The sequence below is a fragment of the Rahnella sp. NRRL B-41462 genome, assembly GCF_003263525.1.
Classification (GTDB): Bacteria; Pseudomonadota; Gammaproteobacteria; order Enterobacterales; family Enterobacteriaceae; genus Rahnella; species Rahnella aceris.
On the sequence record NZ_JYDF01000091.1, the window covers coordinates 1 to 43677 of the forward strand.

At 53.0% G+C, this 43677-nt stretch carries 41 protein-coding genes and 2 pseudogenes; 15 read left to right on the forward strand and 28 right to left on the reverse strand.

Annotated elements, in window-relative coordinates; all coding sequences use genetic code 11:
- Positions 1–423 (forward strand): annotated as a pseudogene (locus tag UC14_RS20180) (FAD-binding oxidoreductase); the annotation flags it as partial.
- A gap of 59 nt (positions 424–482) precedes the next feature.
- Here UC14_RS20180 and katG read toward each other — a convergent pair.
- From katG to UC14_RS20195, 3 genes are all read right to left on the reverse strand, one after another.
- On the reverse strand, positions 483–2693 hold the full coding sequence (gene katG, locus UC14_RS20185; protein WP_232829714.1) for a catalase/peroxidase HPI: 2211 nt from the start codon (positions 2691–2693) through the stop codon (positions 483–485).
- Positions 2694–2955: 262 nt separating this feature from the next.
- A complete protein-coding gene (locus UC14_RS20190; RefSeq protein WP_013575201.1) occupies positions 2956–3981 on the reverse strand; it encodes an LLM class flavin-dependent oxidoreductase in 1026 nt (341 codons plus the stop codon).
- 223 nt (positions 3982–4204) lie between these two features.
- Positions 4205–4990 (reverse strand): helix-turn-helix domain-containing protein, encoded by a 786-nt coding sequence (locus UC14_RS20195; protein ID WP_013575200.1) that lies wholly within the window; start codon positions 4988–4990, stop codon positions 4205–4207.
- 125 nt (positions 4991–5115) lie between these two features.
- Here UC14_RS20195 and UC14_RS20200 point away from each other — a divergent pair, with 125 nt between their 5' ends.
- The 3 genes from UC14_RS20200 to UC14_RS20210 are packed head-to-tail and all read left to right on the forward strand — an operon-like array spanning position 5116 to position 8262.
- A complete protein-coding gene (locus UC14_RS20200; protein WP_112198306.1) occupies positions 5116–7143 on the forward strand; it encodes an FUSC family protein in 2028 nt (675 codons plus the stop codon).
- Positions 7133–7348: a DUF1656 domain-containing protein gene (locus UC14_RS20205; RefSeq protein WP_013575198.1), complete on the forward strand. Its 216-nt coding sequence runs from the start codon at positions 7133–7135 to the stop codon at positions 7346–7348. The genes UC14_RS20200 and UC14_RS20205 overlap by 11 nt, the downstream gene beginning before the upstream one ends.
- Positions 7345–8262, forward strand: a complete 918-nt coding sequence (locus tag UC14_RS20210; protein WP_112198307.1) for an HlyD family secretion protein — start codon at positions 7345–7347, stop codon at positions 8260–8262. The genes UC14_RS20205 and UC14_RS20210 overlap by 4 nt, the downstream gene beginning before the upstream one ends.
- A gap of 79 nt (positions 8263–8341) precedes the next feature.
- On the opposite strand, the gene UC14_RS20215 is transcribed toward UC14_RS20210, so the two are convergent.
- From UC14_RS20215 to UC14_RS20230, 4 genes are read right to left on the reverse strand one after another with little or no spacing between them, the layout of a single operon-like run.
- A complete protein-coding gene (locus UC14_RS20215; RefSeq protein WP_013575196.1) occupies positions 8342–9724 on the reverse strand; it encodes a DHA2 family efflux MFS transporter permease subunit in 1383 nt (460 codons plus the stop codon).
- 28 nt (positions 9725–9752) lie between these two features.
- Entirely contained in the window at positions 9753–10676 is a 924-nt protein-coding gene (locus tag UC14_RS20220) for an aminoglycoside phosphotransferase family protein (RefSeq protein ID WP_223509396.1), read from the reverse strand.
- A gap of 53 nt (positions 10677–10729) precedes the next feature.
- The gene (locus UC14_RS20225; RefSeq protein WP_112198308.1) at positions 10730–11872 is read right to left on the reverse strand and encodes a hypothetical protein; all 1143 of its coding nucleotides are present in this window, start codon (positions 11870–11872) and stop codon (positions 10730–10732) included.
- A gap of 48 nt (positions 11873–11920) precedes the next feature.
- Entirely contained in the window at positions 11921–13348 is a 1428-nt protein-coding gene (locus UC14_RS20230; protein ID WP_112198309.1) for a bifunctional 2-methylcitrate dehydratase/aconitate hydratase, read from the reverse strand.
- A 467-nt stretch (positions 13349–13815) separates the two neighbouring features.
- On the opposite strand from UC14_RS20230, the gene UC14_RS20235 reads away from it, so the two are divergent.
- Positions 13816–14703 (forward strand): LysR family transcriptional regulator, encoded by an 888-nt coding sequence (locus UC14_RS20235; protein WP_037034802.1) that lies wholly within the window; start codon positions 13816–13818, stop codon positions 14701–14703.
- A 162-nt stretch (positions 14704–14865) separates the two neighbouring features.
- On the opposite strand, the gene UC14_RS20240 is transcribed toward UC14_RS20235, so the two are convergent.
- The 10 genes from UC14_RS20240 to UC14_RS20285 all read right to left on the reverse strand — a co-directional run bounded on the left by UC14_RS20240 (position 14866) and on the right by UC14_RS20285 (position 24809).
- Positions 14866–16080 (reverse strand): acyltransferase, encoded by a 1215-nt coding sequence (locus UC14_RS20240; RefSeq protein ID WP_112198310.1) that lies wholly within the window; start codon positions 16078–16080, stop codon positions 14866–14868.
- 192 nt (positions 16081–16272) lie between these two features.
- Positions 16273–17109: an MBL fold metallo-hydrolase gene (locus UC14_RS20245; RefSeq protein ID WP_037034806.1), complete on the reverse strand. Its 837-nt coding sequence runs from the start codon at positions 17107–17109 to the stop codon at positions 16273–16275.
- Between the two features lie 10 nt (positions 17110–17119).
- Positions 17120–17446, reverse strand: coding sequence for a hypothetical protein (locus tag UC14_RS20250; protein ID WP_013575189.1), 327 nt, complete (start codon positions 17444–17446; stop codon positions 17120–17122).
- A 41-nt stretch (positions 17447–17487) separates the two neighbouring features.
- Positions 17488–18051 carry a peptidylprolyl isomerase gene (locus tag UC14_RS20255; RefSeq protein ID WP_112198311.1) on the reverse strand — a complete coding sequence of 188 codons (564 nt, stop codon included), beginning with the start codon at positions 18049–18051 and terminating at the stop codon, positions 17488–17490.
- Between the two features lie 107 nt (positions 18052–18158).
- On the reverse strand, positions 18159–18941 hold the full coding sequence (locus tag UC14_RS20260; protein ID WP_112198312.1) for an alpha/beta fold hydrolase: 783 nt from the start codon (positions 18939–18941) through the stop codon (positions 18159–18161).
- A 448-nt stretch (positions 18942–19389) separates the two neighbouring features.
- A complete protein-coding gene (locus tag UC14_RS20265; protein WP_013575185.1) occupies positions 19390–20361 on the reverse strand; it encodes a chemotaxis protein in 972 nt (323 codons plus the stop codon).
- A 192-nt stretch (positions 20362–20553) separates the two neighbouring features.
- Entirely contained in the window at positions 20554–21531 is a 978-nt protein-coding gene (locus UC14_RS20270) for an oxidoreductase (protein WP_013575184.1), read from the reverse strand.
- 105 nt (positions 21532–21636) lie between these two features.
- Entirely contained in the window at positions 21637–22305 is a 669-nt protein-coding gene (locus UC14_RS20275) for a TetR/AcrR family transcriptional regulator (protein WP_112198313.1), read from the reverse strand.
- Positions 22306–22475: 170 nt separating this feature from the next.
- Complete coding sequence (locus tag UC14_RS20280) at positions 22476–23813, reverse strand: LLM class flavin-dependent oxidoreductase (RefSeq protein ID WP_015689770.1); 1338 nt, start codon at positions 23811–23813, stop codon at positions 22476–22478.
- A 9-nt stretch (positions 23814–23822) separates the two neighbouring features.
- Positions 23823–24809, reverse strand: coding sequence for an MsnO8 family LLM class oxidoreductase (locus UC14_RS20285; RefSeq protein ID WP_015689769.1), 987 nt, complete (start codon positions 24807–24809; stop codon positions 23823–23825).
- 230 nt (positions 24810–25039) lie between these two features.
- Between UC14_RS20285 and UC14_RS20290 the strand changes: the two genes are divergently transcribed.
- The 7 genes from UC14_RS20290 (at position 25040) to UC14_RS20320 (ending at position 31132) form a co-directional block, all read left to right on the forward strand.
- Positions 25040–26224 carry an amidohydrolase gene (locus tag UC14_RS20290; protein WP_013575180.1) on the forward strand — a complete coding sequence of 395 codons (1185 nt, stop codon included), beginning with the start codon at positions 25040–25042 and terminating at the stop codon, positions 26222–26224.
- Between the two features lie 201 nt (positions 26225–26425).
- Positions 26426–27358 carry an ABC transporter substrate-binding protein gene (locus UC14_RS20295; RefSeq protein ID WP_037034824.1) on the forward strand — a complete coding sequence of 311 codons (933 nt, stop codon included), beginning with the start codon at positions 26426–26428 and terminating at the stop codon, positions 27356–27358.
- 15 nt (positions 27359–27373) lie between these two features.
- Positions 27374–27889: a GNAT family N-acetyltransferase gene (locus UC14_RS20300; RefSeq protein ID WP_112198314.1), complete on the forward strand. Its 516-nt coding sequence runs from the start codon at positions 27374–27376 to the stop codon at positions 27887–27889.
- A gap of 15 nt (positions 27890–27904) precedes the next feature.
- Entirely contained in the window at positions 27905–28819 is a 915-nt protein-coding gene (locus tag UC14_RS20305) for an amino acid ABC transporter permease (protein ID WP_013575177.1), read from the forward strand.
- A gap of 15 nt (positions 28820–28834) precedes the next feature.
- A complete protein-coding gene (locus tag UC14_RS20310) occupies positions 28835–29680 on the forward strand; it encodes an amino acid ABC transporter ATP-binding protein (RefSeq protein WP_232829715.1) in 846 nt (281 codons plus the stop codon).
- Positions 29681–30039: 359 nt separating this feature from the next.
- Complete coding sequence (locus tag UC14_RS20315; protein WP_013575175.1) at positions 30040–30444, forward strand: CidA/LrgA family protein; 405 nt, start codon at positions 30040–30042, stop codon at positions 30442–30444.
- Positions 30437–31132 (forward strand): CidB/LrgB family autolysis modulator, encoded by a 696-nt coding sequence (locus UC14_RS20320; protein ID WP_013575174.1) that lies wholly within the window; start codon positions 30437–30439, stop codon positions 31130–31132. The genes UC14_RS20315 and UC14_RS20320 overlap by 8 nt, the downstream gene beginning before the upstream one ends.
- Before the next feature lie 304 nt (positions 31133–31436).
- Here the strand turns inward: UC14_RS20320 and flgL are convergent, their stop codons facing one another.
- The 11 genes and pseudogenes from flgL to flgB form a co-directional block, all read right to left on the reverse strand.
- Entirely contained in the window at positions 31437–32399 is a 963-nt protein-coding gene (gene flgL, locus UC14_RS20325; protein ID WP_013575173.1) for a flagellar hook-associated protein FlgL, read from the reverse strand.
- Between the two features lie 27 nt (positions 32400–32426).
- Positions 32427–34079, reverse strand: a complete 1653-nt coding sequence (gene flgK, locus UC14_RS20330) for a flagellar hook-associated protein FlgK (protein ID WP_037034827.1) — start codon at positions 34077–34079, stop codon at positions 32427–32429.
- Between the two features lie 140 nt (positions 34080–34219).
- A complete protein-coding gene (gene flgJ / locus UC14_RS20335) occupies positions 34220–35170 on the reverse strand; it encodes a flagellar assembly peptidoglycan hydrolase FlgJ (protein WP_013575171.1) in 951 nt (316 codons plus the stop codon).
- Entirely contained in the window at positions 35170–36276 is a 1107-nt protein-coding gene (locus UC14_RS20340; protein WP_013575170.1) for a flagellar basal body P-ring protein FlgI, read from the reverse strand. Before UC14_RS20340 ends, flgJ begins: the two co-directional genes overlap by 1 nt.
- A 10-nt stretch (positions 36277–36286) precedes the next feature.
- Positions 36287–36991: a flagellar basal body L-ring protein FlgH gene (locus tag UC14_RS20345; RefSeq protein WP_071823641.1), complete on the reverse strand. Its 705-nt coding sequence runs from the start codon at positions 36989–36991 to the stop codon at positions 36287–36289.
- A 127-nt stretch (positions 36992–37118) separates the two neighbouring features.
- Positions 37119–37901 carry a flagellar basal-body rod protein FlgG gene (gene flgG / locus UC14_RS20350; RefSeq protein WP_013575168.1) on the reverse strand — a complete coding sequence of 261 codons (783 nt, stop codon included), beginning with the start codon at positions 37899–37901 and terminating at the stop codon, positions 37119–37121.
- Between the two features lie 21 nt (positions 37902–37922).
- Complete coding sequence (locus tag UC14_RS20355; protein WP_013575167.1) at positions 37923–38678, reverse strand: flagellar basal body rod protein FlgF; 756 nt, start codon at positions 38676–38678, stop codon at positions 37923–37925.
- A 34-nt stretch (positions 38679–38712) separates the two neighbouring features.
- Positions 38713–39957, reverse strand: a complete 1245-nt coding sequence (flgE, locus tag UC14_RS20360) for a flagellar hook protein FlgE (protein WP_013575166.1) — start codon at positions 39955–39957, stop codon at positions 38713–38715.
- A 77-nt stretch (positions 39958–40034) separates the two neighbouring features.
- Entirely contained in the window at positions 40035–40739 is a 705-nt protein-coding gene (flgD, locus tag UC14_RS20365; RefSeq protein ID WP_013575165.1) for a flagellar hook assembly protein FlgD, read from the reverse strand.
- 11 nt (positions 40740–40750) lie between these two features.
- Positions 40751–41154 (reverse strand): annotated as a pseudogene (flgC, locus tag UC14_RS20370) (flagellar basal body rod protein FlgC).
- 6 nt (positions 41155–41160) lie between these two features.
- Positions 41161–41571, reverse strand: a complete 411-nt coding sequence (gene flgB, locus UC14_RS20375) for a flagellar basal body rod protein FlgB (protein ID WP_013575163.1) — start codon at positions 41569–41571, stop codon at positions 41161–41163.
- Between the two features lie 164 nt (positions 41572–41735).
- Between flgB and flgA the strand changes: the two genes are divergently transcribed.
- The 3 genes from flgA to UC14_RS20390 all read left to right on the forward strand — a co-directional run bounded on the left by flgA (position 41736) and on the right by UC14_RS20390 (position 43431).
- The gene (flgA, locus tag UC14_RS20380; RefSeq protein ID WP_198670097.1) at positions 41736–42467 is read left to right on the forward strand and encodes a flagellar basal body P-ring formation chaperone FlgA; all 732 of its coding nucleotides are present in this window, start codon (positions 41736–41738) and stop codon (positions 42465–42467) included.
- Between the two features lie 159 nt (positions 42468–42626).
- Complete coding sequence (gene flgM / locus UC14_RS20385) at positions 42627–42929, forward strand: flagellar biosynthesis anti-sigma factor FlgM (protein WP_013575161.1); 303 nt, start codon at positions 42627–42629, stop codon at positions 42927–42929.
- Between the two features lie 49 nt (positions 42930–42978).
- Entirely contained in the window at positions 42979–43431 is a 453-nt protein-coding gene (locus UC14_RS20390) for a flagella synthesis protein FlgN (RefSeq protein ID WP_013575160.1), read from the forward strand.
- Positions 43432–43677 lie beyond the last annotated feature (246 nt).

Consider the following 43677-nt stretch of genomic DNA (forward strand, 5'->3'; position numbering starts at 1 on the left):
ACGCTGCACGCGCTGAAAATTGACAGCACCCTGACCTATTTACAGACGGCGTTTAATTATACGAATTATCGCCAGCAGATCATCGATATGGCGGCTTTGTTCGGCGACGAGGTGATTTCGCATATTGAGTTCCTGCGTGACAATGACGGCAATATCACCGCCAGCGGTTTACAACTTGTGCGTTATTCCACCGAAGAAAGACTGAACGAAATAATGAAAATCTTCCGTGATAATGACGTGAAAATAAATAACCCGCATGTTTATCGCATTGAAGAGGGTAAACAGGGAGAAATTAAACCTGACGTCGTTTCGGTTAAAAAGTGTCTTGATCCCGACGGGTTACTTAACCCCGGCAAGCTCAGGGGCTGGGAGGTACGCGACACCCTGGAATTAGATAACAATCCCCTGTTATTGCGTGACTGAAAAAAAGCCCGCTTAATAAAATTTAAGCGGGCTTTTGGCTTTCAAACGGTCAGTTCAGATCAAAGCTCGAATCTGTCCAGATTCATCACTTTGGTCCAGGCGGCGACAAAGTCTTTCACGAACTTCTCTTGGGCGTCACTGCTGGCGTAAACCTCCGCGTTGGCACGTAATACGGCATTCGAGCCGAACACCAGATCGGCACGCGTGGCGGCGAATCTGACTTCTCCGCTGACGCGATCACGACCTTCAAAACGCTCACCGGAGCCATCAACAGGTTTCCATTCGGTACGCATATCCAGCAGGTTGACGAAGAAATCCGTGTTCAGCTCACCGGTTTTTTCCGAGAACACGCCCAGATTACTGCCGTCGTAGTTAGCCCCCAGCGCACGTAATCCGCCGACCAGCACCGTTAATTCCGGCACGGTCAGGGTCAGTTGCTGAGCCTTGTCGATCAGAAGATTTTCAGTCGATGTATTGGCCGTTTCGCCACGGTAGTTACGGAAACCATCCGCTTTAGGCTTAAGCAGTTCGAACGACTCAATATCCGTCTGATCCTGACGCGCATCCACCCGACCCGGCGTGAAAGGCACGTCGATGTCGATATGAGCCGCTTTCGCCGCCTTTTCAATACCAACCGAACCGGCTAAAACGATCACATCCGCCAGAGACACCTTCTGGAATGACTGCTGGATAGCTTCCAGAGCAGGCAGTGCGCGGGCTGCAATGGCATTCACTTCCCAGTCTCTTTGCGGACGCAGCGCCAGACGCGCACCGTTCGCACCGCCGCGTTTGTCACCGCCACGGAAGGTCGACGCCGACGCCCACGCCACCGAGACCAGTTCACTGACGCTCAGGCCGGAAGCGGCAATTTTCTCTTTCAGTTGCGCGATATCGGCAGCCGTCGGGTGATAGACCGGCACCGGCAACGGATCCTGCCAGATTAAGTCTTCCTTTGGCACTTCCGGTCCGATGTAACGGGCTTTCGGCCCCATATCGCGGTGGGTCAGTTTGTACCATGCACGGGCAAAAGCTTCGTTGAAGGCCTGCGGATCACCGTGGAAACGACGGGAAATTTTCTCGAATTCCGGATCAAAACGCAGCGTCAGATCGGTCACCAGCATGGTCGGTTTGCGTTTTTTTGAGGTATCGAACGGATCAGGAATAATGTCCGGCGCATCAGCGGCTTCAAACTGAATCGCCCCTGCCGGGCTGCGGGTCTGCACCCATTCATATTTGAACAGGTTTTCGAAGAAGTAATTGCTCCACTGCGTCGGGGTTTGCGACCAGATAACTTCCAGGCCGGAGGTGATGGCATCTGCGCCGACACCGGTTCCGTGACTGCTTTTCCAGCCCAGACCTTGTGATTCAATTGGTGCAGTTTCCGGGTCAACACCCACATTATCGGCCGGACCTGCGCCGTGTGTTTTACCCAGCGTGTGACCACCGGCAATCAACGCGACGATCTCTTCATCGTTCATGCCCATATTGCCGAACGTGGCACGAATGGCCGGAGCAGCCGACGCCGGATCACCACTGTGATTCGGCCCTTCCGGGTTGACGTAAATCAGCCCCATTTCCGTTGCGCCCAGCGGAGATTTGGCCAGCTCTTCAGGATGGCGGTGTTCCAGCCAGGTGGTTTCATCACCCCAGTTAATGTCCAGATCCGGTTCCCAGACGTCTTCACGCCCGGCACCAAAACCAAAGGTGCGGAAACCGGAGTTTTCCAGCGCGACGTTCCCCGCCAGAATATACAGATCGGCCCAGGAAATTTTCTGACCGTATTTTTGTTTCACCGGCCACAACAGACGGCGCGCTTTATCCAGACTGACGTTGTCCGGCCAGGAGTTTAACGGGGCGAAGCGCTGCTGGCCGCGACCGGAACCACCGCGTCCGTCGACGGAGCGATACGTCCCGGCGCTGTGCCATGCCAGACGAATGAACAGACCGATGTAGCTGCCCCAGTCCGCCGGCCACCAGGGCTGCGACGCAGTGAGCACCCCTTTGAGGTCGGCTTTCAGTGCGGAGTAATCTAATTTGGCAAATTCTTTACGATAATCAAAGGATTCGCCCAACGGGTTTGAGCGATTTGAGTGCTGATTCAGCAGGTCAACCCTGAGCTGGTTAGGCCACCAGTCACGGTTAGTTGTCCCGCCGCCAGAGGCTTTATTTGAGTTTCCTTCATGGAAAGGACATTTACCGGCACCGGCTTCTCTGTCTGCTTCAACAATTGGCTTTGCGTCGTTTGCTTCTTCATCAATAGAACTGCTCATGCTCACACTCCTGTTATGTAGTCTCATTGCTACTCTATACGCGGATTGAAACCAGTCACATCTGAATCACCCTATGTATTTGATAGATTTTGCCTTAGGACTTATACGCGCTTTTTGCGGGTTTTATCACCAAAATGCCACCCGCTCTGATTATAGAATAGCCCCTGACTGACAGAGGTTTCTCTGTCAGCGTCTCAAAATGCAAAAAGCCCGCCTGAGTTTCCTCATGCGGGCTTTGGGTTTCTGAAACTTTCTTCAGCGATTATTCACGCCAGCCCATTTCAGGGGCGACATATTTGAGAATTGACTCAATCACATGCACGTTATAATCGACGCCGAGCTGATTCGGAACGGTCAGCAATAAGGTGTCGGCTTCGGCGATCGCTTCATCCTGCTTCAGCAATTTGATCAACCTGTCCGGTGTCGCCGCATAGCTGCGGCCGAAAATCGCCCGGGTTTTCTCATCGAGGAAGCCAACTTTGTCGCCATCATCGCCGCTGCCGCCAAAATACGCGCGGTCGCGGTCATCCATCAGGGCGAAAATACTGCGGCTGACGGACACACGCGGTGTACGCTCATGCCCCGCCTCAGCCCAGGCCTGACGGTAAGCGCGAATTTGCTGCGCCTGCTGAATATGGAACGCCTCGCCGGTTTCATCATCTTTCAGCGTGGAGCTTTGCAGGTTCATGCCCAGTTTCGCCGCCCAGACGGCGGTAGCATTCGAGCCCGCGCCCCACCAGATACGTTCACGCAGCCCGGCAGAATAGGGTTCAGGGCGTAACAAACCCGGCGGATTCGCAAACATCGGTTGCGGATTAGGTTTCGCAAAACCTTCGCCGCGCAGGACATCAAGCAGTTTCTCTGTATGACGGCGCGCCATATCGGCTTCCGTTTCGCCTTCTTCCGGCTGATAACCAAAATAGCGCCAGCCGTCGATGACCTGCTCAGGCGAACCACGGCTGATACCGAGCTGTAAACGCCCCCCTGAAATCAGATCCGCAGCGCTGGCGCTTTCCGCCATATACAACGGATTTTCATAGCGCATATCGATAACGCCGGTACCGATCTCAATCTTGCGGGTTTTCGCGCCGATGGCTGCCAGCAAAGGGAAAGGCGACGCAAGCTGGCGCGCAAAATGATGCACCCGAAAATAAGCACCATCGGCCCCCAGTTCTTCGGCTGCGACAGCCAGATCGATAGATTGCAATAAGGCATCAGCCGCCGAGCGCGTGCCCGACTGGGGGGATGGCGTCCAGTGCCCGAATGATAAAAATCCAATCTTTTTCATAGCGTCTTCATCCTCATAATCCGTAAACCGGTGCCCTGTCTCTGTCATGCGGAACAGGGCTTAGTGATGGGTTTACTTTACGCGACTCAGGATGAGAATAAATATCATTTGTTTAACATACTGATTCAGTTTATTTGATTAACAACGGGGAATTTTGCGGGTTCTGGCAGCAGATGCCTCGCCACGGCGCATTGAAGGTCATCGTCCGCGGGCCGTATCAGGCTTATTTTCTTTCACTAAAATAGAGCGCAGGCGTGCAGCCGACAGACTTCTTAAACATGGTGATGAAAGCATTGACTGACTCATAGCCTAATTCATTCGCCACATTTTGTACGGACTGGCCGCTGGCAAGCCCCCGTAGCGCAATAATCAAATGCAGTTGCTGACGCCAGCGTCCGAATGAAAGTCCTGTTTCGCGCACCATAAGTCGTGCAAGGGAACGTTCACTTAATGCCAGGCGTTTTGCCCACTCACGCAATGTACTGCGGTCTTGCGGATGGCTGACCAGCGCATCGGCCATCTCTCGTATTTTGGGATTTTCTGAGACCGGCAAATTAAAATTCTGCTGCGGCATATTCACCAGTTCATCAAGCGTGACCCGTGCCAGCCGTGCCGCATGGCTGTCCGGCGGGTAATGCGCATCTTCCCCGACCAGACGACTAATCAGTTCGCGAATAAGGGGAGAAACAGCAAATGTGCAGCATTGTTCTGGTAGTGCGGCGGCTCCCGGCTCAACAAATAAATAGCTGAGATGCGCATTCCAGGTGGCTCTCGCACTATGGGGAGTTCCTCCGGGGATCCATACGCCGCAGTGAGGCGGCACAATCCATATGTCATTCTCAGCCCGACAGGTTACCGCACCATAAAGGGCAAGGATGAACTGTCCCTTTCGATGGGTGTGAACGGGGACTTCCGCTTCGTACTCGGTGAAATCAATGTGGCGCGCCACAGCCGCACAACCGGTGGAGTCGGGATCAAAAAGTGAAATAACGTCGCGGGAAAGTGTCATATTGGCCGGATTCAGGTATTTTTTGGCAGTATAGAGTATTTCCACCCCTGAGTAATCTGGCAATAATTGCCGGTATGCGCAAATGACTCTTTTGCCACCACCGCTTGCCAGGGGCCATTACTCTCATGTTCAACTCTTTACGCAGGGCATTCCCCTCCTCCTTGCTTCTTAACGATGCGAATGCGTTGTTATATTCAGCCAAGACGTTTACCGCTGCCATGCTGGCCTATTACATCGCTTTGTCTGTCGGTCTGGACAGGCCTTCCTGGTCAATTATTACTGTCTATATCGTTTCGCAGACATCCGTCGGAGCCTCACTGAGTCGAAGCGTTTATCGCCTGACGGGCACGATAACAGGCGCGGCGATGACGGTGGTGATTGTGCCCAATTTTGTCAACACACCGATAATTTGCAGTCTGGTACTGACCGGCTGGATAACACTTTGCCTGTATTTTTCGCAGCTTGACCGTACCCCCCGCGCCTATGCTTTTGTTCTGGCGGGCTACACGGCAAGTCTTATTGGTTTTCCTGCGGTGTTCGAACCCGGCGCAATTTTTGACATCGCCATCACCCGGGTACAGGAGATCATGATCGGGATCCTGTGCGCCAGCTTTATCCACCGCTATGTCATACCCAAACGCATTACGGGTCTTTTCAACAGCAAGCTCGCGGTAACACAGCGTGATGCCCGCCGGATGGTGATTGACACGTTAAAAAGAGTAGCCGGCGAGAAAGAAAAGCAGCTTCAGCTTGCGCTGACGTTACAGTCCCTTGACGGGTTTGGTCATCATCTGCCCTATGACTTCGCGATATCAAAATCATCACGTAAAGCACGTCAGTTAATACATGACAGATTGTCGCGGCTTTTGGTTGTGAGTAACCAGTTACATGATTATCTGCACGAATTAAACCTCTTACCGGACAGCATTGCGACGCTGGTCAGTGAGGTCACAGACTGGCTCGCCTGTGAGGATTCAACCGCGCGTAAGGCCGGTGCTGAAAGGCTTCGGCGACGTTGTGTGGCGTTGCAACACCGGTCATCCGCTGACGAATTAAATTTTAAAGAAGCGCTGCGCGTTAATTTTGTCAAACGGCTGGAAGAGACAATCATGCTTTTGCAGCAATGCGAACAGCTTTCTCATGCCCTCCTTTTGGCCAAACCTGAGCATATGATTGATGGAGCCGAAGAGGCAAAAGGTTACGTTTATCACCGGGATCATTTTACGGCTGCGCGTGCTGCGCTGGGGGCGTTTGCCATCATCTTCAGTGGCTGTCTGCTGTGGATTTACTCCGCGTGGCCCGATGGCGCCACAGCGGTATCGATTCTCGGCGTCTGCTGCACATTATTTGGCAGTTTCGACACGCCGGTTCCTCATATCGTTAAATATATTGCAGGCTCCGTCTATGGCGTGATTATCAGCCTGATTTATAGCTTCATCCTTCTTCCCCAGGTGACCGAATTTAGTGTGCTGGTTGCGGTACTTGCGCCTGCTTATTTGCTGGCCGGATCTCTGCAGGCCAGACCGCCCACCACGTTCATGGCTATGGGCATCACGCTGACACTGCCCATCTTGTCTGAATTAGGCGCGCGCTACAGTGGTGACTTTGCCACTGCCATCAACACGGCGGTCGCGTTATTTGCCGCAACCGGCTATGCCGTGGTCAGTATGGGTTTATTACAGACCGTACAGGCGGATTCTGCTATCCGTCGTCTGCTGCACCGATGTCGCCGTGACATCAGATATCGCGCAAAGGGTCTCTCATCCATGAATGATGTGGCCTGGGTGAATCTGATGATAGATCGAACTGCCCTGATCCTGCCCCGGCTCCCGCGCAGTAACCAGACGGCGGACTCGGTGCTTAATAGCCTGCTGCATTATTTAAATATTGGACTTGCAGTGACTTATTTAAAACGCTCACTGAATAAGCTGGAGGGAGAAACCGCATTACAGGTAAATACACTTCTCAACCTGCTGGCCCGCGGTGCGCAGCCCGGTGAATTACAGAAACGTATTAGCCTGATACTCGCCATTAACCCGCCGGTTTCACATCAACAACCGCACGCTCTTATTGAGCATATTATTGATCTGCACTGTGCGTTAAAAAACTGTGCATTAAAAGAGAGGGATAAGGAACAGTCACATGATTACTGACATTAATATCGGTGGCGTCTTTTTGCCTGGCTTATTAGTCATGGCTTTGATGGCATTTTCCGGCACGATTTTAATCACACCCTTTTTATCTTTTAGCAGATTCTATCGGCGTTTACCCTGCCGGCCGCTCATTGATTTCACGACTTTTATTATTATCTTTGCCTTGTTAATGCAGGGGCTGGACGCGTCAGGATTATCAGTATGAAACCATTTTTTTCGCTGTTAGGCCGCTATATATTTACACTAAGCGCCGTCATGGTGGCAGCCATTATTGCCTTCATGCTGTGGAAACATTATGCACAGACGCCCTGGACGCGTGACGGTCGGGTACGGGCAGATGTGGTGCAAATCACGCCAGATGTTTCCGGGCCGGTAAACCGCGTTGCCGTGATGGATAACCAATGGGTTAATCGCGGAGATATTCTTTATTCAATCGATCCGCAATGGTTGAAACTGGCGGTGCTCAGCGCTCAGGCTGAGGTTGATGCGAAGCGAAATGAAATGCAAATGCGTCAGGATGCTGCCAGACGTCGCAGTCAGATTAGCGGAGTAATCTCTAAAGAAGATATACAAAATACCAGCAGTGCGGCGGGCGTTGCGGCGGCGGAATATCAGGGGGCGCTGGCCGCGCTGGAACTGGCAAAACTCAATCTTTCCCGCGCGATAATTCATTCTCCGGCAGACGGCTATGTCACGCATCTGAGACTGCGTCCCGGCGATTATGCCAACGCGGGGGAGACAAAAGTTGCCATTATTGATGCCAGCAGTTTCTGGGTAGTGGGTTATTTTGAGGAAACGAAAATGCAGCGTATTCATGTCGGTAGCACGGCAAAAATCGTGCTGATGGGATATGCACCAGCGCTGACAGGCCACGTAGAAAGCATTGGTCGCGGGATAGATGATAGCAATGACGCACCCGGTAGCCAGGGCCTGCCGGATGTAGAGTCCACGTTTAGCTGGGTGCGACTCGCTCAGCGTATTCCGGTACGCATCCATATTGATCATCTGCCCAACGGGGTCGAATTAGTGGCGGGCATGACTGCCAGCATCGCCATTAACGCGTCAAAGAGCGCGGACACTAAAGCAGGATATGCGGATTTTTTGTCATCTGACCGGTGAATGCCTGAATAACCTATTCGTCAGAAAAGCCGCCGCAGGATGGCATTTATCCTGCGGCGGGCATAACGCATAACCTCTCTTACCGGTGCAGGCGCAGCATACTTGAGACAGAAGATAGCGCAGAGATAAGACAGGCCAGCCCGAAGACATAGACGGCGAACTGTGCCCCCGCCTGCCCCGTCAGTCCGTTCAACAGTGCAATAACCATCGCGACCAGCGCCGCACCAATGGATTGCCCTGCTGTCCTGGCGGTTGACAATACCCCCGAGGCCGTGACCGTTCGGTTCGGTGCCACATTCGAGAACATCTCTTTATTATTCGGCGGCAGGAACAGTCCATAGCCAATCCCGCAAACCGCCACGCGCCAGAGAAAATCATTCACCGTCGCCGCTTGCGGCAACAGAGCCAGAGATCCTAAACCCAGAGAGAAAATCACCACGCCGGCTGTCGATATCTGGGTAGGATTTAAACGATTGGACAGCCTGCCCGCCACCGGAGCGCAGATTGCAACGGCAACCGGCCACGGTGTAAAGATGAACGCCGATTCCAGCACCGAATAGTGATAGGCATGCTGCAGTACAAAGGGCAACCCCACCAGCGCCATCCCCTGTGCCACAAACATTGAGACAGAAGAGATCACCGCAAAGGTATACCGCCTTGAACGGAATATATCGAGCGGCAACAACGGGCTTTTTGAGCGCGTCTGCACGCTGACAAAGATGGCCAGCAGCAGCACCGAGGCGACGCCGCAAAGCATGAGTATGCGGCTATCCCAGCGCCCGATCTGATCCACAGCGATGACCATCAGCCCTAAAGCGACGGCTGAGGTCACCGCACCTCCCCAGTCGAAGCCTTTTTCCTTCTCAGTATCGACGCCCAGGGAGATCAGGGAGAAGACAATGGCAAGTGCACCCAGCGGGAGATTGATATAGAACAACCATGGCCAGTCCAGATAAGAGATGATCAGGCCGCCTAACGCCGGGCCGATGGCCGTCCCCACCGCAAAAGCCAGCGCGTTCAGCCCTAAAATGGTGCCCAACGTATGCGGCGGAAAGATAACCCTGTACAGACCCAGCCCGACGCTGATCATGACCGCATAGCTCACCCCCTGAAGTATACGCATGGCAACCAGCATGCCGAAGGTCGGGGAGAGGCTACAACCCAGCGATGCCAGCGTAAACAGCACCATGCCAGCGGTGTAGAAGCGCCGCTCCCCTATCCTCGAACCCAGCGATGCACAGATCAACATCGTTGCAGCGCTGGCAACCTGATAGGCGTTGGTCACCCAGATGACAGAGGCAGAATCTACCCGTAAAGCCTCCGCAATAGAGGGCAAGGAAATATTGACGATGGAACTGTCCAGCGCCGCCATAACCACGCCAATCAAAATGGCGGCAGCCGCCAGATAGCGCCTTGGCGCCTCAAATCCTTGTTCTAAGGGACTACTGCTTACCAGCGACATATCCTTATCATCCTATATTGAATTGAAATTACGCACAGAGGCTTTCAGCCTCAGCAACCGGTCCTTCTAGGTAGGCCAGCAGGCCCAGCATCAGCACTTCTTCCGGGCTGGCAACAACGGGAGAGCGCGGCGCTTTCCAGGGCTGTTTACTGCCGTTGATGCGGATACTCCTCAGGAAACAGTAGGTGGTGAGGACATAGAACCGGTTGCGCATACTTTCCCCCATCAGCGGCAGCAGGCCGGAAATACCGCCTAACTCAGGGATCTCGCTAAGAATGCTGCCGTAGTCCGGTTTCGCCAGCACGAACATCAGTGCATCCGCCATCGGGACCATTTTGACTGCATCCTTTACCTCTGCCGCAAGCTCATGCCAGAACGAAAAAGCAAACCGCGAGAAGCCGAAAAGCGGATCCAGCCCGCGTACGGAAAAGTCAGGGTCAATGAAACGTGTCTGAGCATGCTCCTCGTTATAGAGCACATTGCCGAAGTGAAAATTGAAATGGGCTTTTTCTACCGATCTGAACTCTTCAGTCCGGGCCAGCTCCAGCGCTCTTTCATAGACTTCCCGGGCCGTGGTACTGAAACGCACCCCGTTAAGCAGAATAGGTTTATCAAACAGCTCATGAGCGAAGCGCGTGCCTTCCCACTCTTCCTGTAATCTGGCGGGCATCTCGTGGGTTATTGCCGACGAGGTTTCTGATTCCAGGCTGATCGCTTTCTGTACATTTTCCAGTGCGTTTCTGACGATCATCCTGCGCTCAGCCAGCGACCGTTGTTCGTCAAAGACGATCCTGGACAGCGGAAGGGAATCCATCTTCTCGAGAATATAAAATTGCCGCCCGGCTGCCAGCCCGTCGTGCAAGACCGGCACCATCAGTTCCGGATAAATATCGTGCAATGCCCGGATCTGATCGACTTCGGCTTTCAGTTTGCCATTGAACATTTCGGACATGGCCGTCTTCACAACGAAGCCTGAACTCAAAAAATCTACAGTATGTGAGCTTGTCATTTTTCAATCCCCTGGAAAGTTGCCACTGGCAGGCCAAGCGCGAGGCTGCGCGCTACAGCACGTACCACAGCGCTGTAGCCGACGGTGTTGTTAACAAACGACTGGATGACGACCTCACTCAAATTCTGACTGGCCAGATAGGCTGGCCGGAGAATGAGCAAGTGATTCTGATCGGAAAGAATGGTTGAACACCGGCGCTCGAAGGCATATGCACGGCTTCCTAACGGTGACCGCGATGCTTTCACAACATGAGGATGCGTCCCGCTCACCCGCTCAATCGCCGCCTCAATGAGACCGGTGGTTAACGCACCGCCATCCTTAACGATGAAACGGTTAATCTGATAGCCGGGTGCATGCACAGGCGCGCGTAATGAGACGGTATTCACTAACGGTGCCCAGGGCATCACCTTGTCCTGACTCATGGCAATTTGTGAGAAGCTCGGACGGAGATTGTCGCGCGCATCCTGCAGGCGTCCCTCGAATGATCGGGTGCCGAGTACACCGTTAGGCGTATCCGGATGCACGATATCGGTTTCAACCGACACAATATGCGAGGCATTGCATTGGATAGCCCTGAGCGCCTCGGTGAGTACGCGCAATGAGGCATGCATACCATTGGTCTGGCAGGAGCCGAGGCAATACATGCCCGAACCGACCACCTGGCGTTGTATCGTGTCGATATCATCGCGGGTCAGATCTTCCAGACAGCCATAGATACTCGGCAGTTCGTTGGCCTCTGCAACGCCCAGCACCACGTCCGCGAGTTCTTGCATGTTGCGGGCGACAGGGCTGTTTTTGTCCATATCCAGCTTGCTGGTTGCGATAAAGCCAATGTCGAAGCGACCTGTCTGCGGAGGAAGATCTTTGGCAAGATCACCAAAGAAAAAGTGAACCTCACGACCGTCGATCCGCAGGGTGTCATGATCGATAATGTCGATGTGAGACTGGATGCCGGGATGCGCCATCGCCAGACGGGCCACAATGCCATCTATCGGACGCAGTTCAGGATAATGTTTATCTAAAGAAGGAGGATTCGTGACGACGGTTTGAATAACAAAACCATCCTTCGCCGGATCATTCTGAATCAGCAAATTCGCGCCGATCTCCGCTCCGCAACCCACTAATATGGCTTTTTTCACTTCATCACCTCGCGCTAAATGAATATAGGTAAGTGTGTTAAATGCGGCCTAGTCCCAGGAGAACATTTTCAGCAGATCAGTGACGGACATGGCATCAAGCTTCGATTCCGAAATCAGGGTTTCGGCCAGAATATGGGCGCGGTCACGCAGCGGGCTGTCTGAAAGATTCAGATGGAATTTCGTCAGCAGCGCCCCGAAACACTCTTCACGGCGACGAACATGGCCGAGCGGATATTCAATGGTTTCAGAGATCTCTTCAGTCATGCCATGACACTTCAGATAGAGCGCATTGGGAATGGCGCGCTTATCAGGGTCGTAGTAGCTCTCTGTAAAGGAAGGGCGTTCAGTGCAGGTGATTTTCAATCGCAGTGCATCCAGTTGAGGATCGCTGGCGAGCGGTTCGTGGAAATCTTTAATCGTCAGATTTCCGGTTTGCAGCCCCACGGCAACCATGTACTGGAGACAGTGATCGCGATCGGCGGAGTTATTCAGCGGTCCTGATTTATCAATAATCTGAATCGCCGGTCGGGTTGTTTCTACCCGCACATACTCGATGCTCTCAGGCGTAAACCCGGCTGCCAGTATCCGTTCCCGAAGGTTAATGGCCGCTTCTACAGCAGTCTGGGCGTGGTACTCAGCGGGATTGGGAACCTTGAACAAGATGTTCTTAATGACAAAATCTGACAGGTTGCGCGACAGATTGAAGGGTTTGCCCCGCAAAACAGCATCATTGAATCCCCACCGGCTGACCGTCAGCGCGCTGGGATAACCCATTTCACCGGTTTGCGCGAACAGCGCCAGTTGCAGGCCACGCGCCGTGGCGTCTCCGGCGGCCCATGACTTACGGGTACCGGCATTTGGCGCATGCCGGTAGGTTCGGAGAGAGTGACCGTCGATAATAGCGTTGGACAGTGCACTCAGTGCCTGGTCTTTTGACAAGCCGAGGAGTTGAGCCGAGGCGATGGCAGAAGCCACTTTCACCAACACCACATGGTCAATCCCCAGCGCATTAAAACAGTTCGACAGACACAGCACGCCGTGGATCTCATAAGCACGAATCATCGTATTCAGGACGGCTGTCATATCAGCGGGCGGCTGATTACCGTCAGTCAGGCTATGCCAGGTTGCGGCAGCCAGGATGGCCCCCAGATTATCGGACGGGTGCCCCCACTCCTGCGCAAGCCAGGTGTCATTGAACTCCAGCCAGCGGATCATCGAACCGATATGAAAGGCCGCCTCGATCGGTCCCAGTCTGAGTCCGGTACCGACAACCGGGACACCCGCCTGGCTCTTGCTGAACTGAGCGCTGCCCATTAGTTTCAGACAGTCGTGATCGGCAGAGGCGGCAATTGCGCAACCTATCGAATCCAGCAGACAATAACGCGCCAGGCGTAAAGTCTCATTATCAAAGGTTGTCCGCTCATAGGCGTAGTCAACCAGCTCAACCATTACCTCATCAAACTCTGCATGCGCCATATTTCACCCCATAAACAAAAATGAATTGTCGAAATACACGTAATTGAGATCCGGTAATATATATATCCAGATAATAGAAATAGACAACGCGTTGATTTATATGAGAATACTCTCCATCACTCATAAAATCGTAATGGGCATGGCAATAAAAGACCAGCGAATAAAATCGAGGCATTCATCGAAAGTATTGATGCCCTGACAAAATGCCTGTTGAGGAGGACGGAAAGTTCAGGGAAATGAGCATGAGTTACAGAGCGTGAAAATAAGCACAGTCTGTTGTTGAAATTCGTAATTCAGAATTAATGTCTGCCGGAAAGGTAATAATAATGACACGCACCCTGATGTGGCCACGCAGTGCCCGCAGTGGTAGCCCGGAGCGGAGATTTTAAAACATAGTGACAAACTCACTAATACAGAATATAAATAATTGTTGTGACGGTGAACTAATTTTTAGCATGAGGTCTCAAATGAAGCTAAGTGAACTTCTTGCGTTCGTGACAGTCGTGGAGACAGGGAACATAACCCAGGCAGCCGAGCGTCTGAATCGCGTGCAATCGAGTATTTCCCACCGAATCAGGAGCCTGGAGGATAATCTGGATGTCACCCTGTTAGATCGAAAAACCGATGGGTGCTCACTGACTGCGCAAGGCCAGATACTTTATGACTACGCACTTAAAATATTGAATCTTGCGGATGATTGTAAAAACAACATTTCCCACTCCAAAAATAGCCAGCTGAATATGCGTATTGGCATAATCGAATGTCTACCCCCCTATATTGTCAGTTCACTGATCGATTTAGGTCATGATTTGGGCTGGAATATCGATATTTCGATTGGGAACACCATAAGCTTGCTTAATGCCTTCGACCAAAACGAATTTGATGCGGTAATAATCGGTGCAGGTTTTTCAAACACGCAACATGCGCGCTCCATATTACTCTCCAGCGAACTGGTTATTATTACAGAGAAAAATTACCCCACCATTAAAGACATTTCCAGTCTGGATGGCGAAGTTTTTTTACTCAGCAGCAAAAAATGTGCAACCACTACCCGCAATTATAATGTTCTTTTTAATGAAGGGCATATCACGCCTAAGCGGGTGGTAGAATGTGGTTCCTATCCCGTACTGTTCTCCAGCATCGCTGCCGGCAAAGGCGTGTCGTTAGTTTTACGTTGTTCTATCAGCGGCGAGGTACAAAATAAGATAAAAATTCATGAACTCAGTGGCCAGTTCAATGACTTCAAAATAGAGCTTGTTTATCGTACAGATTCACCTTATCTGGATAGCACTAAATTCAGAGGCATAATGACCTCACTTTTTCAGGATCCCCGGCTGCACAATATCGGTTATTAGGGCATTCGTAACCAACACGTACACTCCCCATGTTAGTGAAATTCCCTCATCTCAAATACAAATGGGAGAGCATACATCTGCCGTATGCCCTCCCATCCCATAAGCCTGCCCTCCCCCGTTCGTCGTATTCTGACGACAAGATGATCAATACTCCGTTATCCGTTATGAAGGTTTACGCAGAGCCACTAAGGCTTTCGCTCTGCACTTCTCCAGTATTAATTTCATCACGGGCACTTCAAAGTACTTATATAAAAAAGAGGCAAATGAGACGGATAAAACCAACGCGACGGCGATAAGCGCAATTCCCTCCGGTAAGCTAAACTTTCTTCCTGCCGTAAGATTCAAAAAATAAAAGAGCACTAAGAAATGAACCATATAGAAGGAATAGGATATTTCTCCTAACCACACCGATGTTTTACTGTTTAACAGAGTGTTTCGGTATTTTAAATCATCACCCGCAATCGAAACGATTAATAAACACACCGGGATGATGAAAACCACGCTCATACTGAACTGGTAAGGGATATACATGGAACCGATGTAAGTTGCTGCAAGCAGGGTAAACGACGCCGTTTTCGTCAGCACGAGCATTCGTCCGTTCATCAGCAGCCGGGCTGCAAACATACCGGCAAGGAATTCAAATATGCGTGATGGGGGAAAAATATACGAAACCCAAAAGTGTTGCTGCGAGATCGGAAACGCCCCCATCATCTTGTCCGGCTCAACCCAGAGGTAAATATATGTTTGAACCAATAAGGATGCCGCCGTTACTATTATTAATCCGGCTAAATCGAATTTTTCAGGTATTGTCTTCATTACTCTGAAAAGAAAGGGGAAAGAAAGATAAAACATCGCTTCTATACAAAGAGACCAACTGGGTCTGTTACCGACGAAAAAATAGTGAACATCATCAACCCAGGTATTCAATAACAGAAGGTTTGATGACCAAAGTTTATATTGATAGATACTCATGGCACCAATAATGAATGCTATAGCCCAGGTCAGACAATGCGTAGGGTAAATCTTTGCAAAACGTCGCAGGTAAAAATCTCCCACGGTGTCATTATCTCTCGCAGACCACACCATAATGAATCCACTGAGTATGAAGAAATATGAAACGCCGAGCCAGCCCGCTTTACCCACAATAACGGTGAAAATGTGCTGTATGGTTGGATCTGAAAAGGGAGCGAGATCGCTGGGTAGCGATGAATGAAATAAAAAAACTAATAAAGCCGCCCAGAATCTGCTGCCGGTAAGCGATGGAAGTTTGGTCTGCGGGGGTAATTTCCCGGTTGTTATTGGCTGACTCCCCTCCATTTCAATGGCGTCAGCATGAATAGCATCAATACTTATTTCTCTGTTTATTGCAGGATTCATGGTGTTCCCCCTGAGGATAGTATTTTATACCGGAAGATTTATTCAGTAGCATAGCGACAATGTTACACAGCAAAAATAAATAGCGGCAAAGCAACTTAAGCAGAGCCTGACCGGTTACCAATAATTAACCGTTGCGTTGCCGGTCAGGAAATAAAGTATTTTCAGAGCAGAACGTTCTGATGAAAGTTTTAACTAGTGGATATCGACGGTCACGTATCCGGATTTACGTTTTTCAATATAACCAAATCCTTGTTCGCCAAAATGCATACCACCGACAAGAACGCTGTCCGAGCTCACGCTTTCAAGTATGCGGGAACGTGTCTCTGCCGCCATTTGAGGATCATAGTCAAAGGCAATGGCAACATCCGGTTTTAGCAGTTGAATATGAGGAAAATGAACAATATCACCCCAAATCAACAGGCTATCTCTGTTACCCTCAATCCGGTAACCTGTATGACCCGGCGTGTGACCTTTCAGCGGGATCGCAAAAACACCAGGAAATACCTCGCCTTTATCGATGAGACGAAGATTTTTCTGATACTTTTTGAATATACTTCGCGCCAGCAGGAAATTGCCTTTTACGCGGTCACTGACGGCAGCGAAATTTTCATCATCTTGCAGATAATTAAATTCATCGCTGTTTATGATCAATTCGGCATTAGCAAATACAGCCTCACCTTCTGCGTTTAACAATCCGCCAATATGATCAGGATGGGCATGTGTGAGTAATACCGCGTCAATATTGCCAGGTTGTATCCCCAGCAGATCCAGATTAGCAACCAGTTTGCCGCCCCAGCCCTTAACGCCTCCTGCCCCGCTATCGATAAGAATATTTTTACCCTTCTGGCGGACTAAAAAAGTATTAATATGCACCGCATTGAGTTCACTGACTTGTGCACTGCGCTGAATTTCCTTGCACTCGTCCTCATCCACATTTGAAAGCATTCCGAAGTCGACATGCAGATATCCATCACTTACCGCAGTAACCGATATATCGCCGAGATCTCTTGTTGGAAAATTAACATTCATAATCCGTTCCTTAGTTCTTTGCATAAATATTACCCGCTTCAAAAGAGAAACAGCGAATTCTCGCTATGACTCCTGTCTTCTCCTTAATTAATAAATCAACCTGATGCATGAATTCATCCAACACCGACAGGGTTCGGAAAACTTCCTGGCGTAGTCTTGCTTCGAAATAGACCGGTGTGCCAAAACCTATCTCTGCGGTGAGGTAGCTGATGTGAATATTATTTTCTTTCGCTTTCAGGATCTCTATGGCGAGACGGGCTAAAGCCGTTGAAAATTCCGCAAAGGCCTCTGCATCTAACCGGTGGCTTGCAGCGGTATAGAGAGTAATACTGGGCATCTTCGACTCCTTCGAATGGATATTTACGCCGCCAGGTTATTTTATACGGCTCTGACAGACACTAATCGCATGCTTTTTATGACATCGGGATTGACCACCGTGCCAATGTCCGAAGCCCCCCGGCGGAGTTGGTCAATTAACTCGATGCCACTCGTTACTTTCCCAAAAGCAGTGTAATTCTGGTCTAAAAAACCTGCCCTCGCGGAGGTGATGAAAAACTGATGACGGGCGCTGTGTGGATGCCGTGATCTGGCCATGCCGACGGTACCGCGTTCAAAAGGCAATCGGTTAAACTCTGCGGCCAGCGCCGGTAATTTCGTATAATCCAGCCCTGTATCTTTTATCGGGTCACCCGTTTGTGCCATAAAGCCTTCTATGACCCGGTTAAACGGCATGCCATCATAAAATTTGGCCTGTACCAGCGATTTTATGCGTTCAACATGCCCGGGGGCCAAATCGGGAAATAAGCGGATGCTCACGGTTCCACTCTCCAGTTGCATCTCGATAATATCTCTCTGAGCCATTACCCCTTTGAAGGCAACCGGAAGCATTGCAACACCCGCGCACAAGCCCAGGCTTCCACCAATAAATAACCGACGATTCATAGAATTTACTCCGTTCGCGCATCAGACTTTTCATCGTCTGCCATGCCAGATTTGCTCATTAACAGCGCCCGTACGTCCTTACAGGCGCTGACTGCCTGCGCTGATTGTTAATGCGTATTCTTGTTATCAATGAACGAGATGATTTCATCAGTGAGCGCTTCGGGTTGCTCATAATTCGGTAAATGGGCGGCGCCGGGTAGGGTATGCAATTGGGCATTGCGCTTGTCGGCCAGACGTTGCGCGTAGTCCGGAGGCGTAAGTTGATCCTCACTTCCTCTGACCACCACAGCCCTTACCCCCGGAATATTCATATCGGTCAGATCGGTGTCGGCGATGGCATAAGAGCAACCCGCGAAGGCTTCAACCGAAGTGCGGCGCAACATCTGTTTCATACCCTCCGCGTAGGGCGAGTCGATAAATTTCGGTGTGACCCATTTGCTCAGAATCCCCATTTCGAGATGCTCAACACCGTGGTGAAATACATCTTCAGCCCGGGCGCGCCAGAGCGAAGGCGGAGCGGCATTCACCAGTGCAGTATCAACAATGATCATTCCCTGAACTCGTTTGGGGATCTTGAACCCAATCCATTGCGCTATTGTTCCGCCGATTGAGACCCCGGCAACATAAAACTCATTGATGTGAAGATGATCCAGCGCCGCCACCACATCGTCGGCCAAATCTGACATTGAAAACTGCAGGGAATCGACTGCGCTTAATCCATGCCCACGGATGTCCAGGCGAATAACACGATAACGCTCACTCAGACGCGGCATTTGCAAATCCCAAAGGTGCAAATCCGTCCCCAAAGAATGAAGAAGTACCAATGTCGTTGCATTTTCAGAACCCTGCACATCGACGTGCTGAGTTAATTTAAGTGGCCGGATAAACATTTAATACTCCATATTCTTTTTGCTTCTGTTTCGTCGGCTCTCCGTCACGCATTACCTGATCCGACGTCTCGTCCTGCTTATAGAACCATGAATTCTGCTACGCCATAGTCGCAACGTATTCATAACGACATGCTGATATTATTTTTTCAGTTTCATACAAATAAATTTTTTCGTTATGAGGGTCAGCCTTAAATACGTTGTTAACGCTGTTATTATTAGAACAATTCTTATCGTCGCTCTAATGGATAATTTCGATATCACTATCGAAATTGTAGATACGGGGTGGATCTTAATAGGGGAAAACGTGGCGAAGGAACAGACTGACCGGGGAAATGCTGCGCAGCAGGAATTGCAGGCAATAATTTTTCTGCACGTTGTTCGGTATGCCGCTGATAATAAAAAGCCCGCACAAGAGAACGGGCTTTTTATACATCAGTGTTTGATGAAATTACACATGGGCGATTTTCTTCGCATCCAGCGCTTTATGAATAGCCGCTTCCAGTTCGTTGATTTCAAACTTCGCCACGTAACCGTCGGCGCCCACTTTACGCACGTGATCTTCGTTGGCGCTGCCGGATAATGAAGAGTGAATGATCACCGGAATATTTTTCAGGAACTCATCACGCTTGATATTGAGCGTCAGCGTAAAGCCATCCATTTCCGGCATTTCCAGATCAGTTAAGACAAAGGAGATTTTATCGGAAATGGGCAGCCCCTGGGCTTTGCATTCTTCGGCCATTTTGCGGATTTTATTCCAGGCTTCCAGACCGGTGACATGCATCTGCGCCGGAATCTCCATCATGTTCAGGCCTTTTTCCAGCATCTGACGGGCAACTTTAGAGTCTTCGGCGACAATCGCCACCGTACCCGGCTTGAGTTTAAACGCGCTGGTTTTCTTCTTATCCATGTTGATATTGCTGTTGGGAATAATGTCATGGAGAATTTGTTCGACGTCGAGCACCAGCGCCAGACGGTTACTGGATTTATCGCTGTCCAGACGCGCAATACTGGTGATGTTGCGGCTCTTCACACCGGCTTCGGCGGCCAGCACCTGACTCCATTCAAGACGCACAATGTCGTCTACGGATTCCACTGCAAACGCCTGGGTGCTGCGCGCATATTCGGTGACCAGCAAAATGTTCAGGCCGGTTTTTGGTACGCATCCCACCACGGCAGGCAGGTCGATGACCGGAATAATTTCGCCACGGATGTTCGCCATGCCCATCATCGGCGAGACCATTCCGGCGGCTTTGGTCAGCGTTGGCATCGGCACGATTTCGCGCAATTTAAAAACGTTGATACCAAAAAGTTCAGATTGCTCATCATCCGGAGAGGTCCCCAGACGGAACAGCAAAAGCTCAAACCGGTTTGATGAAGTGAGATTGGTTCTCTCATCAATTTCTTTCTGAAAATTATCCATACTTTCCCCATGCCTGTTGTTATTCGTTTTTGACTATGTTTGTGCTGTACGTCATTCGGAAAATAAGGAATTCCATTCTCTTTTTTCTCAGAGGGACATTCTTTATATCGGCCGCTCAGGAGGAATTCTTTATAGCGGGGAGAAAATTGAAGGGAAAGCACCCGGTATCACGGAAATACCGGGCAAAAAGGGTCAGCCGCCGATTTTTACCAGCGTCCGGCCCTGAATTTTATTGTTCAGGAAATCGGCTGCGACAGCCGGAGCTTGTTCCAGGGTAATTTCCGTCGCGGCCTGCTGATAAAAATCATCCGGCAGTGTATTCAGTAAACGCTCCCAGACGGCAGCACGGCGTTCAGCGGGAACCGAAACCGAATCCACCCCCTGCAAACGGACGTTGCGCAGAATAAACGGCATCACGGTCGTCGGCAGGTTGAAGCCCCCGGCCAGACCGCAGGCCGCCACGCAACCGCCGTAGTTGGTTTGCGCCAGCAGTTTAGCCAGCACTTTGTCACCGACGGTATCGACCGCACCGGCCCAGACTTGTTTTTCCAGCGGACGGGTCTCTGCAAAATCATCGCGGGAGAGAATTTCGCTGGCACCCAGTTTACGCAGATAATCATGCGTAGATTCACGACCCGTCACCGCAGCCACGGTGTAACCGAGTGTATGCAACAAGGCCACCGCCGTACTACCCACGCCGCCGCTGGCACCCGTCACGACCACGGTGCCGCTTTCGGGTGTCACGCCCGCCTCTTCCAGCGCCATGACGCACAGCATGGCAGTGAAACCGGCGGTGCCGATAATCATGGCATTGCGCGCAGCCAGACCTTCCGGCAGCGCGACCAGCCAGTCACCTTTGACGCATGCCTGCTCCGCCAGACCGCCCCAGTGCGTTTCGCCGACGCCCCAGCCGGTGAGAATGACGGATTGCCCGACGGAGAAACGCGGGTCGTTGCTGCGGCTGACATGGCCCGCAAAATCAATGCCCGGCACCATCGGAAACTGACGAATGATTTTGCCTTTCCCGGTGATGGCCAGTGCATCTTTGTAATTCAGCCCTGACCAGCTGATATCAACCAGTACGTCGCCTGCCGCCATGTCCGGCAGCGCAATCTCTTTCACTTCGGCCAGCGTGGCCTTGTCTTGTTGTTCCAGAACCAATGCTTTCATTTTTTTCCCTTTATGATTTCAGGAGATTAAAGTTTTTGTCATGAGGTATGCGATGACTCACGTAATGATTGCAGGTGCTATTTTTTGAATTTATGACCGACGAGTTTATGGATGGACAGGTGACTGCAGCGTATGACGGAAATACGCCCAGAACTGATCCAGCGGTTCGGCCGAGCGGTACAGTTTTGCGCGCATCACCGCGCCTTCCCAGCCAGACCAGAAAATCTGCGCCAGTTGCGCAGGCGGCATGTCTGATGCGATATCTCCGGCCTGCCGGGCTTCTTCCAGACAGGTGGCAACACGGCCTTCCCATTCGCCCAAAATCGATTTGAGTTTCTGCGAAAAATCTTCCGGCAACAGCGGGGATTCCTGCAATAAATTGCCGACCAGACAGCCGCGTCTGAACTCAAACTTTGCCATTCCCTCACCGGCATGGGTCACAAACGCACCGATGCGTTGCAGCGGTGACACCTCAGCCCTGAGCAGAAACTTGTCGAGTTTGTGGGCGAAAAATGATCCGTAAGCCGTCAGAACGGCCATGCCGAAATCCTGCTTACTTTTGAAATAGTGATAAAACGATCCTTTCGGCACCGCGATGTTTTTAATCACCGCGTCGATGCCTGCTGACAGGTAGCCCGTTTCGGTGATCACTTCAAGCCCCGAACGGATCAGCGCTTCACGCGTATCATCAAACTCGCGTGCCGTTCTCGGCGGACGCCCGCGGCGCGGTTTGACTGGCACGTCAGGTTCAGTAGAAAGCTCAGCACTCATCATTTAGACCGATCGTTTTTTAATTACAGAAAGCCTACGCCCAATTTTTTAGGCGGGCAAGTCCGTGAATGTTTTTACAGGGTAAAAAGTCCCGGACCTAAAAAACCTGCAAAGCAAAAAGCCCGTCCGGAGTTACCGGAGCGGGCCTGTGATACAGCATGAGTATGTTGTAACTATTTTTCGTTCACTGTCTCGCGGCGGGTTTCCTGCACGCTATAACGGTTGGTTTTGAACGGAATATTCAGGCGCTCACGCAACGTCGTTGCCTGCGAGGGATGCCAGTAGCCACGGGCTTCCAGCACCGGTAACACCAGCCGGGTAATGTCGTCCAGCGCTTCGGTCAGTACCGGTCCGCTGATGATAAATCCGCTGGCACCGCCCTCTTCCACCCAGCGGATCAACTGGTCGGCGACCTGCTCAGGCGTGCCGAAGAATTCGCCGCGCGGCAGCGTGGTCTGATACGCCACTTCACGCAGCGTCAGGTTTTCCTCCCGCGCCAGCTTCTTGATGCTGTCGGTGGTGGAGCGGAAAGTGTTTTGGCCTAAATCGCCCAGTTCAGGGAACGGGCCGTCCGGCGGATACTGGCTGAAATCATGGTGATCGAAAAATCGCCCGAGATAGGCCAGCGCATCGTCAAGTGACAACAGCGACAGAAGATACTGATATTTGGCCTCGGCTTCCTCTTCGGTTTTGCCGACAATCGGGCTGATGCCAGGGAAAATACCCACCGGATGGCGGCCATTTTTGCTGACCTGTGCCTGCAATTTTACCGAATATTCCTGTGCTTCTTCCAGCGTCCGGGCGTTAGTGAAAACGGCATCGGCAGATTTACCTGCCAGCGCGATACCGGCATCCGACGCGCCAGCCTGGAAAATCACCGGCTGCCCTTGCGGTGAACGCTGGATATTCAGCGGCCCTTCGACCGAGAAAAACTGTCCCTGATGATTCAGTTTATGCAGCTTCGCCGCGTCGAAGAACACACCACTTTCGCGGTCACGCACAAACGCGCCGTCTTCCCACGAATCCCACAGTCCCTGCACCACGCTGATGTATTCTTCGGCAATCTGATAGCGCAGCGCATGTTCAGGATGGTCTTTGCCGAAGTTTTTCGCCGAACCGGCCAGCGGCGAAGTCACCACGTTCCAGCCCGCCCGTCCCTGACTGATGTTATCTATTGACGCCAGCTGACGTGCGACGGTAAAGGGATCGCTGTACGAAGTTGAAATAGTGCCTGCCAGCCCGATGCTGTGGGTAGCCGAAGCCAGCGCAGACAGCAACGCGACAGGTTCGAAACGGTTGAGGAAATGCGGCAGTGATTTTTCGTTGATGTGTAATCCGTCGGCCACAAACAGGAAATCAAAACCAGCCGCTTCGGCGCGCAAGGCTAAATCACGGAAATAGGGGAAATTGACACTGGCATCCGCAGGCGCTTTTTCGTGACGCCACGAATTCATGTGGCCGCCCGCACCGTGCAACATCAGACCCAGCTTGATACTTTTTGAATGGCTCATGAAATCTCCTTAAAGCTGGCCAGCCAGCAATTCGATGGACTTCAGCCGCACACCGGCTTCAGTCAGTGGAGTGTGAATAACAAATTCGTTCACGCACAGGCGGCGCTGAATATCGCGCAGTTGCTCGTGGATATCGCCCGGCGTGCCGTGCAGCACGCTGATTTGCTGCTGTTCGATCTGGTATTGCGTCGCACCTGACTGCCGCACAAAGGCTTCAGCCTGTTCGCGGGAACCCACCGTAACGTGCCGGTCGCCCAGCGTGACGCGAAAATTATGCTGGCCGGTCACCCGTTCAGCGGCCTGCTCGCGGGTTTGTGCCGCCAGCGCCGCCAGACTGACCAGCGCCTGCCCTTGTCCGGCGGAATATTCGTGGAAGGCCAGCACCGATTCGGTCATCACTTGCGCTGAAGCATTGATAAAACCGGCGAAGACAAAGTTCCAGCCCAGTGACGCGGCCAGACGCGCGCTTTCTTTGCTGGCACCGAGTAAAAATCGCTGCGGTGCCACCGGCGGACGCGGCAACGCACGGGCTTCTGTGCCCGCCAGATGGTCATCCAGATGCGTGAGATAATGTGTCAGTTGCTGTAACTGCGCCGGGAAACCAGGCGATGATTCGGCCGGTGCGTGGGCACGCAGCGCTTTGGTTGACAGGGGTAAACCACCGGGCGCTTTGCCGATGCCGATATCCACGCGATCCGGCGCCAGTGATGACAACAGATGGAAATTCTCTGCCACTTTATACGGGCTGTAATGTTGCAGCATCACACCGCCGGAGCCGATCCGCAGCCGGGAAGTGCGCGCCAGCAGCCAGGCAATCAACACTTCCGGCGAGCTACCGGCCAGCTTTTCAGTATCGTGATGTTCTGACACCCATAAACGGTGATAGCCCAGTTTTTCTGCTGCCAGCGCAAAAGTCAGCGTGGCGTCTAGCGCCTGCGCAGCGGTCTGCCCGTCATTAATCGGGCTTTGATCTAATAAACTCAGTCGGTAATTCACCTGCGCATCCCTTTTTATCCGTTGTGATAAAAAGAGTTCCACGAAATAAGTTCAAAGCTAAATAATAAAAACACGTTTCTATAGTCAGTATTTTGCTATGCAGGCCACTGTGCAAAACGACTATAAATTATAGCGACTGAGTATTTAGTGATTGGCTTCTGTCTGACTAGCATGAAATGAAGCGCTACATTTGGGTAACAATCATTTTCAGACAATAAGGTTATTTCGCCATGAGCATTTCACTTGCCGAAGAAACAAATAGCATTGCCCCCCGACATGAGACAGGACTGGAAGAACAACTCATCGCTTATCGCCGTGAATTACACCAGCATCCTGAATTATCCAATCAGGAATTTGTGACCACGCAAAAGATTACCCAATGGCTGAATGCTGCCGGGATCCGCATTTTATCGCTCGGGCTGAAAACCGGTGTGGTGGCTGAAATTGGCCCGGAACACGGCCCGGTTGTTGCCCTGCGCGGTGACATCGATGCCCTGCCGATTGAAGAAGCCTCCGGTGTGCCGTTCAGTTCGCAACAACCCGGCGTGATGCACGCCTGCGGCCACGATTTTCATACCTCTGTTATTCTCGGCGCGGCCCATCTGCTTAAAGCAAGGGAAGACCAGCTACCGGGCCGCGTACGGTTGTTTTTCCAGCCTGCTGAAGAACGGTTTGGCGGTGCGTCGCAACTGATTAAAGCCGGTGCACTGGAAAACGTTGATGCGATTTTCGGCCTGCATAATGCGCCAGAACTGCCGGTCGGCACCTTTGAGACAAAAGGCGGCGCATTTTATGCCAATGTGGACCGCTTCCAGATAACCGTGACCGGCAAAGGCGCGCACGCCGCACATCCGGAAGAAGGTACCGACAGCATTGTCACCGCCAGCCACATTGTGACCGCGCTGCAAACGGTAGTCAGCCGCAACGTCAGCGCTCAGGAGGCGGCGGTAGTCAGCGTCACCCGTATTGAAGGCGGCAACACCTGGAACGTATTACCCCAAACCGTGGAACTGGAAGGCACGGTGCGCACCTACAGCAACGGGATCCGCGAGCAAATCCCTCAGCGGATACGCAAGGTGATCACCGGGGTGGCAGATGCGCTGGGGGCGAAGGCCGAATTGCACTGGTTTGGCGGGCCGCCAGCGGTGGTGAATACACCGCGCTGGGCAGACTTTGCCTTACAGGCCGCTGCGGAATTTGGCTATAACGCGCAAGTGGCGCAGGCACAAATGGGTGGAGAGGATTTTGCATTTTATCTGCATCATGTGCCGGGTGCGTTTGTCAGCATCGGCTCTGCCAGCGATTTCGGCTTGCATCATCCGCAATTTAATCCTGATGAGTCGGCTATTTACCCGGCGGCGAATTATTTCCAGCAACTGGCAGAAAAAGCGCTGAGTGAATTAACCGGAAAATAACCTTTTCATACCTGACTTTATTTCCTCACGCCCGGATATTCCGGGCATTTTTCGTGCAAAATTTCCGGCGCAATGTATTTCCACTTTATCTCTTTGATTATTTAATTTTGTTGTTTTACATCCCTGTAACACTCGGGAATAGTGAAAGCGTCACCTCACGGTCATCACCCCTTAAAATAAGAATGCAGGGTAAAAATAATAATGATGAAACATAGCGTAACCATCACAGCCACCGCCATCGCGGCAATATTAAGTTTTTCATCAGCGGCATACGCCGCGCCAGGTATTGATCTGATTGCCAATGAAACGCCGGTGAATACACCGAAAAGCCCGGAAGCCGTGGCAAAAATCCCGGCCAACTTTAAGTTTGTCGAACCGGGTACGCTGACCGTGGCACTGGCTGTGCTCGGCAGCGCCCCGCCCTTCGGGCTGTACGCCCGTGACAATAAAACCGTGATCGGCAGCGAGGCGGATATCGCCCGTCTGGTCGCCGACGGTTTAGGCCTGAAACTCAAAGTGGTTCCGGCTTCGTGGGAAGACTGGCCGCTGGGCGTGACGTCGGGGAAATACGACGCGGCCATCTACAACATTACCGTCACCAAAGACCGCAAAACTAAATTTGATTTCGCCACCTACCGCGAAGATACCCTCGGTTTCTATGTGAAAAGTGACAGCAAAATCACCTCGATAAAATCCGCACCCGATATCGCCGGTAAACGCATTATTGTCGGCTCCGGCACCAATCAGGAAGCCGTGTTGCTGGCGTGGGACAAAGAAAACCAGGCTAAAGGATTACCGGCGCTGAAACCGCAATATGTCACCGATGACGCTGCCGCGACGCTGGCTATCCAGTCCGGTCGTGCCGATGCCACGTTCGGCCCGAACGTCACCGGCGCGTACAAAGCGTTGCTGACCGGCAAAACCAAACTGGTCGGCACGGTGCCGGGCGGCTGGCCGAAAACCGCCAATATCGCGGTGACGCTGAAAAAAGGGAATGGTCTGGTGGATGCCGTGCAGGCGTCGCTGAACAGCGCCATTGCCAGCGGGGCTTATATCAAAGTGCTGGACCGCTGGGGCGAAAGCGTCGAGAAAATCGATCACTCTGAAATTAACCCGCCGGGGCTGGGCGACTGATCAGGAGCAGAAACGATGAGCGAAGATATTTTCATTCAGACCGTGCCGGAAGACCCGCTGATTGCGCCGGTCATCGAAGGATTATTCGGTGAATACCGCGACCGTTACGGCGATTTCTTCTCGAGCCAGCCGCCGGAAGATGACAGCGTGTTTTCCGCGCCCGATGGCACCTTCATTGTTCTGCTGAGAAACGGCGCGCCCATTGCAATGGGCGCGTACAAACGCTACGACGAGCAGACTGCCGAACTCAAACGCATCTGGACTCACCGCGCGCTGCGCCGTCAGGGACTGGCACAAAAAATCCTGCATGAACTGGAACGTCGCGCAACCGCGTACGGTTACCGGCGGGTATTTCTCACCACCGGATTCCGCCAGCCCGAAGCGGTCGGATTGTATTTGTCCCACGGTTATCAGCCGCAATTCGACACCCGCCTCGATCCGGAGGTCTATTCCCGGCCACCGTATGACGGGCGCCTGCCGTTTACCAAAACGCTGAAAGCGGACGTGCCGGTCACGTCATCTGCAACGTAACAGAAAGAGAAAATGATGAGCGAAAATGCCCCTTCATCTGTGAATCATCCGCCGCTGAAAGTGGTGCCCGCGCGCTATCCGTGGCGTCTTGCCGGTGCGGTTTTTTCGGCGTTTATTCTGCTGGGCATCATCCAGTCGATTGCCACGAATTCCCGCTGGGAATGGGGCGTATTTCGTCAGTGGTTTTTTGATCCGGTGATCCTGTCCGGGCTTGGCAAAACCCTGTTGCTCACGCTGCTGGGCACCCTTTTTGGGGTGATTTTCGGCACGGCACTGGCCCTCGCCCGCCTGTCGAAATCCTATTTACTGAACGCACTGGCCTGGGGATATATCTGGCTGTTCCGTTCCCTGCCGTTGTTGCTGGTGCTGATCATTCTCTACAACTTTTCCTATCTCTACGACAACCTTTCGCTCGGCATTCCGTTCACCACGATTTCCTTTTTCAGCACCCCGACGGTGGATTTGCTGGATCAGTTTTCCGTCGCCGTGCTCGGTCTGTCGCTGGTGCAGTCGGCCTATACCGCCGAGATCATTCGCGGCGGTATTTTAGGGGTAGAACACGGCCAGCATGAAGCTGCGGCCGCGCTGGGATTACCGGCCTACCGCCGGACCTTCCGCATCATTTTGCCGCAGGCGTTACGTTCAATTCTGCCAACCGGTTTTAACGAAGTGATCAGCCTGGCGAAAGGCACATCGATTGTTTACGTCCTGTCGATGCCGGAACTGTTTTACACCGTGCAGGTGATTTACAACCGCACACAGCAGGTGATCCCGCTGCTGATGGTCGCCACCATCTGGTATCTGCTGATCACCACCGTGCTGTCGGTTTTGCAGTATTACGTCGAACGCTATTTCTCCCGCGGCACCGTGCGTCAGGTCGCGCCGACACCCTTGCAGCGCCTGCGTCAGTGGCGCGTCGCCCGTTCTTAATAAAGGGAAAGCACTATGTCAGAAGCCTTTGATTTATTCGTTAACCGCCCGCAGGAAGCGCCTGTTGAGCAGCTGTTTCCACGCAAACCTCAGGCTGCTACCGTCGGGCGCATCGAAATCAATAATTTGAGCAAATACTACGGCGCGCACAAAGCGCTGGATAACGTGAGTCTGTGCATCGAACCGGGCACCGTGACCGTGATCCTCGGCCCGTCCGGCTCGGGGAAATCGACCCTGCTGCGCACGATTAACCATCTTGAGCGCGTCGACGAAGGTTTTATTCAGATTGACGGCGATTACATCGGCTACCGCCGCAAAGGCGATACGCTGTATGAACTGAAAGAGCGCGCCATCCTCAAACAACGCACACATGTCGGTTACGTTTTTCAGAATTTCAATTTATTCCCGCACATGACGGTGCTGGATAACATCATCGAAGCGCCGGTGGTTCACGGTCTGCTGAGCCGCAAAAACGCCATCGCCCGTGCCTATGAACTGCTCGACACGGTCGGTCTGCGCGAAAAAGCGTACGCATGGCCGCGTCATTTGTCCGGCGGACAGCAGCAGCGCATCGCCATCGCCCGTGCGCTGGCGCTGAATCCTAAAGTCATGCTGTTTGATGAACCGACGTCCGCCCTCGATCCCGAACTGGTTGGCGAAGTGCTGGATGTGATTAAGAAGCTGGCGCAGTCGGGCGTCACGCTGGTGGTCGTCACCCATGAAATCGGCTTCGCGCGCCAGGTGGCGGATCAGGTGGTGTTTATGGTGGATGGTCGCGTGGTTGAAAGCGGCGCTGCCGCACAGGTGCTGGAACGGCCGGTTCATGCCAGAACCCAGGCTTTTCTGGAGAAGGTGCTTTAAGACTGGCAAATTTAGTATTTCTTAAGACCGGGAATATTTCGGTTTCTTACCCGCAGTGCTCATTTGACGCGCTGCGCCGAAACCGCCCGGGAGGGAGAAGTGCTTTTCCCTCCCGGATCTCCCTTCGCTTTTTCAACCAGCGATCCGCTCGCTGGCTATGTTTCAGGTATCACCGCGACAGGCTGGAACCTCTCATTCAGCAAGCTTTCTGAATCGCCCGCAACCCACAATCCGTATTTTCCCCGTTTACCAAACGCCATTTTGGAATACACTTCATTCCTAAATTTCATACTCCGTTTTGTGGCGCAGATCACATCTTAATTGTATGATGAATACATTATTCAACTGGGTGATACACCATGAGCACCGCAATCTCTCTGGTATTCCAATATGTTCGGGCGTTTATTCTGATTTATCTCTGTTTATTCGCCGGGAATGCGATTTCATCTCTTTTACCGCTCACCATTCCCGGCAGCATCATCGGCATGCTGATCCTGTTTGGTTTGCTTTCAACCCAAATTCTGCCGTTCAAATGGGTCAAACCGGGCTGTAATGTTCTGATTCGCTATATGGCGTTACTGTTCGTCCCTATCGGCGTCGGGGTCATGAATTATTACGAGCAACTGCGCACGCAGTTCGGGCCGCTGGTGGTGTCGTGTCTGGTCAGTACCCTGATTGTATTGCTGGTTGTCGCCTACTGTTCCCACTATATCCATGGCGAACGCGGTGCGGTGACGGATAAAGCGGAGGATAAAAATGATTGATATATTGTGGTCGCTGCCGCTGACGCTGGTGGTGTTTTTCGCCACCCGTAAGCTCGCTATTAAACTTAAAATGCCGCTGCTCAACCCGCTGCTGATGTCGATGGTGGTGATCATTCCGCTGTTGCTGGTCACCCATATCCCTTACGCACGCTATTTCGCGGGCAGCAAGATCCTCAATGATCTGCTGCAACCCGCCGTCGTGGCGCTGGCGTTTCCCTTGTACGAACAACTGCATCAGATCCGCGCCCGCTGGAAATCCATCATCAGTATCTGCTTTATCGGCAGCGTGGTGGCGATGGTGAGCGGCACCGCGATTGCATTATGGATGGGAGCAACGCCGCAAATTGCCGCATCGGTATTACCGAAATCCGTCACCACGCCGATTGCCATGGCCACCGCGCAGTCGATCAATGGTATTCCGGCCATCAGCGCCGTGTGCGTGATTTTCGTCGGCATCCTCGGCGCGGTCTTTGGTCATACGATTTTGAATGTTCTGAAGATCACCACCAAAGCCTCACGCGGGCTGGCGATGGGTACCGCATCACACGCACTGGGTACCGCCCGCTGTGCAGAAATGGATTATCAGGAAGGCGCATTCAGTTCACTGGCGCTGGTGATTTGCGGCATCATCACCTCCCTGCTCGCCCCGTTCCTGTTCCCCGTCCTTCTCGCCCTCTTCGGTCATTAACCTATAACGAGCACAGATTCCTCTAACGGGTTCGGATTGTATCAAGGCGGCAACTGAGCGAATCCCCGGGAGCTTACAATAAGTAAGTGACTGGGGTGAACGAAGGCAGCCAACGCAGAGACAATTTGAAGCAGGACGAGGAAAAAGTGTATGTCACTTAAACCTTAGAAAAAGTGACATACAAAGCTGAAAGTACCCGGTTTAAGTACAGTCAGAAAAGAATCTGCCGGTCTGCCGTAAAAGCAGACAGGCAGCGATAACGAAGAGATGGAGCCTGGCGCGTAAGCTTACGCGCCGGAGAGTATTACGAATTCATCTGGAACAGTGACATACCCTGCATGGCACTGTAGGTCTTATAGGATGCCTGAAGCGCAACCTGCTGCAAGGTGTAGGTCGAAATTGCTGAGGTCCATTCGGTATCGACCAGATTACTGAGTTTGGTCGAGTTCGATACATCACGGTTGTCGCCCAGTGTATCGAGATTATCCAGTTCGGACATCTGCGTACCCAACTCTGAACGCACGGAAAGCACGTTGTTGAGTGAGTTACTCAGGCCACGGTTGGCTTTATCGATGGCATCGGTGTATTGCGTATCCGTGGTGTTATCCGCCGATGGCGTTCTCAGCGCAGTCAGCGCACCGTCGATGGTTTTGAATAAATCTGATTCGCTCGGAGAACCGTCCGGTTCGGCTTTCGCATCACCGGTTAAGGCATTAAAAATCTGGTTACCGGTATGGTTGATGGTCATGGTACGACTGGTATCAACCTGCTGAGTAATAGACGTCGTGCCCCCGGAATAGGTTACCGCACCCGTTGTGGCGTCCTGCGTATAAGGCGGAGTATCACTTTTGTAACCGGCGAAGATGAAGCGGCCGTTACCGTCGGTGCTGTTCGCCAGGTTCACCAGTTGCGATTTCAGGCTGTCCAGTTTAGTCGCCAGAGAAGAACGGTCGTCATCGCTTAAAGAACCGTCACCGGCCTGAACGATCAACGTCTGTGCATCCTGAATGGTCGAGGTCACGCTGCTTAAAATCGACTCTTCCTGACTCATACTCTGGTTAGCAAAGGTACGGGCCACGGAAAACTGGCTGTTCTCCGATTGCGCCTGCCGTACCAGCACCGCCTGCGACGCCGCCAGCGGGTCATCCGAAGGCTTGCTCACTTTGCTGCCGGTCGACAACTGTAAACCGGTCGCCTGGAAACGGTTCTGACCATCCAGTACCGCATTCATGTTTTGGTTGTAAATCATATTGGTACTAAGACGCATGGCATCAGTTCCTTATCAGTTCTGGGATCAGCGAATGTTGATGATCGCGTCGAATATCGTCGAAGCCGTCTGCACGACCTGCGCGTTCGCCAGATAATATTGCTGGTAACGTTGCAGATCGCCGTATTCTTCATCGAGGTTAACCCCGGAGATAGACTGCTGTTGAGCGGTGAGCTGCGTGACGATATTCGCCTGTGAGGTGCTGGTGGTGGTCAGCGTGGAAACCTGGTTACCCACGTTACTTACCATGCTGGCGTATGCGCCCGACAGGGTGGATTTACCTTCCACCAGTTTCGCGGTTTGCAGATTCAGCAGTTTCTGCGCGTTGGTGTTGTCACTCACGCCGCTGTCTGCCGCACCCGCTGCGGCGATCAATGAAGAATCACTGATAGCCAGATTCATGCTGCCCGCAACATTGCTGACCGTTTTGATGGTGATGCTGTCATTGGTATTCGGCGTGCCGGTGACGGAAACCGACAAGCCATCGAAATTCATCGTCGGATCACCGTTGCTGTCGGTACCCGCCGTCGGGGTGATTTTTGCCCCGTCGGAAACGCGGGTTACATCCCAGCTGGTGCCGTTGTAAGCCATGGTGTAATCGCTGGCTTTCACCGCTGCCGTGTCGGTATATGCCACGCTCAGTTGTGCGCTGCCAGTATTTTTGGTGTTGCTGACCGTGGTAGCACCGGTGAAGGAGAAGAAGTCCGTCCCCGCGTCACCGTTGAGGTCAAAACCGGCTTTGTTGGTGGTGTTGAAGCTGTCAGACAGCGCCAGCGCCAGTTGCCCGAGCTGGTTAATGGCCGGTTCCAGGTTGTCTTTACGGAAAGTCAGCGTGCCGCCGAGCGAACCGGTGGTCAGACGGCTTTCCTGAATTTCAGAAACCGAACCGTCCGGTTGGGTCATGCCGACCGTCAGTTTGGAAGGATCGGCACTGGACGGCATCGCAACCACCGTTTTGGCGTTGCCGCCGCTCACCAGCGGCGTGCCGTTGGCGAATGAAATATTGTAAGTATCGCCGTCCTGCTGGGTCACGACCACACCGGTGACGTTGTTCAGCTGACTGACCAGTTGATCACGCTGATCGAGCAAGGCGTTAGGTTCCTGTCCGGTGCTGCCACGCGTCGCGGTGATCTGACTGTTCAGTTTGGCAATCTGCGACGCATAGGTGTTGATCTGGTCAACATTCTGCGTGACTTGCTGGTTAACGGCGGTATTCATGTCGTTCAGGTATTTGGCTGAACTGTTGAACTGCGCGGTTAAACCCTGTGCCTCACCCAGCACTGCCTGACGAGCCGCACTGTCGCTGGCATTGCTGGTCAGCGTTTGCAGGCCTTTAAAGAAGGTCGACATGGTGGCATCGATACCTGTGGAACTGTCGCCGAGCAGGTCATCGATAGAGCTGGCCTGATCAAGCTGCGTTGACAGCGCGCTGCCGGTTGCGCTGGCACCCAGAAGCTGCTTCACCACGAAAGAGTTGTACTCACGATTCACACCGGTCACCGTCACACCGTTGCCGATATAACCGGCAGGAGTAGAGATGCCATTACTTTGCGTAATAATGGCGGTCTGGCGGTTATAACCGGCCACACTCACGTTAGCGATGTTGTTCCCGGTGGTACTGAGCGCCGCCTGCGCTGCGTTCAGTCCGCTCATTGCGGTATTAATTAAGCTACTGGACATGAGTGACCTTTTGGCTGCCGGTGACTTTTTACCACCGTGTAATTAAGGAAGCTGAGCCGGGGGTTTCCCCTTTTCCCATTCTGATCGTGTTATCGGCCTGCACCGCTAAAACTTGAGAAAAAAAACGAGGATTTGCGGGTCTAGAAGATATCTTTTAAATCATGGCTATAGGCTTTCACCGCCTGCTCGCCCGCGCCTTTGATTTTCTGGATCACACTCACCAGTTTGTCGGCATAATTCGGGTCGGTCGCGTAACCTGCACGTTGCAAGGCATGCGCGGCTTGTTCAGGAGTACTGGCCGAGGCAACCTGCGCATAACGCGGGTTGTTGGTGAGCAATTTGATGTAGTCGCTGATGGCTTCCACATAGGAGCCGTACACGCGGAAACTGGCCTGCACTTTTTTCGCCACGCCGCTGGTATATTCCGTGGTGGTGATTTGGGTGGTCGGACCGTCCCAGCTGCTGCCCGCTTTGATACCGAAAAGGTTGAAGCTGCGTTTGCCGTCGGCAGTCGGGATCTCGCGCTGCCCCCAGCCAGATTCCAGCGCGGCCTGCGCCATGATCAGCTGATGCGAAATCCCGCTGTCTTTACTGGCGACCTGTGCCGGAATGGTGAGGCTGGAAACGAACTGTCCGCTGTCGGCTGGCAACGGTGCGCCGCCGGTGGTGCGGTCCGGCGCAGTCGGAATGACTTTGCGCAGATACTGTTCCATCGCCTGCAACGGCATGGTTTTCAGCACTTCGCCGTCCAGCGCCATCGGCACCGTTCCCGCCAGCTCTGACGGTTGCTTGCTGCCACCGGTCAGTTGTTCGACCATCATGTCGGCCATGCCCAGCCCTTTGTCGGACATGTCCTGAGCAATTTGCTGATCGTACATCGATGTATAAAGTTTGGTGGATTCGTTATCCAGAATCCCCCCTTGCGGCAGTGCCTGACGCATGCTTTTCAGCATCATCTGCACGAACACCCCTTCAAACTGCTTCGCGACTTCTTTGATGTGCGCCTGAGGATCCTGCGCCACATCCCGCTTCAGTTTGTTAAGGGATTGCGTGTCATACGCCGCCCCTGACATCGACATCAGATCGCTCATCAGATAATTTCCAAATCAGCACGCAGGCATCCGGCTGTTTTCATCGCCTGCAGAATGGACATCAGATCGATAGGCGTCGCGCCTAACGCGTTCAGGGTACGGACAACGTTGTTCAGGCTGGCACTGGAGCGTACCTGCTGAATCGACCCGCCGGACTGGCGTACGGAAATATTGGTGTTCGGCGTCACTACCGTCTGACCGCCGCCAAATGGCGTATTCGGCTGGCTGACATCGTTCTGGCGATCGACCACCACAGACAGATTGCCCTGTGCAACCGCACAGTTATCCAGGGTCACATCGCGGTTCATGACCACCGAACCGGTACGGGAGTTGATGATGACTTTCGCATCCATCGGCCCGACGTTCACTTCGATATTTTGGATCTGCGCCAGAATGCGCACCTGAGAGGTATTGCCACGCGGCACCACCACCTGAATATTGCGGGAATCCAGCGCTGACGCCACCCCCATTCCCTGACGGTTGATGGCGTCACTGACCTGCTGCGCCAGGTTGAAATCTTCGTCGTTAAGTTGCAGGCTGATCACGCCTTCGGTGCCGAACGTACTCGGCAATTCGCGTTCAATGGTTGCCCCGCCGGTAATACGCCCACCTGAAACCTGGTTAACTGTCACGCTGCTGCCACCGGAGGAAGCGCCTGCACCGCCGACCAGCACGTTACCCTGCGCCAGTGCGTAAACCTGATTATCCACCCCTTTCATCGGGGTCATCAGCAAGGTGCCGCCGCGAATACTTTTGGCATTACCCATGGATGAAACCACCACATCGATGGCCTGACCGGCACGCGAAAACGGCGGCATTTTGGCGGTGACCATCACCGCCGCCACGTTTTTCAACTGCATGTTGGTGCCTGCCGGTACCGTGATACCGAGCTGGGACAACATGTTAGTCAGCGTCTGGGTGGTAAAAGGTGTTTGTGTGGTCTGGTCACCGGTACCGTCAAGGCCCACCACCAGACCGTAGCCGATCAGGGCGTTATCACGCACACCCTGTACCGTCGTCAGATCACGAATACGGTCGGCGGATGCGGGCAGTACCACCAGGGCGGACATCGCCAGACAGAGAATACCGGAAAGGAGTTTTCGCATGATTGCCTCGTTATAACGGCGATAAGTTTAAGAAGAACCGCTGCAACCAGCCCATGTTCTGCGCTTCATTGATGTAGCCATTCCCGACGTACTCGATGCGTGCATCTGCCACCTGCGTGGAGATAACGGCGTTCGAACCGCTGATGGTGCGCGGGTTGACCACACCGGAGAACCGGATAAATTCAGTTCCCTGATTAATTTCGATTTGTTTCTCTCCGACAACTTTCAGGTTGCCGTTTGCCAGCACTTCCCCAACCGTCACGGTCAGGGTGCCGCTGAAGGTGTTATTGGCCGCTGCGCCGCCTTTACCGGCAAAGGTGTTGGCACCGGTCATATCGAGGTCGGCACGGGCATTACCGAACAGACCTTCCAGATAACGTGGCGCTGTCGCTGCGCCAAAGCTGGTCGCGCCGTTGCGGCTGGCGTTCGCTGAGGAGCTTTTGCTTGCACTGACATTTTCCTGCAAGACAATGGTCAGCGTGTCGCCGACATTACGTGGACGGCGGTCTTCAAACAGAGGCTGATAACCGTAGTTCATCGGCTGAACTGACTGGAAAATCGAACCGTTAGGAACCGGCGGTGCCGCAGGCGCAGGGGTCGCTGTGGTTGCTCCGGGTACCAGCGGGGTATGCGGCATATACGCGCAGCCATTCGCCAGTAACGTGATTAACAGCGGCAGCACCAGCTTGCCTGGTCGGTCTTTAGAAGAAGTCATTACCGACGTGTTTTTTTTGGTCACCACAGTTATCGCCTTTAAAAAATCGACCTGGTAGGGATCTGAACCGGTTCAGGACAGAAGCGTTTCCGCCCCTGCCCTCTTGTTTTCAATCAACCGCCAAACATTACAGCTGGGAAAGTTTCTGTAGCATTTCGTCCGAGGTGGACACGGCTTTACTGTTAATTTCGTAAGCACGCTGGGTCTGGATCATGTTGACCAGTTCTTCCGCCACGTTGACGTTAGAGGTTTCCACATAACCCTGATACAGCAGACCTGCGCCGTTCAGACCCGGAGTGCTTTCGGTTGGTGCGCCGGAGCTTTGGGTTTCCTGGTACAGGTTTTCACCGAGTGATTCCAGGCCGCTGTTGTTGATGAAGGTGCTCAGCGTCAGTTGCCCCACCTGCTGTGCCGCCGTCTGACCTTGCGTGGTCACACTCACGATACCGTCACGCCCGACCGTCATGCTCAGCGCATTCGCCGGAACGGTGATCGCAGGAATAACCTGATAACCACTGGAGGTCACCAGCTGACCGTTCTGATCAACCTGGAAAGACCCGTCACGGGTATAGGCCGTCGTGCCGTCCGGCAACTGAACCTGGAAGAAACCTTCCCCTTTGACGGCAATGTCTTTGCTGTTGCTGGTCTGCGACAGGTTGCCCTGCGAGAACAAACGCTCAGTAGAAACAGGACGCACACCGGTACCAATCTGTAAACCGGATGGCAGGTTGGTTTGCTCAGAAGACTGCGCACCAGGCTGACGGACTGTCTGGTAAAGCAGGTCTTCAAATACCGCACGCTGGCGTTTAAAACCGTTGGTGCTGACGTTCGCCAGGTTGTTGGCGATTACATCCATATTGGTCTGCTGGGCATCCAGACCGGTTTTCGCAATATACAGCGATGGGATCATGTCATTACTCCTCTGCCATCATCAGCTCATTGACAGCAGATTGTTGGCACTCTGTTCATTTTCATCGACGCTGTGGATGACTTTCATCTGCATCTCAAAGCGGCGGGCGTTGGCGATCATGTCAACCATGGTTGAAACCGGATCCGCGTTACTGCCCTCAAGCGTTCCGGGCATAACGTGAATAGTCGGGTCAGGCTGTAAAGCCGCACCCCGTGCCTGAACGGTCGCCGGCGTTGGCCGGAACATACCATCATCGCCACGGGTGACTTCATTGTTGGCCGCTTTCACCAGCTTGAGCTTACCGAGCTGGCCCATGGTGTTGGGGTCAGCACCGGCTTCAAGCACGGCAATGGTCCCGTCCGCAGAAACCGTGAGCTGAGAATTCGGCGGAACTTCAATCGGGCCGTTATCCCCCATCACCGGATGACCCTGAACGGTCAGCTGGTTAGTCGGTGACACTTGCATGTCACCGTTACGGGTATAGGCTTCAGAGCCATCAGGCATCTGCACCGCAAGGAAACCGTCCTGCTGTAAAGCCACATCCAGCGGACGGCCGGTGTAGTTCAGCTTGCCCTGCGTCATATCTGCGCCCGGCGTGGATGCCGTGACCAGCGTGCGGGTTTGCAGGCTTTCACCGTCTACCGGCACTGCGCGCATCGCTAAAAGCTGCGAGCGGAAGCCCGGTGTATTGGCGTTAGCCAGGTTACTCGACGTCACCGACTGCTGAACCAGCGTCTGGCTGGCTGCGCCGCCTGCGGTGTAGATAGCGTGATCCATAATGCTGCCCTGTTCTCAGGTGATAAAACGCGTATTAACGCAGGTTAACCAGCGTGTTCAGGATGGAGTCCTGAGTTTTGATGGTCTGCGCATTCGACTGGTAGTTACGCTGAGCAACAATCATGTTGACCAGTTCCGCACTCAGATCGACGTTGGAAGATTCCAGCGCGCCGCTGGTCATTGACGCTAAACCGCCCTGACCCGCGATACCGGTCACAGCCTGGCCGGAAGACGCGGTAGCCGTCCACACGTTGTCGCCTTCAGATTTCAAACCTTCCGGGTTAGAGAAGTTACTCAGCACAATCTGGCCCAGTAACTGGGTTTTGTTGTTGGAGTAAGTGCCGGAGATTGTGCCGTCGTCATTGATGGTGTAACCGGTCATCTGACCCGCTGCATAACCATCCTGAGTCTGGGAACCGATGCTGTCGCTGCCGGTGCTCTGCTGGATACTGCCGGTGAAATCCAGGGAAACGGTTTGTGGCGTCACCGTCCCGTTAGTCGCGGTGTTCATTGGCAACGTCAGTGCCAGACCGGCATTGGCGACGCCTGCGGCGTTAGTGGTACTCACCAGCGCACCACTGGTATCAAATTGCATTGCACCAATTTTGCCGGCTGTTGAACCTGTGACGCTGCCGTCTTGCGCGTAAACATCCCAGTTGTTCGCAGAGGTTTTCACGAAGTAGACGTTGTTATCGTGGGCATTACCCTGTGAGTCATAGGTGGTGATGCTGTTCACGTAGTTGTAGCTGGTGTCATCGCTGCTGCTGAACGTTTTGGCGGCCGGGATCGCCGTATCCGTTGAGTTCAGGTTGGCCACCATCGTACCCACCGTGGTGGCTTTCGCGCTCATCAGGGTGGTCGGGATGTTCAGGGCAACCGGCTGTGCGCCTGCGGCGATAGTCGGGGGGGTGCCGGTGGCCGGAAAACCGGTGACACTCAGACCCTGCATGTTCACCAGATTACGGTTGGCATCCAGTGAGAACTGACCATTGCGGGAGTAATAAACCGCGCCACTGGTGTCCGTCAGACGGAAGAAACCGTTGCCGCTCAGGGCCACATCCAGACCGCGGGAGGTGTTGGTGGTCGTACCGTCATTGAAGTTCTGAGTGACAGCGGCGACTTTAACGCCCATACCGGTTTGGGAACCGGCAAACATATCGGCAAAAGAGGCGGTGGCTGTTTTAAAACCGACGGTCGCGGAGTTGGCAATGTTGTTACCAATCACATCGAGGTTAGTCGATGCCGCGCTCAGGCCGCTGACTGCTTGGGAAAAGCTCATGTTAGCTCCATTGTACTGTGTGTAGTGTTTTTAGCTCCTGCCCCGGCGAAGGGGAGGGAGCGGTCTGAGTGACTCACTTACAAAATCTGGCGTACAGAATCGACTTTCGCGGTTCCGCGTACGCCCAGATCCAACGCGGTATTCCCGGCTGAATCTGTCGTTACACCATTGACCAGCGCATAGTTCAGCGGTGTTGCCACCATTTGCTGACCATTGTTCAGGGCATTGATGCTAAAGGTGTAGCTGCCATCCGGTGCTTTGGTGCCATCGTCCTGTGTACCGTCCCAGGTATAGCTGTGCACACCGGCAGTCTGGGAGCCCAGTGTGATGGTTTTCACCACTTTACCGGTGGCGTCGCTGACTGTAGCGGTGGTGGTATCGGAGGCCGTTTCCAGTTCAAATCCGAATGGCGTGGTGCTGACAGTGCCATCAGTGTCACTGCCGACCAGAATTGCGCTGCCGGACACCATCACGCCGTGACCGATCAATGAACTTGCCTGAACAGATGAACCACTGGTGATTTGTCCGGAAATGCTGCCCAGCGTGGTATTGAGTTTTTCAATCCCGCTGACGGTGCTGATCTGCGCCAGCTGACTGGTCAGCTGACTGTTATCCATCGGATTGGTGGGATCCTGGTTTTTCAGCTGGGCGACCAGCAGGGTCAGGAAACTGCTGGATAAATCATCCGCAGAACTGGTTCCGGTTGTGGACGAACCACCGGAACTGGTGCTGGCGATCGTGGTGTTATCAGTGGTGTCATTAATCGACGTGGTAATTGCCATGATTCGCTCCGCTATTGCCCCAGAGTGAGGGTTTTCATCATCAACGACTTGGTGGTGTTAAGCACTTCGACGTTGGCCTGATAACTGCGGGAAGCGGAGATGGTGTTCACCATTTCGCTGACCACATCTACGTTTGGCATCTGCACATAGCCTTTTGCATCCGCCATCGGATTGCCCGGCTCATACACCATGCGCATGGTGCCGGGTCATCAACGACCTGCGCCACTTTCACGCCGCCGGTTTCCTGACCCGGTGCTGCATCCACCTGGAAAACCACCTGCTTCGCTTTATACGGCTTACCATCCGGGCCGGTGACGCTGTCGGCGTTGGCCATGTTACTGGCGCTGACGTTCAGGCGCTGAGACTGCGCGGCCAGCGCAGAACCGGCGATATCAAAAATACCAAGCATTGACATGGGCTATTATCCTTGCAGCACCGACATCATCCCTTTGATTTGCCCGCCGAGAACGGTCAAATCGGTCTGATAGCGCACGCTGTTATCCGCAAAATTGGTACGTTCACGGTCCATATCGACCGTGTTGCCATCTGCCGATGGCTGGTCAGGGATCCGGTACATCAGATCCATATCAGCAGGCTGTACGTTGGACGCCGGGATATGGCGGTCAGACGTCAGAGACAAGGAGATGCCGCTGCCGCTTGCACGCCCCTGCTCCATCACCTTCTGCAACTGACTGGCAAAATCGATATCGCGCGCCTGATACCCTGGGGTGTCGGCGTTAGCGATATTGGCTGAAAGAATTTCTTGCCGCTGGGCGCGCAGGTTGAGCGCTTCCTGTTGGAACTGTAGTGCGGCGTTCAATTTGTCGAGCATGCGCCCTCCGCAAAGTGAGATTTTGGAGTCGACAGCATAAATGCGAGTGTCAACTGGCTATCGTCTGAATAAGCATGAAATCGGGCGCTATTTGTCCCTTTAGGAATTGCAAAGTGAGCGTAGACTTGTGGCCAGTAGTAGGTTGGCACAAAGGTAAAACGCGAATGAACATGCTGAAAATATGTCGTACAGGCATTACGCTGGGCTGCATCATGACCGGTGCGACGTCTGGTGCTGTGAGCTATGCGCAGTCTTTGCCAGTGCAAGTCAAAAGCGTGCCTGCCTCTTCCAATAGCGATACACTGCTGTCCTCGCAAATTCAGCAGTTCTTCCGCCAGCAATATGCTGAAAGCGGAATGCAGGTGACCGTGGTCGTGAACACCCCGGCGGCGCGTCAGCCCCAATGTTTATCACCACAATTTATGCTTTCACCGAACAGTCGCACCTGGGGCAATGTCTCCGTGGCGGTGAACTGTAACGGCAAGAAAAGTTACATACAGACCAAAGTGCAGGTCAGCGGAACGTACTGGGTGGCGGCGAAGAACGTGCCAGCGGGCGCTCACCTGACACAAACCGATATGCAACAAAAAACCGGGCGACTGGATCTGCTGCCACCGAAAACCATTCTTGACAGTCAACAGGCGGTGAATGGCATCACGCTGCGAAACATCAGCATCGGCCAGCCGTTAACCTTATCCATGCTGCGCCGTCCGTGGATGGTGCATGCGGGGCAGGAAGTTCAGGTTCAGGCAACAGGCAGTGGGTTTAATGTATCGAGTGCCGGTAAGGCGATGAACAATGCTGCAGCGAATGAATCAGTGCGGATCAGAATGCCGTCAGGTGCAATTGTGAACGGAACAGTAGGCTCAGATGGGTCTGTGACAGTGACGATATAATCCTAAAGTGCAGCCGTTGTTCTGCAAAAAGCTGCAATAAAAGCTAAAGTTATTTCGCCACATGTCGATAACACACGTATCAGAGTCGTCCGCGACGGCATTTTTAAGGGTTTTCATGAGATGTTCAAAACCCTGATCCCCATACTGGAGAAGAAATTTATGGCTATCGATCGTACTCAAGGTGTTTCACCTTTAACCTCGATCCAGCAACGCGAACCGTCTGAAGCTTCAGTACAGAACACGCGTAAAGAAGGCACTGTTTCTGGCACCACCACCAGCGGTACGGCGGTGACCCTGAGTTCAGCACAGGCATCTCTGACTCAGTCAAGTGCGCAGGACATTAACACGGCACGTGTCGAAGAACTGAAACAAGCTATCCGCGACGGTAAACTGACGATGGATACCGGCAAAATCGCTGATGCTTTGTTACAGGACACGCAGGATTATCTCAAAGGTCTTTAAGCTGAAGACCTCAGTGTGAAGACAAAAAGTTGGAAGGTAATAAGGCCCGATGAAGAACTTTATCAAGACCATGACTACCTTGGTTGAAACGTTGCAAGCGCTGGATCAGGTGATTAATCACGAACAAACGATACTGTGCTCTGGCCGCGTAAATGGTGCAGCCTTGCAGCATATAACCGAGCAGAAAAGTTCATTGTTAGCCACGGTAGACTATCTTGATAAACAGCGTCGTCAGCATGACGAACGCCTCAGACAAACCGCACCCTACTCAGATCCACAAGGGCAGAGTCAGCCGGAAATCGCCGCGATGTGGCAAGATATTGTGCAAATGACCGCCAGGCTGAGTCAGATAAATCGTCACAACGGCATGTTACTGGGCAAACAAATCGCCTATAACACCGAGGCGCTGGCGATCCTTAACGCCAGTCAGACGCAGAAATTCTACGGACCGAACGGGCAGGAAACCGTATCGGGGCAAACCGTCAGGAAGATCTCCGTTTAACGCCAGACGAGGGGAACGGTTTCCCCTCCGTATTCGTATTTTCCCCGCGATTCACATCCCGACTTCTGCTGATACCTCTGTCAGATTAGCCAGTCTTCTGATTTATTCCGATTTTTTCCACCCGTCTGATGAGCAGAATGGCTTGCCTGCTGGGCTTTGCCCTGCCCCCGGTTCAGACAAGTTGTCAACGTGGTTTGCCTGGCTCCTCCCCCTGCGAAGTGGGAGGTTGGGAGGGGGTTTTAAGGG

Excerpts from the sequence above, each read along its gene's own strand:
- katG (WP_232829714.1), bottom strand. The coding sequence starts at position 2,693 with ATGAGCAGTTCTATTGATGAAGAAGCAAACGACGCAAAGCCAATTGTT.
- UC14_RS20190 (WP_013575201.1), bottom strand. The coding sequence starts at position 3,981 with ATGAAAAAGATTGGATTTTTATCATTCGGGCACTGGACGCCATCCCCC.
- UC14_RS20195 (WP_013575200.1), bottom strand. The coding sequence starts at position 4,990 with ATGACACTTTCCCGCGACGTTATTTCACTTTTTGATCCCGACTCCACC.
- UC14_RS20200 (WP_112198306.1), top strand. The coding sequence starts at position 5,116 with ATGTTCAACTCTTTACGCAGGGCATTCCCCTCCTCCTTGCTTCTTAAC.
- UC14_RS20205 (WP_013575198.1), top strand. The coding sequence starts at position 7,133 with ATGATTACTGACATTAATATCGGTGGCGTCTTTTTGCCTGGCTTATTA.
- UC14_RS20210 (WP_112198307.1), top strand. The coding sequence starts at position 7,345 with ATGAAACCATTTTTTTCGCTGTTAGGCCGCTATATATTTACACTAAGC.
- UC14_RS20215 (WP_013575196.1), bottom strand. The coding sequence starts at position 9,724 with ATGTCGCTGGTAAGCAGTAGTCCCTTAGAACAAGGATTTGAGGCGCCA.
- UC14_RS20220 (WP_223509396.1), bottom strand. The coding sequence starts at position 10,676 with ATGTCCGAAATGTTCAATGGCAAACTGAAAGCCGAAGTCGATCAGATC.
- UC14_RS20230 (WP_112198309.1), bottom strand. The coding sequence starts at position 13,348 with ATGGCGCATGCAGAGTTTGATGAGGTAATGGTTGAGCTGGTTGACTAC.
- UC14_RS20235 (WP_037034802.1), top strand. The coding sequence starts at position 13,816 with ATGAAGCTAAGTGAACTTCTTGCGTTCGTGACAGTCGTGGAGACAGGG.
- UC14_RS20240 (WP_112198310.1), bottom strand. The coding sequence starts at position 16,080 with ATGAATCCTGCAATAAACAGAGAAATAAGTATTGATGCTATTCATGCT.
- UC14_RS20245 (WP_037034806.1), bottom strand. The coding sequence starts at position 17,109 with ATGAATGTTAATTTTCCAACAAGAGATCTCGGCGATATATCGGTTACT.
- UC14_RS20250 (WP_013575189.1), bottom strand. The coding sequence starts at position 17,446 with ATGCCCAGTATTACTCTCTATACCGCTGCAAGCCACCGGTTAGATGCA.
- UC14_RS20255 (WP_112198311.1), bottom strand. The coding sequence starts at position 18,051 with ATGAATCGTCGGTTATTTATTGGTGGAAGCCTGGGCTTGTGCGCGGGT.
- UC14_RS20260 (WP_112198312.1), bottom strand. The coding sequence starts at position 18,941 with ATGTTTATCCGGCCACTTAAATTAACTCAGCACGTCGATGTGCAGGGT.
- UC14_RS20265 (WP_013575185.1), bottom strand. The coding sequence starts at position 20,361 with ATGGATAATTTTCAGAAAGAAATTGATGAGAGAACCAATCTCACTTCA.
- UC14_RS20270 (WP_013575184.1), bottom strand. The coding sequence starts at position 21,531 with ATGAAAGCATTGGTTCTGGAACAACAAGACAAGGCCACGCTGGCCGAA.
- UC14_RS20275 (WP_112198313.1), bottom strand. The coding sequence starts at position 22,305 with ATGATGAGTGCTGAGCTTTCTACTGAACCTGACGTGCCAGTCAAACCG.
- UC14_RS20280 (WP_015689770.1), bottom strand. The coding sequence starts at position 23,813 with ATGAGCCATTCAAAAAGTATCAAGCTGGGTCTGATGTTGCACGGTGCG.
- UC14_RS20290 (WP_013575180.1), top strand. The coding sequence starts at position 25,040 with ATGAGCATTTCACTTGCCGAAGAAACAAATAGCATTGCCCCCCGACAT.
- UC14_RS20295 (WP_037034824.1), top strand. The coding sequence starts at position 26,426 with ATGATGAAACATAGCGTAACCATCACAGCCACCGCCATCGCGGCAATA.
- UC14_RS20300 (WP_112198314.1), top strand. The coding sequence starts at position 27,374 with ATGAGCGAAGATATTTTCATTCAGACCGTGCCGGAAGACCCGCTGATT.
- UC14_RS20305 (WP_013575177.1), top strand. The coding sequence starts at position 27,905 with ATGAGCGAAAATGCCCCTTCATCTGTGAATCATCCGCCGCTGAAAGTG.
- UC14_RS20310 (WP_232829715.1), top strand. The coding sequence starts at position 28,835 with ATGTCAGAAGCCTTTGATTTATTCGTTAACCGCCCGCAGGAAGCGCCT.
- UC14_RS20315 (WP_013575175.1), top strand. The coding sequence starts at position 30,040 with ATGAGCACCGCAATCTCTCTGGTATTCCAATATGTTCGGGCGTTTATT.
- UC14_RS20320 (WP_013575174.1), top strand. The coding sequence starts at position 30,437 with ATGATTGATATATTGTGGTCGCTGCCGCTGACGCTGGTGGTGTTTTTC.
- flgL (WP_013575173.1), bottom strand. The coding sequence starts at position 32,399 with ATGCGTCTTAGTACCAATATGATTTACAACCAAAACATGAATGCGGTA.
- flgK (WP_037034827.1), bottom strand. The coding sequence starts at position 34,079 with ATGTCCAGTAGCTTAATTAATACCGCAATGAGCGGACTGAACGCAGCG.
- flgJ (WP_013575171.1), bottom strand. The coding sequence starts at position 35,170 with ATGAGCGATCTGATGTCGATGTCAGGGGCGGCGTATGACACGCAATCC.
- UC14_RS20340 (WP_013575170.1), bottom strand. The coding sequence starts at position 36,276 with ATGCGAAAACTCCTTTCCGGTATTCTCTGTCTGGCGATGTCCGCCCTG.
- UC14_RS20345 (WP_071823641.1), bottom strand. The coding sequence starts at position 36,991 with ATGACTTCTTCTAAAGACCGACCAGGCAAGCTGGTGCTGCCGCTGTTA.
- flgG (WP_013575168.1), bottom strand. The coding sequence starts at position 37,901 with ATGATCCCATCGCTGTATATTGCGAAAACCGGTCTGGATGCCCAGCAG.
- UC14_RS20355 (WP_013575167.1), bottom strand. The coding sequence starts at position 38,678 with ATGGATCACGCTATCTACACCGCAGGCGGCGCAGCCAGCCAGACGCTG.
- flgE (WP_013575166.1), bottom strand. The coding sequence starts at position 39,957 with ATGAGCTTTTCCCAAGCAGTCAGCGGCCTGAGCGCGGCATCGACTAAC.
- flgD (WP_013575165.1), bottom strand. The coding sequence starts at position 40,739 with ATGGCAATTACCACGTCGATTAATGACACCACTGATAACACCACGATC.
- flgB (WP_013575163.1), bottom strand. The coding sequence starts at position 41,571 with ATGCTCGACAAATTGAACGCCGCACTACAGTTCCAACAGGAAGCGCTC.
- flgA (WP_198670097.1), top strand. The coding sequence starts at position 41,736 with ATGAACATGCTGAAAATATGTCGTACAGGCATTACGCTGGGCTGCATC.
- flgM (WP_013575161.1), top strand. The coding sequence starts at position 42,627 with ATGGCTATCGATCGTACTCAAGGTGTTTCACCTTTAACCTCGATCCAG.
- UC14_RS20390 (WP_013575160.1), top strand. The coding sequence starts at position 42,979 with ATGAAGAACTTTATCAAGACCATGACTACCTTGGTTGAAACGTTGCAA.